Origin of the sequence: Streptomyces sp. NBC_00510 (genome assembly GCA_036013505.1) — a bacterium.
GTDB lineage: Bacteria > Actinomycetota > Actinomycetes > Streptomycetales > Streptomycetaceae > Actinacidiphila.
The window spans coordinates 8,316,868-8,374,538 of record CP107851.1 but is presented as its reverse complement, the minus strand read 5'-3'; the positions used below and the strand labels follow the sequence as shown (position 1 = coordinate 8,374,538).

General features: G+C 69.5%; 49 protein-coding genes and 4 pseudogenes (2 of these 53 only partly in view). 32 read left to right on the top strand and 21 right to left on the bottom strand.

Going from position 1 to position 57,671, the window contains the following annotated elements:
- The 4 genes from OG937_37975 to OG937_37960 all read left to right on the top strand — a co-directional run.
- Positions 1-1,138, top strand: the 3' portion of a protein-coding gene (locus OG937_37975; GenBank protein ID WUD77085.1) for an aldehyde dehydrogenase. 296 nt of this gene lie to the left of the window's left edge; the window shows 1,138 of its 1,434 coding nt (coding positions 297-1,434); the start codon falls outside the window, past its left edge; its stop codon occupies positions 1,136-1,138.
- Positions 1,139-1,581: 443 nt separating this feature from the next.
- On the top strand, positions 1,582-1,848 hold the full coding sequence (locus OG937_37970; GenBank protein ID WUD77084.1) for a DinB family protein: 267 nt from the start codon (positions 1,582-1,584) through the stop codon (positions 1,846-1,848).
- The gene (locus OG937_37965) at positions 1,845-1,991 is read left to right on the top strand and encodes an SDR family oxidoreductase (protein WUD77083.1); all 147 of its coding nucleotides are present in this window, start codon (positions 1,845-1,847) and stop codon (positions 1,989-1,991) included. Before OG937_37970 ends, OG937_37965 begins: the two co-directional genes overlap by 4 nt.
- Before the next feature lie 90 nt (positions 1,992-2,081).
- Positions 2,082-2,498, top strand: a complete 417-nt coding sequence (locus OG937_37960; GenBank protein ID WUD77082.1) for a MerR family transcriptional regulator — start codon at positions 2,082-2,084, stop codon at positions 2,496-2,498.
- 196 nt (positions 2,499-2,694) lie between these two features.
- Here the strand turns inward: OG937_37960 and OG937_37955 are convergent, their stop codons facing one another.
- On the bottom strand, positions 2,695-3,450 hold the full coding sequence (locus tag OG937_37955) for an SDR family oxidoreductase (protein ID WUD77081.1): 756 nt from the start codon (positions 3,448-3,450) through the stop codon (positions 2,695-2,697).
- Between the two features lie 834 nt (positions 3,451-4,284).
- On the opposite strand from OG937_37955, the gene OG937_37950 reads away from it, so the two are divergent.
- The gene (locus tag OG937_37950) at positions 4,285-4,683 is read left to right on the top strand and encodes a hypothetical protein (GenBank protein ID WUD77080.1); all 399 of its coding nucleotides are present in this window, start codon (positions 4,285-4,287) and stop codon (positions 4,681-4,683) included.
- Between the two features lie 307 nt (positions 4,684-4,990).
- Here the strand turns inward: OG937_37950 and OG937_37945 are convergent, their stop codons facing one another.
- A complete protein-coding gene (locus OG937_37945) occupies positions 4,991-5,740 on the bottom strand; it encodes a CocE/NonD family hydrolase (GenBank protein ID WUD77079.1) in 750 nt (249 codons plus the stop codon).
- Positions 5,741-5,815: 75 nt separating this feature from the next.
- Between OG937_37945 and OG937_37940 the strand changes: the two genes are divergently transcribed.
- Positions 5,816-5,953, top strand: a complete 138-nt coding sequence (locus OG937_37940) for a BBE domain-containing protein (GenBank protein ID WUD77078.1) — start codon at positions 5,816-5,818, stop codon at positions 5,951-5,953.
- 196 nt (positions 5,954-6,149) lie between these two features.
- Here the strand turns inward: OG937_37940 and OG937_37935 are convergent, their stop codons facing one another.
- The 3 genes from OG937_37935 to OG937_37925 form a co-directional block, all read right to left on the bottom strand.
- Positions 6,150-7,223, bottom strand: a complete 1,074-nt coding sequence (locus OG937_37935; GenBank protein WUD77077.1) for an aldo/keto reductase — start codon at positions 7,221-7,223, stop codon at positions 6,150-6,152.
- Between the two features lie 81 nt (positions 7,224-7,304).
- Entirely contained in the window at positions 7,305-8,291 is a 987-nt protein-coding gene (locus tag OG937_37930) for a zinc-dependent alcohol dehydrogenase family protein (protein ID WUD77076.1), read from the bottom strand.
- 75 nt (positions 8,292-8,366) lie between these two features.
- The gene (locus OG937_37925; protein WUD77075.1) at positions 8,367-9,836 is read right to left on the bottom strand and encodes an MFS transporter; all 1,470 of its coding nucleotides are present in this window, start codon (positions 9,834-9,836) and stop codon (positions 8,367-8,369) included.
- A 1,273-nt stretch (positions 9,837-11,109) separates the two neighbouring features.
- Between OG937_37925 and OG937_37920 the strand changes: the two are divergent.
- Positions 11,110-11,534 (top strand): annotated as a pseudogene (locus OG937_37920) (transposase).
- 152 nt (positions 11,535-11,686) lie between these two features.
- Here the strand turns inward: OG937_37920 and OG937_37915 are convergent.
- Complete coding sequence (locus tag OG937_37915) at positions 11,687-12,208, bottom strand: SMI1/KNR4 family protein (protein WUD77074.1); 522 nt, start codon at positions 12,206-12,208, stop codon at positions 11,687-11,689.
- Between the two features lie 1,105 nt (positions 12,209-13,313).
- Between OG937_37915 and OG937_37910 the strand changes: the two genes are divergently transcribed.
- The 3 genes from OG937_37910 to OG937_37900 all read left to right on the top strand — a co-directional run bounded on the left by OG937_37910 (position 13,314) and on the right by OG937_37900 (position 16,671).
- Positions 13,314-14,024: an NPP1 family protein gene (locus OG937_37910; protein ID WUD77073.1), complete on the top strand. Its 711-nt coding sequence runs from the start codon at positions 13,314-13,316 to the stop codon at positions 14,022-14,024.
- 326 nt (positions 14,025-14,350) lie between these two features.
- Positions 14,351-15,448, top strand: a complete 1,098-nt coding sequence (locus tag OG937_37905) for a MerR family transcriptional regulator (protein ID WUD79013.1) — start codon at positions 14,351-14,353, stop codon at positions 15,446-15,448.
- Positions 15,449-15,912: 464 nt separating this feature from the next.
- Complete coding sequence (locus OG937_37900) at positions 15,913-16,671, top strand: SDR family oxidoreductase (GenBank protein WUD77072.1); 759 nt, start codon at positions 15,913-15,915, stop codon at positions 16,669-16,671.
- A gap of 62 nt (positions 16,672-16,733) precedes the next feature.
- Here the strand turns inward: OG937_37900 and OG937_37895 are convergent, their stop codons facing one another.
- Entirely contained in the window at positions 16,734-17,162 is a 429-nt protein-coding gene (locus OG937_37895; protein ID WUD77071.1) for a pyridoxamine 5'-phosphate oxidase family protein, read from the bottom strand.
- 175 nt (positions 17,163-17,337) lie between these two features.
- Between OG937_37895 and OG937_37890 the strand changes: the two genes are divergently transcribed.
- Positions 17,338-20,436, top strand: coding sequence for an AfsR/SARP family transcriptional regulator (locus tag OG937_37890; protein ID WUD77070.1), 3,099 nt, complete (start codon positions 17,338-17,340; stop codon positions 20,434-20,436).
- Here OG937_37890 and OG937_37885 read toward each other — a convergent pair.
- The 3 genes from OG937_37885 to OG937_37875 all read right to left on the bottom strand — a co-directional run bounded on the left by OG937_37885 (position 20,417) and on the right by OG937_37875 (position 22,936).
- Positions 20,417-21,208 (bottom strand): ABC transporter permease, encoded by a 792-nt coding sequence (locus tag OG937_37885; GenBank protein ID WUD77069.1) that lies wholly within the window; start codon positions 21,206-21,208, stop codon positions 20,417-20,419. The two genes, OG937_37890 and OG937_37885, sit on opposite strands and share 20 nt — an antisense overlap.
- Positions 21,205-22,173, bottom strand: coding sequence for an ATP-binding cassette domain-containing protein (locus OG937_37880; protein WUD77068.1), 969 nt, complete (start codon positions 22,171-22,173; stop codon positions 21,205-21,207). The genes OG937_37885 and OG937_37880 overlap by 4 nt, the downstream gene beginning before the upstream one ends.
- Positions 22,174-22,468: 295 nt before the next feature.
- Entirely contained in the window at positions 22,469-22,936 is a 468-nt protein-coding gene (locus OG937_37875; protein ID WUD77067.1) for a hypothetical protein, read from the bottom strand.
- Positions 22,937-23,314: 378 nt separating this feature from the next.
- Between OG937_37875 and OG937_37870 the strand changes: the two genes are divergently transcribed.
- From OG937_37870 to OG937_37860, 3 genes are all read left to right on the top strand, one after another.
- A complete protein-coding gene (locus tag OG937_37870; protein ID WUD77066.1) occupies positions 23,315-24,403 on the top strand; it encodes a DUF4190 domain-containing protein in 1,089 nt (362 codons plus the stop codon).
- A gap of 331 nt (positions 24,404-24,734) precedes the next feature.
- Positions 24,735-26,348 (top strand): peptidoglycan-binding protein, encoded by a 1,614-nt coding sequence (locus OG937_37865; GenBank protein ID WUD77065.1) that lies wholly within the window; start codon positions 24,735-24,737, stop codon positions 26,346-26,348.
- 445 nt (positions 26,349-26,793) lie between these two features.
- Positions 26,794-27,348 (top strand): hypothetical protein, encoded by a 555-nt coding sequence (locus OG937_37860; GenBank protein WUD77064.1) that lies wholly within the window; start codon positions 26,794-26,796, stop codon positions 27,346-27,348.
- A 1,540-nt stretch (positions 27,349-28,888) separates the two neighbouring features.
- Here OG937_37860 and OG937_37855 read toward each other — a convergent pair.
- Positions 28,889-29,890, bottom strand: a complete 1,002-nt coding sequence (locus OG937_37855; protein WUD77063.1) for an LD-carboxypeptidase — start codon at positions 29,888-29,890, stop codon at positions 28,889-28,891.
- A 91-nt stretch (positions 29,891-29,981) separates the two neighbouring features.
- Here OG937_37855 and OG937_37850 point away from each other — a divergent pair.
- From OG937_37850 to OG937_37840, 3 genes and pseudogenes are all read left to right on the top strand, one after another.
- A pseudogene (locus tag OG937_37850) lies at positions 29,982-30,392 on the top strand (transposase).
- A gap of 1,325 nt (positions 30,393-31,717) precedes the next feature.
- A pseudogene (locus tag OG937_37845) lies at positions 31,718-31,801 on the top strand (YfcE family phosphodiesterase).
- A 584-nt stretch (positions 31,802-32,385) separates the two neighbouring features.
- Complete coding sequence (locus OG937_37840; protein ID WUD77062.1) at positions 32,386-33,360, top strand: aldo/keto reductase; 975 nt, start codon at positions 32,386-32,388, stop codon at positions 33,358-33,360.
- Positions 33,361-33,588: 228 nt separating this feature from the next.
- Here OG937_37840 and OG937_37835 read toward each other — a convergent pair.
- Together OG937_37835 and OG937_37830 are read right to left on the bottom strand one after the other, a co-directional pair.
- Positions 33,589-33,753: pseudogene (locus OG937_37835) on the bottom strand (site-specific integrase).
- Between the two features lie 1,520 nt (positions 33,754-35,273).
- Positions 35,274-35,810 carry a hypothetical protein gene (locus tag OG937_37830; GenBank protein WUD77061.1) on the bottom strand — a complete coding sequence of 179 codons (537 nt, stop codon included), beginning with the start codon at positions 35,808-35,810 and terminating at the stop codon, positions 35,274-35,276.
- 1,166 nt (positions 35,811-36,976) lie between these two features.
- On the opposite strand from OG937_37830, the gene OG937_37825 reads away from it, so the two are divergent.
- The 7 genes from OG937_37825 (at position 36,977) to OG937_37795 (ending at position 43,452) form a co-directional block, all read left to right on the top strand.
- A complete protein-coding gene (locus OG937_37825; GenBank protein ID WUD77060.1) occupies positions 36,977-37,495 on the top strand; it encodes a hypothetical protein in 519 nt (172 codons plus the stop codon).
- A 473-nt stretch (positions 37,496-37,968) separates the two neighbouring features.
- On the top strand, positions 37,969-38,184 hold the full coding sequence (locus OG937_37820; GenBank protein WUD77059.1) for a hypothetical protein: 216 nt from the start codon (positions 37,969-37,971) through the stop codon (positions 38,182-38,184).
- Positions 38,185-38,425: 241 nt separating this feature from the next.
- Positions 38,426-39,043 carry a DUF6461 domain-containing protein gene (locus OG937_37815; GenBank protein WUD77058.1) on the top strand — a complete coding sequence of 206 codons (618 nt, stop codon included), beginning with the start codon at positions 38,426-38,428 and terminating at the stop codon, positions 39,041-39,043.
- A 240-nt stretch (positions 39,044-39,283) separates the two neighbouring features.
- On the top strand, positions 39,284-39,916 hold the full coding sequence (locus OG937_37810; GenBank protein WUD77057.1) for an SMI1/KNR4 family protein: 633 nt from the start codon (positions 39,284-39,286) through the stop codon (positions 39,914-39,916).
- A 781-nt stretch (positions 39,917-40,697) separates the two neighbouring features.
- Complete coding sequence (locus OG937_37805; GenBank protein ID WUD77056.1) at positions 40,698-41,675, top strand: sigma-70 family RNA polymerase sigma factor; 978 nt, start codon at positions 40,698-40,700, stop codon at positions 41,673-41,675.
- Between the two features lie 35 nt (positions 41,676-41,710).
- The gene (locus OG937_37800; protein WUD77055.1) at positions 41,711-42,619 is read left to right on the top strand and encodes an alpha/beta hydrolase; all 909 of its coding nucleotides are present in this window, start codon (positions 41,711-41,713) and stop codon (positions 42,617-42,619) included.
- Positions 42,616-43,452 carry a GNAT family N-acetyltransferase gene (locus tag OG937_37795; GenBank protein ID WUD77054.1) on the top strand — a complete coding sequence of 279 codons (837 nt, stop codon included), beginning with the start codon at positions 42,616-42,618 and terminating at the stop codon, positions 43,450-43,452. The genes OG937_37800 and OG937_37795 overlap by 4 nt, the downstream gene beginning before the upstream one ends.
- Positions 43,453-43,542: 90 nt before the next feature.
- On the opposite strand, the gene OG937_37790 is transcribed toward OG937_37795, so the two are convergent.
- Together OG937_37790 and dxs are read right to left on the bottom strand one after the other, a co-directional pair.
- Positions 43,543-44,622, bottom strand: coding sequence for a tellurite resistance/C4-dicarboxylate transporter family protein (locus OG937_37790; GenBank protein ID WUD77053.1), 1,080 nt, complete (start codon positions 44,620-44,622; stop codon positions 43,543-43,545).
- Positions 44,622-46,613, bottom strand: coding sequence for a 1-deoxy-D-xylulose-5-phosphate synthase (gene dxs / locus OG937_37785; protein ID WUD77052.1), 1,992 nt, complete (start codon positions 46,611-46,613; stop codon positions 44,622-44,624). Before dxs ends, OG937_37790 begins: the two co-directional genes overlap by 1 nt.
- 330 nt (positions 46,614-46,943) lie before the next feature.
- On the opposite strand from dxs, the gene OG937_37780 reads away from it, so the two are divergent.
- The 6 genes from OG937_37780 to OG937_37755 all read left to right on the top strand — a co-directional run bounded on the left by OG937_37780 (position 46,944) and on the right by OG937_37755 (position 51,053).
- Positions 46,944-47,312, top strand: a complete 369-nt coding sequence (locus OG937_37780; protein ID WUD77051.1) for a MarR family transcriptional regulator — start codon at positions 46,944-46,946, stop codon at positions 47,310-47,312.
- A gap of 155 nt (positions 47,313-47,467) precedes the next feature.
- Entirely contained in the window at positions 47,468-47,875 is a 408-nt protein-coding gene (locus OG937_37775) for a YciI family protein (protein WUD77050.1), read from the top strand.
- A complete protein-coding gene (locus tag OG937_37770) occupies positions 47,872-49,029 on the top strand; it encodes an RNA polymerase subunit sigma-24 (protein WUD77049.1) in 1,158 nt (385 codons plus the stop codon). The genes OG937_37775 and OG937_37770 overlap by 4 nt, the downstream gene beginning before the upstream one ends.
- 319 nt (positions 49,030-49,348) lie before the next feature.
- Positions 49,349-49,537 carry a hypothetical protein gene (locus OG937_37765; GenBank protein ID WUD77048.1) on the top strand — a complete coding sequence of 63 codons (189 nt, stop codon included), beginning with the start codon at positions 49,349-49,351 and terminating at the stop codon, positions 49,535-49,537.
- Positions 49,538-49,767: 230 nt separating this feature from the next.
- Complete coding sequence (locus OG937_37760; GenBank protein ID WUD77047.1) at positions 49,768-50,322, top strand: hypothetical protein; 555 nt, start codon at positions 49,768-49,770, stop codon at positions 50,320-50,322.
- On the top strand, positions 50,319-51,053 hold the full coding sequence (locus tag OG937_37755; protein WUD77046.1) for a DUF2236 domain-containing protein: 735 nt from the start codon (positions 50,319-50,321) through the stop codon (positions 51,051-51,053). The genes OG937_37760 and OG937_37755 overlap by 4 nt, the downstream gene beginning before the upstream one ends.
- A 319-nt stretch (positions 51,054-51,372) precedes the next feature.
- On the opposite strand, the gene OG937_37750 is transcribed toward OG937_37755, so the two are convergent.
- The 6 genes from OG937_37750 to OG937_37725 form a co-directional block, all read right to left on the bottom strand.
- Positions 51,373-52,401 carry an acetylserotonin O-methyltransferase gene (locus OG937_37750; GenBank protein WUD77045.1) on the bottom strand — a complete coding sequence of 343 codons (1,029 nt, stop codon included), beginning with the start codon at positions 52,399-52,401 and terminating at the stop codon, positions 51,373-51,375.
- Between the two features lie 88 nt (positions 52,402-52,489).
- Positions 52,490-53,284 (bottom strand): oxidoreductase, encoded by a 795-nt coding sequence (locus tag OG937_37745; GenBank protein WUD77044.1) that lies wholly within the window; start codon positions 53,282-53,284, stop codon positions 52,490-52,492.
- Between the two features lie 85 nt (positions 53,285-53,369).
- Positions 53,370-53,945, bottom strand: coding sequence for a TetR/AcrR family transcriptional regulator (locus tag OG937_37740; protein ID WUD77043.1), 576 nt, complete (start codon positions 53,943-53,945; stop codon positions 53,370-53,372).
- 84 nt (positions 53,946-54,029) lie between these two features.
- Positions 54,030-54,548 (bottom strand): adenylate kinase, encoded by a 519-nt coding sequence (locus OG937_37735; GenBank protein WUD77042.1) that lies wholly within the window; start codon positions 54,546-54,548, stop codon positions 54,030-54,032.
- A 58-nt stretch (positions 54,549-54,606) separates the two neighbouring features.
- Positions 54,607-55,908, bottom strand: a complete 1,302-nt coding sequence (locus tag OG937_37730; protein WUD77041.1) for an amidohydrolase family protein — start codon at positions 55,906-55,908, stop codon at positions 54,607-54,609.
- Positions 55,909-55,990: 82 nt separating this feature from the next.
- Positions 55,991-56,440, bottom strand: coding sequence for a helix-turn-helix transcriptional regulator (locus OG937_37725; GenBank protein WUD77040.1), 450 nt, complete (start codon positions 56,438-56,440; stop codon positions 55,991-55,993).
- A gap of 93 nt (positions 56,441-56,533) precedes the next feature.
- Between OG937_37725 and OG937_37720 the strand changes: the two genes are divergently transcribed.
- Both OG937_37720 and OG937_37715 read left to right on the top strand, forming a co-directional pair.
- Positions 56,534-57,259: a DsbA family oxidoreductase gene (locus tag OG937_37720; protein ID WUD77039.1), complete on the top strand. Its 726-nt coding sequence runs from the start codon at positions 56,534-56,536 to the stop codon at positions 57,257-57,259.
- A gap of 103 nt (positions 57,260-57,362) precedes the next feature.
- On the top strand, positions 57,363-57,671 hold the start of the coding sequence (locus OG937_37715; protein ID WUD77038.1) for an NAD(P)H-dependent oxidoreductase. 348 nt of this gene lie beyond the right edge of the window; only the first 309 of its 657 coding nucleotides appear in the window; its start codon is at positions 57,363-57,365; its stop codon lies beyond the right edge, outside the window.

Here is a 57,671-nt window from a genome sequence, read left to right as displayed (position 1 = left end):
GTTCACACACACCCTGCAGGCTTCGCTCGCCGAACAGACAGCCGCCTACCTCCGCGCCGGCGACACCTTCACCTGGGAAGAGGAGATCACCAGCCCCGGCGGGGCCAGGGCCGTCGTGCGGCGCGAGCCGGTCGGCGTGGTGGCCGCGGTCATCCCGTGGAACGCCCCGCACCAATCCGCACTGGTGAAGATGATCCCCGCACTACTGGCCGGCTGCACGGTCATCCTCAAGGTCGCGCCCGAGACGCCGCTCAACGGCCTGCTGCTGGGCGAGTTGTTCACGCAGGCCGGTTTCCCCGAGGGTGTCGTCAGCATCCTGCCCGCCGACCGGAAGACCAGTGAGTACCTGGTCGCCCACCCGGGAATCGACAAGATCGCCTTCACCGGCTCAACGGGCGCCGGACGCCGCATCGCGTCGATCGCCGGTGAACAGCTCAAGCGGGTCAGCCTGGAACTGGGCGGGAAGTCCGCCTCGATCGTCCTGGAAGACGCCGACCTCGACGCCGTCGCGCAGGCCGCGCCTCTCATGGCCTTCACCAACAGCGGGCAGTCGTGCGCCGCCCACACACGCCTGCTGGCACCCCGCAGCCGTTACGAAGAGATCGTCTCCGCGGTCGTGGCCGCCGCCGAGAAGGTGACCGTCGGCGATCCGGCGGATCCGGCGAACTTCGTCGGCCCGCTGGTCACCCCCGTTCAGAAGGAACGGGCACTTTCCTACATCCGCTCCGGCCTGGAGGAGGGCGCCCACCTGGTCTTCGGAGGCCTCGGCGCCCCGCAGGGCCTGGAGCAGGGCAACTACGTCAGGCCCACCATCTTCGCCGACGTCGACAACTCCATGCGCATCGCCCAGGAGGAGATCTTCGGCCCGGTGCTCGTCATCATCCCGTTCGACGACGAAGACGACGCCGTCCGCATCGCCAACGACTCCCCCTACGGGCTCAGCGGCGGCGTGTGGACCTCCGATGCCGAACGCGGCCTCGCCGTGGCCCGCCGCATCCGCACCGGCACCTTCCTCGTCAACGGCGCCCCAGCCGGCTTCGACGCCCCCTTCGGCGGCTACAAGGCCAGCGGCATCGGCCGCGAGTTCGGAGCCGTCGGCCTCACCCACTACGTCGAGCACAAGTCGATCGCCCTCTGACCCACCGCCTCGCACCGCGATCACCCGAAGACCGGAATTCAACGATCTTGATCAACAGGTTGAGGAACTCGCGTCCGCCCAAGGCCCCCTGACCCACTGGCTGTGGGCGCCGGCGTCGTCCCGGACAGCGCTGGCGCCCACGGTGGTCTGTGCAATCAAGGGCGGCGACGGTTTCGTGGCTCAGACGACGTGCTCCAGGTCCGACAGGGCCTTCGGCGCCCCGTTGCCGCTGCTTGAAGGCAGCCGACCGAGACCCGCCTCCAGGACAACCCCTGACCCACCGCGCCCGGCACCACCGCACCCCACGGCGCGCGAGCCCGAGCGGATGCCCGCCCGCACCCGGGCCGTCTACCCCCGGGCCGGGGCTACCCTCGGTTCCGGCCCAGCGGCCCCACCCCACTCCTTGCCCTGTGCCACCTCCTGCGCACCGAAAGGTGACCGCAATGAACCTCCTTACGGAGCTGCTACGCCAGTACGACCGCGCCCGCGCGTACACCGACAGCCTGTGGCAGGACCTGACGGCAGACGAGGTGACCTGGCGACCACACGAGGACTCCAGCGCGATCGGCTGGCACCTCGGTCACCAGGCGCACGTCGCCCACTTCATGGTCCGCAACCTCACCGCCGCCGAGCCCAGCCAGCACCACGATGTCCAGCCCCCCGACCTCACGGCAAGAAGGTCGTCGTCATCAGCGGCACCAGCAGCATGAACCACACCGGCACCCCCGACGGCATCGCCTCAACCGTCACCCTCCAACTGTCGGAGCGCACCGGCTGGGTCACCGGCGCCGTCTGTCATGTCGACGGCGGCGTCACGGCCGGACGTAATCGATCAACGTCAGTGGCCGAGTAGTGTGAAGGTTCAACAGCAGACGGCAAGGTCGCCCACCTGTGCGGCGACGGGGCATACCGTCCACGCGATGCCCGGCAAGAGGAGGGCAATGTGAAGATCGGAGAGCTGGCCGCGAAGACCGGTGTCGCGCCGCGGCTGCTTCGTTACTACGAAGAGGTCGGCATCCTGACGCCGTTCCGGAGCCCCAACGGATACCGCACGTACGGCGAGCCGGCCATCGACCGCGTACTGCAGATCCGCGAACTCCTCGAAGTCGGTTTGACCACGGAGATGATCCGCGAGGTTCTGCCCTGTTTCGAGTCCGCCGAGGGCGATGCGCACGCCCGGGAGTGCCCGGACGCAAAGGACCTGGACGGTCTGCGACGCCAACTCAGCAGCATCAAACGGCGCATCGACGTGCTGCAACGCAACCAGCGCGCGATCGAGGCATACCTGCGCTTCCAGGAGGACGCCACGGCCCCCATGCCGACGACCGCGGATGGAGTCCTGGTCTTGGTTGCGGAGTGACAGCGGCGGGACTCACGCGGCCGAGCGCTCACCTGCCGGAAGGCGCTATCGGTGCGGCGCGAGGCTGACGCTGCCGGCGAGGCGGAGGCGGGCTGGAGGACGCCGCAACGGACGGATTCGCCAGTGGCGGGGCTCTGGTCCCGTCGACTGTCGTCCTGGCACCGGAGCCCCGCGCGTCATGGGTGCTGCTCCCGGATCAGATGCTGTATCCGCCGTCGACGGTCAACCGTGCGCCTGTGATGTAGGCAGCGTTCTCACTGGCGAGGAAGACGACCGCCTTGGCGATGTCCTCGGTGGTGCCCATGCGCCCCAGGGGCGTCATGGCCACCTGCGGGGCAGCGTTCGGCCCGTCCGCAGGGTTCATGTCCGTGTCGGTCGCCCCGGGCTGGACGACATTGACGGTGATGCCGCGCGGGCCGAAGTCGCGCGCCCACCCGCGGCCGAGCTGGTCGATCGCTGCCTTGCTCGCCGCGTACTCGGCGACGCCAGGGACAGGAACGCGGTGGGCGACGATGCTGCCCACCAGGATGACGCGCCCGCCGTCGGGCAGATAACGCGATGCGGAATGCGTGGTGACGACGGTGCCCATCACATTGGTGGCCATCATCTGCTGGACCCCTTCGAGAAGGTCCAGGTCCAACTGGTCGACGGTGCCCATGACGGCTACTCCGGCGGAGTTCACCAGCACGTCGATCTGGCCGCCCAGGAACTCGGCAGCCTGTTCGACAGCGGTCGACGCCTCGTGGGGAACGGACTGATCCGCCTGTACGGCAAGCGCCTTCGCCCCAAGTGCGGCCAGGTCGGCGACGACCTCTTCCGCCTGCTCGCGCGACTTTCGGTAGGTGATGACGACGTTCGCACCCTCGCGGGCCAGTTCCCGGGCGATCCCCGCACCGATACCTCGCGACCCTCCGGTCACGAGCGCTGTCCGTCCTGTCAGAGCCTTGGGCATGGCGATGTCTCCTTGCGCCGTTCAGTTGGCTTTCAGCTACTGAACCGAAGCTAAAGGTTGACATTAGTGTGAACGTCAAGCCGGGATGCCGTGACGCCCGCCACTCGCGCTTGCGCTCATGAGGCGCGCATCCGCACAGTCACAGCGCTGTCGCGTGTGACCCATATGCGGCGAATGTACCGTTCCAGCGACCGTCAGGTTCGGACACCTCTCAGCGACCGCTACGCCCGCAGTTCGCATCGAGAGGGTCAACATGGCGGAGTCCGCGCCACTCTCGCGCCAGAACGGGCGGGGAGTCAGGGGGAATCGCGACCCCGCATCCGATGCCGATGCTGCGTCCGTCGGCGGACACCGGGAAGTTTGGATTCGACACCGCCCCAGATTTCAAGTCATCCAATTTTTTCATCCTCACTGCTCGGGCCGCAATTGTTGCACCGGGATACCCTGCCAAGGGAATCCGAAGTGGCGCATTCTTTGCCAAATTTGGCTCGCTTGAATGAATTAATTTTATCCTCTCCCGCAACGCTTTATCTACGTTGAGAGCCTGCGCCGGATTCACTCCAAGGTGTATCAACGCGGAACCCGGGAAATCTCGCGCAGCAGGACGAGATGGGGCCTGAGCTTGGGAAACGCCGGGGTTGTGACCTCCCGGGCGCCGTCGAGCATTTCTCGGCGATGCCCTGTTTGGCCGACCTTCACCGCGAAGCGTGAATGACTTCCGAGTGGCCATCGGCTAGCTTCAGTTTCGCATCAGGAAATTCCTGACTCCAAGGGAGGAATGCAGTGAAAGGTCTTGCTCGAGCCGCGGCTACGGTCGCATTGGCGGTATCAGCCATGGGGGTTCCCCTGGCCGGTACGGCGCTGGCCACTTCCGCGACCTGTTCGGGGGATGGCTGGGACAACGGCTACGGTGGCCGGGGCTACGACCGCGGGGACCACGGCCGTGGAGGCTACGGCCACGGAGGTCACGACCGCGGAGACTACGGCCGCGGGGGGTACGGCCGTGGAGGCTACGACCGCGGAGGCTACGACCGCGGTGGGTACGGCCGTGGAGGCTACGACCGCGGAGGGTACGGCGGTTGGGGTGAGGACTTCGGCTACTTCCGACTCACCAACAAGTCGCTCAAGTCTGCGCACGTGAAGGCCCGTAACGAATCGCTGTCGGCCAACGTCGCCTCCCCGGCGGCAGTCGCACAGTCCGAGGCGATCCAGGCCATCAACATCCGTCAGTAGCTCCCGAAGCCGACCGTCGTCCTGGGCAACCTGCCGTGTCAGGGCCCGGTCACATTCGAAGGGGTCAATGGGCGAAGGCCTGACCGCGACCGTTCCTGGCGGGTCGGTCGCGGTCAGGCTCGTCTCGTCATGGCCGGCAATGCTCCACGTTGAAGTGCCGGGCCATCGGGTGAGATCGCGCAGGACGCGCGTCTGGTCCGGGTGAGTTTCCCCTTCAGGGACATCACAAAGATCGATTTTGCATACCCCCACGGCGAAGAAGTCCCGTCAGGCGCTCACCACGTCCTGGTGTTCCGATCTGGAAGGCTCACCCCGACACCGGCAGCACCAGCCGTGAGGGGCGGGCTGCGGCGTGGTGGACACGTCGCGTGCCCGGGGTGTCGGGGACCTCCCAGCGGGGATGGGCGGAGGCGGTCACCTGGAGGCGGAGCCGGTGGCCCGGACGGAACACGTGCGCCGCGGACCACAGGTCGACGCGGACTTCCTGGGGGTCCGCATCGGCGGAGGCTTCGGCGCGGGCGACGCCATCGGCGAGATTGATCGACGTGCCGTCCGGGCGGACGTCGCACAGCCGGGCCACCCAGGCGGCCGGGCCGTCGCTCGTGGTGGTGAGGACCGCGGTGATCCGGCCTGCGACCTCCAGGGGGGCGGTCAGCTGGGGGCCGGTCCAGGTCAGGACGTCGGGCCGGGCCTCGATGGCGCGCTGGTCGAACGGGCCCGCGGGATACGCGTCGGTCAGCAGGAGGGCGCCGCCGCACACCGGTACGGGGTCGGCGGGGTGGTGCACGAAACAGGCCGGCGGCTCGTCCGTGCCGGGTGGCTCGGGCGACAGTGTGTCGGGGGCCCGGAGGAACCACGTCGTCTTGGTGGTCGGGGGCGGCCAGCGGTCCGTCCGCCGCCAGACGCCGGCGCCCGTCACGAAGACCAAGACGGTAGACGCCGGTGCGCTGCCGCCGCGCCCCAGCACCCCGTCGAGCCAGTCGAGTTGCAGCGCCCTCAGCGACCGGCCGCCATCGATCGCGTCCAGCGATCCGATGCGCCCGGCGTTCCAACGCACCAGGCTCGCGACTGCCGTGCCGGTGCCCAGGAACGCCGGGGCAGGTGAGGCCGTCGCCTCGGCGTTGCAGGGGTCTTGGCGAACAGGGAAAAACCGACCGGATCCAGGGGCGCCTACGGCGACCACCACGACCAACTGGCCGCGATAAAAAGGAGCTACGACCCCTACAACTTCTTCCACGCCAACCAGGACATCCCGCCCTCCACCTCCTGAGCGGCCTCCCCGCCAGCGCATCCGCGGCTGCGGGGAGCAGGAGGGCACCTTCAGCGCCCTCCTCCGCCTGACGGTGGGGACCTGTTGGCTCTACGTCCCGCGGGCGCGTGAAGGGAATGCCGCGCGAGACTGCGCCTGCAGGCGGCGCGCGATCGGGCCGCCTCCCATGTCCTCGAAGCCGGTCATTCGCCTGAGATCACGCCACCGGGATCGCGGGCTCGTCGATCACGCTTGCGTCGCCGCCGCGGATGGGGCCCACGCTCCACGCGTTCAGCTCATGCGGGGTGCCGAGCCTGATCGCGCTCACCTCGTCGAGCCGGGCGAACTGCGCCGGGGTCAGCGTCACGTCCAGCGCGCCCAGGTAGTCGTCGAGCTGCGCGACGCTGCGCGGGCCGATGATCGGCACGTACGCCGTGGCCGCCCGCGCGCCCTGCTGCCGCATCCAGGCGATGGCGACATGGGAGGCCGGCACGCCGAGTTCGGCCGCGACGTCGAGGACGGCGTCGACGATCGCGGTCTTCTGCGCGGTGTCCTCGAAGAACCCGACGGCCTTGAGGTCGCTGATCCGGCCGGTGGCGCCCTGACGGTACTTGCCGGTCAGCAGGCCGCCGCCGAGCGGGCTCCACAGCGCCGCGCCCAGGCCGAGTGCCCTCGCCATCGGCAGCAGCTCCCGTTCGGCGGTGCGGTCGACCAGGCTGTACTCGACCTGGATTCCGGCCACCGGGGACCAGCCGCGCAGTTCGGCGATGGCGGCGGCGCGCGACACACGCCAGGCCGGGAAGTTGGACAGCCCGAAGTAGCGGATCTTTCCTGTGCTGACCAGGTCGTCCAGTCCGCGCAGGATCTCCTCCATCGGAGTCAGGCCGTCAGGGGCGTGCACCCAGTACATGTCCAGGTGGTCGGTGTTCAGGCGGCGCAGGCTGGCTTCGAGGGCCTGGACCATGTACCGGCGGCTGTTGCCGGTGTTGGAGACGGTCTGCGGTCCGACGCCGTTCATGCTGTACTTGCCCGTCAGCACGAAGTGGTCCCGGTCGGCGCCCAGGAACTCGCCGAGCAGCTGCTCGGATTCGCCGGCCTGGTAGTTCTCGGCGGTGTCGAGGAGCGTGCCGCCGGCTTCGGCGAACCGGTCGAAGATCTTGCGGGCCTCGGCGGGCTCGGCACCGGGGCCCCAGCCGCCACCGGCGCGCCAGCCGGTACCGAAATTGGCGGTGCCGAGGCCGTACTCCGACACGCGCAGGCCGTTGTTGCGGCCGAAGGTGGTGTATCGCATGGGGTGACATCTCCACTAAGACGAGCAACTTGCGTTGCGTAAGGGTGGACGCCGTTCTTGGCGCTTGCGAGGTGTGCCGGGTCAGCGGGGGACGGTCACGACGATCTTGCCGACCTGGGATCCTGACTCGAGACGACGGTGGGCCTCGACGATGTCCTCCAGCGGGAAGACGGTGTCGATGACCGGCCGCAGGGTCTCGCGGGCAAGGCCGTCAAGGACCCAGTCGACGGCGACCTTGCGGCGTTCGACGTCGGTGGTGAGGTCGAAGACCTTGTATCCCCGGACGGTCAGGCTCTTGCCGATCGCCTGCAGCACCGGCAGCGTCGTGGCCTCGCTGCTCAGCGCGCCGTAGAGGATCACGGTCCCACCGGGCGCGGCGGCACCGATCAAGTCCGCCAGAGCAGGTCCTCCCACCGGGTCGAGGATGACGCGCGCTCCGTGACCGTCGGTGAGCTCGTTCAGGCGGGTGACCACGTCTTCCTCGCCCGTGACGACCACTGCCTCCGCGCCTTCGTCCAGGAGCCGCTCGCGCTTGGCGCTGCTGCGGGTCAGTGCCACGGGCCGGGCCCCCACACTGCGGGCTATCTGGATCGCGGCCAGCCCGACGCTGCTGGAGGCGGCCGGGATGACCACCGTGTCACCGGCCCTTAGGCTCGCGGTTTCGATGAGGGCGCCGTAGGCGGTCAGGTACTGCCCCCACAGGGCCGCGGCCTGCTCCCAGGACAGTGTGTCGGGGTGCTTGACCACCGCGGTGGCGGGCGCGATGGCCAGCTCACCGTGGATGGGGTAGTCGGTGGCCCGGAAGCAGGGGATCAGGCTGACGGCGTCGCCGACGGTGAAACTTTCGACGTCCAGGCCGATGGCGTCGACCTCACCGGAGGCCTCCCATCCGATACCGGAGGGGAACTCCGCGCGGTGACCGCTGCGGAGCATGGCGTCCGCTCGGTTCAACCCGAGAGCACGGGTGCGGAGGCGGATCTCGCCGTGCCCGGGTTCGCGGACCTCGACGTCGTCCAGGGTCAGGACCTCGGGGCCGCCGGTGGCGTGAAATCGGACGATCTTGCTCATGTGAGTGGTATTGCCTTTCGAGTCTGGGATGGCTGGGGCAGTTCAGGCCCAGCGGTCGGCCGTCCCCCGGTGACGTCAGGTGACCTTGTCGAGCTCCCGTCGGTCGGTGCTCCTGTCCGTCTGCGCAGGTACCCTGCGACGTCCCAGCGATCCGGACAGGGCGACGAGCAGGCCGATGGCCGCGAGCACGGTGACGGTGATCATTGCGGGGGTGAAACCGGCGAGCAGGGTCTCGGGCCCGCTCTTGCCGCCGTTGCCTGCGGTAAGGACCGCGGTGACGATGGCGAGGCCGATCGCGCCGCCGATCTGCATGGAGGTGTTCAGCAGGCCGCCGGCCAGGCCTTGCTCGTGGTCGGGGATTCCCGAGGTGCCCTCAAGCTGGAAGGGCGCGAACGCCAGCGTGAAGCCGATGCTGAGCAGCAGCATGCTGGGCAGCACACCCACGGCGTAGGGATGGTCCCGGGCGATGGCCAGGAAGAGCGCATAGGCGGCCACGTGCGCGATGACGCCGGCGATGATGCTGCGCGCGGTGCCGTATCGCGCGATCAGGTACGGGATACGGGGCGAGGCGACGGTGACGATGGCGGCGGCGGGAAGGAAGCCGAACGCGGTCTGCAGCGCCGACCACTGCAGCACCTGCTGGAAGTACAGCGTCACCACGAACTGGAAGCCGACATAGGCGCCGAAGAACACCGACAGGCCCACGTTGGCACGCACCAGGGAGCTCGAGCGCAGGATGCCCAGACGGACCAGCGGCTGCGCCCCGCGCAACTCGATCACCACGAAGGCGGCCAGCAGCGCGGCAGCGAGCCCGAACTCCACCAGCGTGCTCGCCGTGGTCCAGCCCTTCTGCGGCGCTTCGACGACGACGTAGACGAGCAGCAGCATTCCGGCGACGAGGGTGAGTGCGCCGGGCAGGTCGTAGTTGCCGACGGTGCGCGGTCCGTCCTTGGGCAGGACACGGATCGCCGCCACCAGGGCGATCAGCGCCACGGGCACCGGCAGGAGGAACGTCCACCGCCAGCCGACCTCGGTCAGCGCACCGGACAGCACCAGCCCCCCCGAGAAGCCGCCGGAACCGAAGAGCGTGTAGATCCCGATCGCCTTGTTGCGGGCAGGCCCCTCGGCGAACGTGGTCGTGATGATGGAAAACGCCGCAGGTGCGGTGAACGCCGCCGACACGCCCTTCAGGACACGGGCGACGATCAGAAGGGTCCCGTCGTCGACCAGGCCGCCGACCAGCGAGGTCACGGCGAAGACGGCGACCGCCGCCAGGAAGACACTGCGCCGGCCGAGGATGTCGGCGGCGCGCCCGCCCAGCAGCAGAAACCCGCCGTAGCCAAGGACGTAACCGCTGACGATCCACTGCAGTGCGCTGGTGGACAGGCCCAGGTCGTCCTGGATCGAGGGCAGGGCGACACCCACCATGTTCACGTCCAGCGCGTCGAGGAACCCGACGATCGAGACGGTGAGCAGGATTCCCCACTGCCGCGCGTTCCATGTGGGCGAGGAAGTGGACAACGGCGATGGAGCGGAAGGACTCATGGGCGATACGCTGACATGCTCGTACTTTAAATGCAAGTGCATCTAATGCATGAGCATCAAATGCGTCGACCGCCTCCACGGCCGATGGTGCGGCCGGTCACGGCCGCCCGGCTGCAGCAGTTGCGGAAGAGCGAACCTCCTTGCGGCGGAGTGTCCCGGCGAGCAGCGGCCGCAAGGCTGCGCGTGCCACGGCCCTCTTCACGACGTGTGGCATTTGCACCGATATCGGTGCTTACGGTGTATATGGGGTGGAGGTGCATCGGCCACGGGCACGGACGGCATTCCGGCGGCGACTCCGGCTCTGCGGAGATCGCGATGGGGTGGCCGCCCACCACCTGCAGAGGAACCAGGAATTACCTGACGTCGACGCTCAGAACGGTACCCCGGGCGGCTCATGGGGTACGGCGGTCGGCTGGACACACCTGCGCCCCGCCCGGGTTCCACGTCGGGCGGGGCGGCGTCCTCAACACCCGTACATCCCCGCGAACGCGGCGGTGACCGGCAAGCGGGCCCACGCCTCCGCGCAGTCCGCGCAGGCCCTCGCCACGGGTGCATACCCGGGCGCCGTCCTCGATCGTGTGGTGCTTCACCGGGCGATCACAGCGGGGGCATGCCTGGAGGTAGGCGGCCCGCAGGATCCGGCTGCGGTCGGCGCGCAGGCACAGGCGGCGGTTCGGGCGGGTGTACGACCTCACGCTTCTCCCCGGGAGCGGTGAGAGCGTCGGACAGGACCCCAGCTGATCACATAGGCATCAGATCGCCCGTCTGAAGGGCTTGTTGTCACACATCGGCGGGCTGTCCGGTCCCCATAGGCGCAGGCTGCATGACAGGGCAGGCTGCGCCGGCACGGGCTGATCACCCGTGCTGGAAGGTGGCCATCGGCCCGGCGTGAAACGGGCCCGGCGCACCCGAAGCGCCCGTCCCAGCAGTGGAGGCGGGCGCTTCGCGCGAAGCGGCGGCCGGCCAGACGCCCTTCGGGGCGCCGGCGCGAACGCCCACTGGGATAGAAAAACCGCAGGCCGGCACCACACTGCGAGCTCGGCAAGACCGTGAAACGAGTCGCACCCCTCACCTAACAGGTCCGCACCAAACAGCAACAGGGTTAAAGATCAAGCTCAATGCGGGCGGTCCGTGGTGATCAGATTGCCTGGAGAACATCCATGATCACCCTCTGCCGCGGGTCTCAGGGCGCCAGGGCGCCAACCGATACGCGAACGAGCCGGAGTGACGGCAAGTCAGGCGCTACGAGCAGGGGTACCATTCAAGATCGAACCCCCAAGCCCCACGCATGGCCGCTCGGCTGAGCGACGACACCGCAACCGCCCCGGACCAGGAGACCGTTGTGGTCCCCGGAACCGGCGCCATCCTCCCGTCGCCGGCCAAGTCCCCAGCGGCCGTCCACGAACAGCGCCGGGCCCCGGAAAACCAGATCGAGGCCCTGCTGGAGGCTCACCCTCTTGGCCAGGCCCTGACGTCGCTGCCCAGCGTCGGCGTCAGGAGCGCCGCAGTCCTCCTGGTCACCATCGGCCGCGGCAGCTCGTTCCAGAGCGCGGCCCACCTCGCCTCCTACGCCGGCCTCGCCCCGACGACCAAGCAACCCGGCACCTCGATCCACGGCGAACACACGCCCCGCGGCGGCAACCGCAGCCCAGACGCGCTTTGCTCCTCTCCGCGTGCGCCGCCCTCCACGACCCCGCCCCCGCCTTCTTCCCGCTTCTCGGACTACCGGTCCGCTCGGACGGGGAGGAGCTGATCGAAGCGGTGGCGAAGGAGTGGCGCGTCGAGCTCCCGCCCACTTCATCTCCGTCGCGGGGGCGTACGGCGATGTGCCGATCTGCGAGTACCGCGGTTCAGCTCAGCGGTTCGAAGAACGGTCGATCAGGTGCGAAGTTGCGAGAACACACCGTCGCGTCCTCACCCCTGAGGTAAGCCAGCAACCACTCACCGAATGTCATCTCATGGAGCACCCAAGCCGGACTGTCAAGCTCCTGGACCAGGACGCTCCAGGGCGACGAGGAACTGTCGGGAACGCGGAGGAAAACCCACTCCCCCGTCGCGGCCGACGCCACCGGCATCAACTCGCCGGGGTTCGCCCCTGCCGGACTCGGCAGGTACTCCATCATGTCCTCCTCGCGGAAGAGCTCGAGATCCCCCCTGATGGACTCTCCCAGGTTGTGCAGAAGGTGGCCGGCGGGGTGCTCCAGATACAGCTGATTGTTGATTTGGACCGAACCGTAGGCATCCAAGATCTCGCGGAAGTCCGCCGGGAATTCGATTCCGAACTCCCGCTCCACTTCAATCCATGGCGCCGGATCCGTCCAGTTGAATCCCGGTTCGCCCAACAAGGCACGGATCTCTGCAAGCGTTGCCATCACTTGACCCCTTCTAGCATGTGATGCAGGTCGACCTGTGCGCTGAGCGCTTCGGCGGCCTTCGTCCCCACAGTGGGCAGGAGGTCTTCGAGGGCTCGGAGTGGGTCTTCGAGGCGGTCGAAGGCACATGGAGTGTCCTGGAACCGTGGAGCGCGTGACAACACGCATGCCTTCATCGCTTACGGCGCTCGCCTTGGGTTGCTCCGAGCGAAGCGCGGTGAGGTGATGCGGGGCGTCGCGGTGGCGGGTGGGGCAGGCGCCCGCTCAGGTGGCGAGGGGTGACTGCAGCTCGCAAACGACTTGTTTGAGCCTCAGGCCAGCGCCGCATCTTTGGGAGCGACGGTGAGTCGGCGCAGGGTGTGGAAGGCCGGCGGTGCGGTGGACGCGGACCACGCCCGCGACGGCGTCGGCGACGGCTTTGCCCTGGAGCGGAAGGTCATCCGCTGGGATGTTCTGGTTGAGTCCGGTCACCCCGGTCCTCATTGAACTGCGTGAACACCGGATGGATCATGGGACGGCCGGCCCGGTTCACCGGCCGGCGGCCGCCCGCGTCGGTTCCCAGAGACGTAAGGCTCCAGGACGCTGGAGGGCCTGCCCTACCCTCAGCGCCACGTGCGGATCGGACTCGAGGCCGACTCCTCCATCCCGGGCAGCAGCCCGTTCGCAGCGGTGTGACGGCCACGGCCGCCGGCCGGACTTTTCAGGCGGCGCGCTCGTGGCACCCCGATTGGTCGGTCAACGCACAGCGATATTTAATTTCCCGGCATCTTCTCCTTACCAGAAGCCGGGACATGTCGGGAATGCCGATCCAGAAATGCGTGCTTGCGCCACCGGATCAGCCTCGGATAACTTGTCGACGCGTCAACAGGCGGAGGCACAGTCGGAGATGGGCCTCCGGCCTTCCGGAACGCCGGGCACTTCGTCGCGCAGAGCGTCAGTCGTCGGGCAGGGATTCTCGATAAAAACCCTCGCCCGCCTTTCATGTCGAGGAGTTCTCGTGCGCAGCCTTAGGTCAGCGAGAAAGAATCCCGCAGGAACGCCCTCCAGTACTCGGCTTCCCAGCCGTCTCCGTCTCGGCGCCGTCGCGACCGCGCTCGGCGCGTCCGTGGTGTTGGCCTTCCCTACGCAGGCGAGCGCCTCAGTCCTGCAGCTGCTGCCCCAGAACGCCGACGGCCTGGAGCAGTCCTTCTCCCCGGCTTACGACTACGACAAGGACGGCTGCTACACCACGGCCGCCATCGGAGCCGACGGCACCCTCAATCCCGGCTTGAAGCTGGGTGGGGACGTCAACGGGCACTGTCACGACTACGTCCAGCTGGCCAACGCCAACACATACTCGCGCGAGAAGTGCAACAACGACTGGTGCGCCGTCGTCTACGCCAGCTACTTCGAAAAGGACCAAGCCACGCTCGGCCCTGCGGCCATCGGCCACACCCACGACTGGGAGCACGTCGTGGTCTGGATCCACAACAACCAGGTCGAGTACGTCTCGGCGTCCCAGCACTCCGGTTACCAGATCGCCGCCCGCTCGGCGATCCGTTTCGACGGCACCCACCCCAAGATCGTGTACCACAAGGATGGCGCCTCGACACACTGCTTCCGCTTCGCCAACACCAACGACGAGCCGCCGGAGAACGCCACCGGAGGCTGGTTCTACCCCCGCCTCGTCGGCTGGGAGGGCTACCCGGCGGGCTACCGGGACAAGCTCATGAACGCGGACTTCGGCTCGGCCACCATCAAGATCAACGACGCCCGCTTCAACTCCACCCTCGCCAACTCCAAGCCCTCTGGCATCCCCTTCGATCCCAACGCCTGAGCCGTGCGCGGACGGCGATCCGCCGGATTGCCGTCCGCGCGGGCGGTGTTCGCGGCGCCGCGGCCGCCGTCGATGTGGGCTGAGCCGTCTCCTGGCTCCGTGCCGGGTTCCTCGCACACGCGCTCCGAATGAGGGCATGCCCAGTGTCAGCCGGCCGTGCCTCCGCGCCGCATCCGGCCGAAGGAGTGACCATCACACGCACGCGTCTCTGAACCGGACCCTTGATCTGGCGTGAAGAGTCGCTCGGACCGCTGCCGTGCTTGAGGCCCTTGACCCTCACGTGGCGTCAGGCTGCATAGTCGGGTGCCGTGGAGGACCACTGGACCGTGGGACGCGTGGCCGAGTTGGCCGGCGTGAGCGTCCGCACGCTGCATCACTATGACGAGATCGGGCTCGTCCGGCCGTCGGGGCGGACCGCAGCCGGGTACCGGGCCTATTCGGCAGACGACGTGGAGCGGCTGCGGGAAGTACTGGCCTACCGGCGGTTGGGCTTCGGGCTGCGGGAGGTCGCGGAACTGGTCGGCGACCCGTCCACCGACGCGGTCGCGCACTTGCGCCGACTGCGCAGCCTGCTGCTGGAGCGGCGTGATCGCGCTGACGCCATGGTGACGGCCATCGACAGGGAACTCGAGGCACGGGCGAAGGGCCTGAAGGTGACGCCGGAGGAGCAACTGGAGATGCTCGGCGCACGGCTGTACGACGTGATCGGCGGCGCCTACACCGCGACACGGCAAACCGATCCGCGGATCGCCGCGCAGATCTGGGACGCGCTCGGGGGCGCGCGGACGGTGCTGAACGTCGGGGCCGGAACCGGCTCCTACGAGCCCGCGGATCGCGACGTGACCGCGGTGGAGCCGTCGGCGGTGATGCGGGGGCAGCGGCCCGCCGGCTCGGCGCCGTGCGTGGCCGCAGCCGCGGAAAGCCTGCCGTTCGGGGACCGGTCCTTCGACGCCGCGATGGCAGTCTCCACCGTTCACCACTGGGGGGACCCGATAGCGGGGCTGCGCGAGATGCGGCGCGTGGCCCACCGCGTGGTGGTGCTCACGTTCGACACCGACGAGCCCGGCTGGCAGGACCGGTTCTGGCTCACCCGCGACTACCTGCCCGAGTTCGCCGCCATCCTCGCGGATTTTCCCTCGCTTGCCGGGATGGCCGAAGCGATCGGCGCCCGCGTTGAGCCGGTACTCATCCCGTGGGACTGTGCGGACGGCCTGTTCGAGGCGTACTGGCGCCGACCGGGTGCGTACCTGGAGGACCACGTGCGCCGTGCGATGTCGGTGTGGACGAGGGTCGGACCGGAGGCCGAGCAGCGGGCGGTGCGAAGCCTGTGCGACGACCTGGGCTCCGGCCGGTGGGCCGAGCGTAACGGCGACCTCGCCGACCTCGACGCCGTAGATCTCGGCCTCCGCCTGCTCATCGGTTGAACTGGTCGCAGCGTCAGCGTCGGCTCCTGGGCTGCCCGCGGGTCATGTGCGGCGCTGAGCGGGCACAGCGCCGTGTGGACCCTGTGGTGATTGGCACGGAGCACGGCGCAAGCCCGGGACATGGTGGACCGGCAGCCGAGGGCGCGGAGGGACAGACGTTCGATGCGCGGGTCCATCGGTACCCGGTCACGGCGGGCGGCACCGCGCTCGGTCCTCGGCGCGGCTCAGCCAACCGCGGGTCGCAACGATGTGATGCTACGTCAGTACGGGGTCCGGCCGACGCGGCGGTCCAACGGTGGCTCGACGAGCTGTTCCGGTACGAACACCCGCGGGGCGTTGGGAAGGCCTGCTCACCTCGCGGTTGCCGGGCGAACCGGCCCGTGCCCGGGCCGCTCCGGCATCGGCGGCGGACACCCCGGGGCGGTCATCCCGACGGCCCGCGACGACGAGGAGGAACCGGGCCCATGGCTGGAGCAACCGGCAGGGTGGCGTTGGTGACGGGCGCCAGCAGCGGGATCGGTGCGGCCACCGCCCGACTCCTGGCCGCGCGGGGGATGCGCGTGGTGGTCAACTACCTCCGCAGCGGCAAAGCGGCCGAAGGCGTCGTGGCGGACATCGCCGCCGCGGGCGGCCAGGCCATGGCCGTGCAGGCCGACGTGCGTGAGGTGGCGGCCGTCGAGGGCATGGTGGAGCAGGTCCGGGCGGCCTGGGGCGGCATCGACGTGCTCGTGCACAACGCGCTCATCCCGTACGTGGTCACGTCGTTCCAGGAGATGACGTGGGAGGACCTGGGTGGCAAGCTCGACGCCGAGATGCACGCCGCGTTCACGGTCACGAAGGCCGTCCTGCCCGCCATGACCGAACAGGGCTGGGGACGCATCGTCTACCTCGGCACCGGCCTCAGCCGCCGGCCCCGGGAGGGCATGATCGCGCTCGGCACGGCCAAGGCCGCACTGGAACAGTTCGCGCGCTACCTCGCCCAGGAACTGGGACCGCAGGGCATCACGGTCAACGTCGTCGCGCCCGGCCCCGTGGAGGACACCCGCGTGTCGGCGCACGTACTCGACGACGCGGTCAAGGAACGGCAGGTGGCCGCCACCCCTCTCGGCCGCCTCGCACGCCCGGCCGACGTCGCCCAGGCGGTCGCCTTCTACGCCGCCGAGGACAACGCCTTCATGACCGGCACCACCGCCGCGGTCAACGGCGGGCTTTCCATGTACTGACGCGCCGCTGGCGGCCGCACGAACTGAGGAAGGGCGCTCGTGCACACGTCGGACGTGGAAGGCTATGCGACCGTGCCCAGATCGGCGGTGAGCCAGCGTTCCGGCCGGATACGGACCACGACGTGATCGGCGAGTTCCACCTCCGCCATGGCCACGAATCTGTCGAGCGCCTCGCCCGAGAGATAGCGGCCGGCCATCTCGCGATGGAGCGCGCTCGTCCCCTCGGTCACTTCGGCAACCGGCCCTTCGACCGATACGTACCGGGGCGTCGGCTCCGTGCGCTGGACCAGCAGGCTGAAGCGGCCCGCAGCCCTGATCAGCGTCATCTTCCGCGAGCCCGCGCCGGTGAGGATCCAGGGCAGACCGCCGGGCTCGTAGGCGTACCAAATCGGAACCATCAACGGTCCGCGGTTGTCGCCGGCTGCGACGCCCAGCGCGGCTACATGCGTCTCAGCCAGAAAGCTTTCACGTTCTTCGCGGGAAAGTTCCATGCCTCGACTGTAGGCCCGGCCACTGACGGCACCTCCGCGCGACCGGACAGACGCAGGGCCCAGGGATACCCACGGACCGGCCCGTCGCCGGCGAGCGAGAACGCATGGCCGCCGCAGCCCCACTCCCCCACCCCGGAACAGCCGCCCAGGCAACCGCTGTCGATAACCTGACCGAGTGACGACCGACCTGACTCTCCTGTCGCGCGTGGCCTACCGCGGCCAGGAGATCACCGCGCCCCGGCTGCGCGGGCTGCTCGCGCTGCTCGCAAGCGAGCTGCGCTCCGGTTGCAGCACCACACGGCTGGTGGACGGGCTGTGGCAGGACGAGCTGCCGGCCAACCCCGCCAACGCGCTGCGGATCCTGGTCTCCCGGGCTCGCTCCCAACTCGGCGCCGATGTCGTCATCAGCACCCCCACCGGCTACCGGCTCGCACTGACCGAGGAGCAGGTCGACACTTCGGTAGTGGTCCGATGTGCCGAGGCGAGCGCCCGGCACACCCGAGCCGGGGATCACGCCTCCGCCCTGGCCAGTGCCGAGGAAGGCCTCGCCTTCTGGGACACCGCCCCGGACACCGACGCCACAGCAGCGGACCCCGTCGCGGAGCTGTGCGCCGAGCGGGCGCCGCTCCACGACTCCCTCATACGCTCCCGCGCGCTCGCCCTCGCACGGCTGGGACGACGGGCCGAGGCCGTGGCGCCGCTGACCGAGGTCTTCGCCCGGACCCCCCGTGACGAGGAAGTACTGGCCGAACTGCTGCGCGCCGAGGCGGCCACGGCCGGGCCGTCGGCGGCGCTCACCCGCTACGACACGTACCGGCGTGAACTCCGCGACGACCTCGGCACCGACCCGGGCCCCGGCCTCAAGGCCGTGCACCAGCAGCTGCTGCAGGTCGAGGCGCCCACGGTCCGCTACGGGGTGCCGCACGATCCGAATCCGCTCCTGGGACGGGACGAGGATCTCGCCGCCGTGGCCGGGCTGCTGCACTCCTCACGGCTGGCGTCGATCGTCGGCCCCGGCGGGCTGGGCAAGACGCGCCTCGCACACGCCGTCAGCCGCCAGGCGGAACAGCGGACGGTGCACTTCATCTCGCTCGCCGGAGTCAGCACGGACCACGACGTGGCCGGCGAGGTGGCGTCGGCGCTCGGCGGCGGGTCGGACGCGCCCGCCAAAATCGTCGCCGCACTCGGCGCCGACCCCACACTGCTCGTGCTGGACAACTGCGAGCAGGTCGTCCAGGGCACCGCCGACCTGGTGCGCGAGCTGGTGGCCTTGTCCAAGGACCTGCGGGTTCTCGTCACCAGCCGGGCCCCGCTCGGGCTGAGCTCAGAAGCGGTCTACCAACTGCCGCAGCTGAGCCTGGCGACCTCCATCGAGCTCTTCGAACAGCGGGCCCGAGCCGCACGCCACCACGTCGAACTCCCGCCCGCCGCCGTGGCGGAGCTGTGCCGGCACCTGGACGGCCTGCCACTCGCCGTGGAGCTGGCCGCGGCACGGGTACGGGTACTGACCGTCCCCGAAATAGCCCGCCGCCTCGGCGACCGGTTCGCGCTGCTGCGCGGCGGGAGCCGGGACGCACCCGAACGCCACCGCACCCTGCACGCCGTCGTCGAGTGGAGCTGGAACCTCCTGGAGGAAGACGCCCGGGCGGCACTGCGGGCACTGTCCGTCTTCCCCGGCGGCTTCACCGAAGACGCCGCGGAACACCTGCTCGGTGACGACGGCGACGCGCCGTACCTGCTGGAGCAACTGGTCGACCAGTCGCTGCTGAAAGCCACCGACACCGCGGCCGGGATCCGCTTCCACATGCTGGAGACGGTGCGGGAGTTCAGCGCCGCCCGACGCGCGACGGCCGGGGAGGAACAGGCGGTCAGCGACCGGTTCCTGGACTGGGCACGGACCTTCGGACTCACCAACCACGACGCACTGTTCAGCCTCGAGCCGCTCCGCCACTGGGCACGGCTGCGCACCGAACAGGACAACCTCGTACTCGCCCTGCGCCTCGCCCTCGCCCGCGAGGACCACGCCACCACCGCGGCGGCCGGCGCCGTGCTGGCCGGCGTCTGGCTCACCGACTCCGCGAGCTTCCACCGGGTCCTCACCCTGGCCACCGACACCGCGGCGCCACTGTCGCACTACCGCCCCGACGCCTGGCACACCGACGTCACCCGCACCCTCAGCGCCATCTGCACCGCCGCCCCCTTCATCGGATACGGCCCGCCCGGGACACGCCACCTCGTCACCCTGCGCCGACTGCCGCCCGCGAAGCCCGACACCCTGCTGCGAGCACTCGCCACCGTACTGAGCGCCGTCCCGGACATGCGCCCGCCCGGCTACGAGGCCCTGCAGGAACTGTGCGCGAGCGACGCACCCCTGCTCGCGGGCATCGCCGAATGCGTGGCCAGCTACCTCTGGGAACACGAGCACGAGCCGGAACGCGCGCTGTCCTCGGCCCGCCGCATGCTCGCCATGGTGGACGCCGTACCCAACCCGACCCTCAAACTGCTCGGCCACTCCCGCAGCAGCGAACTGTGCGCCGACGCCGGCCTCGGCGACGAGGCCTACCAACACCTCCTCGCCGCACTGGACACCTTGACGCACCTCAGCGACCAATCACCCACCACGGGCCTGCGCCGCGGCCTCGTGCTGGCCTGCCTGCAGCGCGGCAAGCCGGACGAAGCCGAGCAGTGGCTACGGCGCGTCGAGCAGAGCCAGCCGGACGAGCAGACCCCGGACTTCACCACCGACCAGGCCGCCTGGGCCGAGATCGCGCTCGCCCGCGGCCTCACCGAACTCGGCCTCAAGCAATGGCGAACGGCCGTCGAGCGGATACGCGCAAGCGATTCACCCCCCGCCGACCCCGCCATGGACGCCTGGGCGCAGGCGATCGAAGCCCACGCGGTGGCCGCCCACGCGTACGCCGGACGGCTGGAACCGGTCGCCGGCCTCGTGGCCGGACTGGAGAACCGGCTGCTCACGCTGCTCGCCGACGATTCCCGCCCGCCCGGGGAGGTCCTGACCTACGGCACCCGCGTCCTGGCCCTCGGCCTGGCCCGGCTCGCCAAGGGCGACCCAACCGCGGTACGCCTGCTGGCCCTGGCGGAACGACTGCACGTCTCACAGGTCTTCCAGCCCACGATGTCCCTCGACCGCGCCCGGCAGGCCGCCGAAGACGCCGACGGGGCGGCGTACGCCGACGCGGTGTCGGAGTACGCCGCCCTGAAGCGGGACGGGCTGCGGGAGGCGGCCCGCACGCTCATTTCGGGTCGCGGTTGAACTGCGCCATCGACCACCGGTAGCCGAGCACCGTCAGACCCACGCACCACGCGACCGCGATCCACCCGTTGCTGCCGATCTCCGTGCCGAGCAGCAGGCCGCGCAGGGTCTCGATCGCCGGGGTGAACGGCTGGTACTCGGCGATCGGCTGGAACCAGCCCGGCATCGTGTCCGCCGGGATGAACGCGCTCGAGATGAGCGGGAGGAGGATCAGCGGCTGCGCACTGTTGGCGGCCGCCTCGGCGTTCGGGCTGGCCATGCCGATACCGACCGCGATCCAGGTGAACGCCAGCGAGAACATCACCAGCAGCCCGAACGCCGCCAGCCACTCCAGGGCCGAGGCGTCCGTGGACCGGAAGCCGATGGCCACGGCGATGACACCGACCAGGACCACGCTGGCGATGCACTGCAGCACGCTGCCCACCACGTGCCCGATGATCACGGAGCCGCGGTGGATCGCCATCGTGCGGAAGCGGGCGATCAGGCCCTCGCTCATGTCCATCGAGATGTACACCGCCGCCCCGATCACGGTGCTGCCGATCGTCATCATCACGATGCCCGGCACGATGTAGGCGATGTACTCGGAGCGATCGGCGCCGCCGCCACCGATGCCCGCGCTCATCACGTCGCCGAAGATGTACACGAACAACAGCAGCAGCATGATCGGCGCGAGCAGCAGGTTCAGGGTGGCGGACGGGTAGCGCCGCGCGTGCAGCAGATTGCGGCGCAGCATCGTGTTCGAGTCGCGGACCGCGAGGGAAAAGGCGCTCATCGGACGTTCTCCTTGGACTGGTCGGGGACGGTGGCGGGGGCGGTGAGGGCGAAGAACACGTCGTCGAGGTCGGGGGTGTGCACGGTCAGCTCGTCCGCCTCGACGCCGGCCGTGTCCAGCCAGTCGAGGATGGAGCGCAGCTCGCGCTGGCTGCCGCCGCTCGGGATCTGCAGCGTCAGCGCTTCGTCGTCGCGGGTGACCTCGCGCAGCTGGTCGGCGGCGGACCGGTACGCGTCCGGGTCGGTGAAGCGGAGCCGCACGTGCCCGCCCGGGATGAGCCGCTTCAGCTCCTCCGCGGTGCCCTCGGCGGCGATCTTCCCGTCGTTCAGCACCGCGATCCGGTCGGCGAGCTCGTCGGCCTCCTCCAGGTACTGGGTGGTGAGGAGGACGGTGACGCCGCTGGAGACCAGCTCGCGGATGATCTGCCACATGGTGTGGCGGCTGCGCGGGTCGAGGCCGGTCGTCGGCTCGTCGAGGAAGATGATCCGCGGATTCCCGACCAGGGTCATGGCGATGTCCAGGCGCCGCTTCATGCCACCGGAGTAGGTGGAGGCAGGCTTCTTCGCGGCCTCGACCAGATCGAACCGCTCCAGCAACTCGGCCGCGACCCGCCGCCCTTCCCGCTTGGACAGGTGGTGCAGGTCCGCCATCAGGAGCATGTTCTCCTCGCCGGTGATCAGACCGTCGACGGCGGAGAACTGCCCCGTGACGCCGATCCCGGCACGTACCGCCTGCGGGTCGGCGGCGATGTCGTGCCCACCGACGCGGACCTCACCGGCGTCGGCGGTGATGAGGGTGGAGAGGATCTTGACGACGGTGGTCTTGCCGGCGCCGTTCGGGCCCAGGAGGGCGAAGACCGTGCCCGCGGGCACGTGCAGATCGATGCCGTCGAGGACCAGCTTGTCCCCGAAGGACTTCCGCAGCCCCGTGGCTGCGATGGCGGATGCGTCGGTCGTTGTCATCATGCGACGGAGTCTGCGGGGCGCCGCGTTCAAGGACCTTTCAGCGCGGTTTCACCAGCCCCCGCCGACCGGCAACACGGTGAAATGCGCTGGTCAGCACAGCGACTGCGTCAGGTGAGGGCCCCGCCGGGGAGCCCCGCCGGCTTGGGACGGCGCACCACCGCCGGCAGACTGGGCACCACCGCAAGCGCGGTGCGGGAACGCCTCGAAGAACAGCGTACGGGCCCCCATCAGCATCGATGGGGGCCCGTACGCAACCGTGCACGTCAGGAGGTGCCGATCAACGCGTCCAACTGCTTCACGCCCCAGCGTCGAACGCGGCCCGCAACCGGACGCCGCCGCCGGTTCGCGGCCGCGGAACGCGCGTCGCGAACACCGACAGTTGCAACACGCGATAGCGGCCGATCCCGACGAGCGCGGTGGCCGAGAGGTACACCGTCTGCTGCAGGACGAGCCCGGCGCCGGGTCGCAGCGCGGCCAGCGCGCCGACTGCGGCCGACGTGACCAGCCAGCCGACTACGACGGTGGCCGCGCTCTTCAGGTGGCCGGCCAGGCCGGGCCGTCCGTGGCCGAACGAGACCCGGGCGTGCAGTTCGGTGGCGACCACCGTGGAGGCGACGGTGGTCAGCACGTTCGCCGCCATCCACGGGATCCACTGCGAGAGCAGGACCAAGGCCGCCGAGGCCGCGAGGGTGACCCCGCAGCCCAGCCCGGCGAAGCGCACGAAGGCCGCCGCGTGACGGCGGATCAGTCGCAGGCCGTTCATGGTGGTCCCCTCCCCGGTCGCTGCCCCTCGCGGGGCCGTCGTCGTCATGCGGCAGAGCGTGACCGCTCCGCCGTTCACCGCCGTTTCACGGCGTTTTCAGGGGTGCCGACGGCGGTGAAACCGGTACGGCGGCATGCGGCCCGTCGGGGCCGCGCTCAGCCGATCAGCCGACGGGAGTGACGGCCGTACCCAGCATCGCGGCCACGGCCTGACCGCCCATCACCCAACGTTCGGCGAACCCGTCGCTGCCGCAGGCGGTGAGTTGGCGTGCCCGGCGATGCGCAACAGGCACCGGAGGGGGCGGGGCCGCGTCGGGTTCCAGGTGCCGGATATATTCGCACGGCCGTTCGCCCGACACTCCATGAGGAGCGCTGTTCCGTGGACTCGCAGCACCCGTCGTGCCCGTCGTCGCTCACCCCGACGCCCGTGCCATCGCAGCCGTCGCGGCGGTCGCTCAACAAACTCGCGGTCGTGGCACTGGTGTTCGGGCTGCTGGTCTTCGTGCCGGTGGTCGGCATGGTGGTGGGGGCCATCGCTCTGACACAGATCAAGGACACGCGCGAGCGGGGCAAGGGCCTGGCCGTCACCGGACTGGTCCTCAACGCCCTGAGCACGGTGGTCATCGCCGTCGTCCTGGCCAGCAGCGCGTTCACCGCGTTCGTGACACGCGTCGACGAGGGCGTCAAGGAACGGGCGCGGAACTACGGCAGCACTTCCCTCCACAAGGGCGACTGCATCGACACCCCCGGCGACGACCTGGAGGACACGATCGCCAACGTGGGCACCGTGCCGTGCTCGCAGGTGCACACCGCCGAGGTCGTCGGCGTCTTCACTTTCGACCTTCAGGGCGGCTACCCGGGCGAGGACTACATCGTCGAGAAGGCCGAGAGCCGGTGCTGGAAACTGACGACCGCCTACGCGATGGACACCTGGGCGGTGCCCGGGGACGTCGACATGTACTACTTCTCGCCCAGCAGCCAGAGCTGGGATGGCGGCGACCGTGAGGTGACCTGCCTGTTCGGCAAGGACGGCGGCCCCCTCAAGGGCTCGCTCCGGCAGGACGCGGCCATGCTCGACGAGCACCAAGTCGCCTATCTGAAGGCCGCCAACACCATCAACGACGCCAAGTCCGACGCTCCGGAGGAGGAGAACGTCGAGGACAACCTGGAGGCATACAAGCAGTGGGCGGGCGACGTCACACTCGCCCTCGACGAAGAGGCCCGCATCCTGGGCGGCCACAAGTGGCCCGCCGCCGCCGAGCCGCACGTCACCGCGCTCAAGGCGGAGATCGACGCGGCCCGCGCGCACTGGGTGAAGGCCGCGAAGGCGAAGGACGCGGACACCTACTACGAACACTACGAAGCGGCCGAGGAGCTGTCGGGCTACGACGAGGCGGTCAAGGCGCGCAAGGCACTCGGCCTCGCCACGACGGACGGGTCGGACGGGTCGGCGAACACCGAGGCGTGATCAGCCCGGGCTCGTAGGCGAGGGCGACGAGTCGGGTGGCGGCGGGCACCCGACATGAGGCGGGAGGTCCTGGCGCGGCGGTGGCGGCAGCGGCTGCGGCGCTCTGCGCAGGAGACACGGTCCTCCCGGCGGGTCCGCCGGGAGGACCGTGACGGGCTCCTTCGACGCCGGAAGGCGGTGCCCCCCTCCCGGGCACGACGGCGGAATCCGGCCAGTTGTTCGAAACGCATTGCCCGCACGGGCACCAGCTGTCACCGTCGTGCGCGGCCGCCCGGCGGCCACTCCACCCGGTCGCTCGCCAGATGATCCGTCGAAGGAGTCCTCCGCAGCCATGAAAAGCCTCTTAAACCTCCCTGCCCCGGGCGCCAGACCCGGCTGGCGCGCCCGGATCGTGAGCATCGCGGCCACCGCGGCGATCCTCACGGCAGCCACCCTGATGGGCGCCGGCCCGGCGATGGCCGCGCCGGTGCCCATCAAGCTCACCTCGGCCTCCTGCCCGACCGATATCGTCCAGGGCCAGGTGAGCGGATGCGTCACCGAACTGCAGAACCTGCTCAACGCCCACGGCGCGGGCCTCACGGTGGACGGCGAGTTCGGGCCGAACACGCTCTACGCGGTACGTGAGTTCCAGGCCGCCACCGCGATCGCCGTGGACGGCCGGGTGGGCCCCCAGACCAAGAGCAAGCTGTACGCGACCGGAGGCACCGCGCCCGCACCGATCAACCTCACGTCCTCCTCCTGCCCGGCGAACATCGTGCAGGGCAGCAGGAGCGGCTGCGTCACCGAACTCCAGCGCCTGCTCCGGCACTTCGGCTACCCGGTGAGCGTGGACGGCGACTTCGGGCCGGAGACGTACAGCGCGGTCCGCAGCTTCCAGTCCTCGCACGGCCTGTCCGTCGACGGCGAGGTCGGCCCGAACACCAAGCGGGAGCTGTACGACACCGACGAGGCGCCGTCGACCGGCCTGGACCTGCGGTCCTCGTCGTGCCCGGCGAACATCGTGGAGGGCCAGACCGGCGGCTGCGTCGCGACCCTGCAGGCGCTGCTCAACGGCCAGGGCCAGCACCTGGACGTCGACGGTGAGTTCGGTCCCGCGACCCTGGCGGCCGTGAAGTCCTTCCAGTCCTCGCGCGGCCTGTCGGTCGACGGCGAGGTCGGCCCGAACACCAAGAACGCCCTCTACTCCAACATCGGCGGTGGCGGCGGCAGCGGCGCGCCCGCACCGATCAACCTGAATTCCGGCTCCTGCCCGACCGACATCGTCAAGGGCCAGCGCAGCGGCTGCGTCACCGAACTGCAGAGCCTCCTCAACCACCACGGCGCCGATCTCGCCGTCGACGGCGACTTCGGGCCGATGACCGACAGCGCGGTACGGGACTTCCAGGCCGAGAAGGGGCTCGCGGTCGACGGCCGGGTGGGCCCGAACACCAAGGCCGCCCTGTACGGCGCGGTCACCCCGCCCACGTCTCCGCCGCCCGGCGGCGGCTACGCCAAACTCCTCGACGTCGCCACCGCCGAGGTCGGCACGGTCGAGGGCAGCGCCCGGGCGAACAGCTACGGCGTGGCCGTGGGGCTCTCCCTGTCCACCAACAACTACGCCTGGTGCGCGACCTTCGTCAGCTGGGTGGCCAAGCAGACGGGTGCCACCTCCTACCGCAACAGCTACGTCTCCGGCTGGGTGAAGCAGGCCCGGGCCGGCAACTACCACCTGTCGGTGACGACCAACCCGCAGCCCGGTGACATCGTGGCGTTCGACTGGAACGGCGGGAGCAACTTCAACGACGGCCAGGAGCACATCGGCATCGTGCGCACGGTGAGCGGCGGTTCCTCCTTCACCACCGTCGAGGGCAACACCGGCAACCCCAACGGCGGCAAGGACGGCGTCTACGTCAAGAACCGCGGCACGAACCTGGGGTACGACGTGGTCTTCATCCGGGTCCGCTGACCCAGGGCATGTACGGAAGCGGTGCCGCACCCGCGATCCCGGGTGCGGCACCGCTCCACGTCGAGGTCGCGCTCGGCCCGCGGTGACAGGTTCGCCTTCGAAGACGTGCCGAGGATCGCGTTGCCGAGCTTGGCTTCACCCCGTACTCGTGACTGACCACCATGACGCCTGAGGAGCTCATCGAGCAGGCCGGAGTCCGCCCAGCCGCGAAGCTCCGCCTTCGGCCGCCACGAGCTGTGCCCGGCCGCCAACCCAACGGCGAGCAGCAGCCCGGTCCACCGGCCCCGCAGACCGGCGTCTGCGGGGCCGGCGGCATCGGGGCGCGACGAGCACCATTGCCTCCGGCAGCAGATCTGAGACACGCTCTCACCCTCGCAGACGCAGCCGTGCCTGACCGCGTGAAAACACGTACACACATCCGGCGACGCGATGCGACACTGCCCCCATGACCAGCCCGGAACTCTCCGAACTCGACTATCTACGGGAGATCGAACGGCTCGCCAAGGCAGTCGTCTCCGCGGCCGCCGGCGAGCAATTGCATGCTGGTGACGCCGAAGACGATGGCCCGTTCCAACGCAGCGTCAACGCCCTGGGCCGGGCGCTGTTGCAGTACCACTTCCCCCTGGACGGGTGCCTGGAGGAGGAGGAAGAGCGCCCACTGGTACCTCTCGCGGCCGTTGCCATCATCCGCCCCGAGGCCATGCCCATCGGCAGCGATGAGACCTACCCACACGCCTGTGCTCGGCTGGGAGTCGAGGCACGACCTGAAGGGTGGGCGCTGTGGGACACCTGGGTCGACGGCAGCGCGAAGGTCACCATGGTGGTCTCCGCCGTGGACACAACCGAGGGCCTCCTCACCAACTGGGCGAAGGGCAGAGACCTGCTCCCAGTCATGCCCCTGCCCTCGCAAATCGCCCAGGTTCACGCCGGCTGGACCGGCTGGGCGTCTGTCTTCTCCCCCTATGGCAAGAGGAAGCTCGGCCTCAACGGACAACCGTGATCCACATCCGGCCCAAATCCGCCCCGCCGGTCGGCTGTCTCGGTTATCAGCACTTGCGACGTACGACCTTGACTGCATGTGGTCAAGGCCGGGATAAGATCACGCCCGGCACATACGAGGTTGGGGGCGGGACCTGGTGAAGCGGCAGCTGATTTGGATGGCCTGCGGTGGAACGGCGGCGTTGGTGCTGTCGGCGGGTTGCAGCAATTTCCACGCCGAGCCGAGCCCTGACCGAGCCGCCTCGCCGGTTGTGTCCGCAAGCCGGATGGAGTCCCCCCAGTCGGCCAAGGCAGCAGTTGCCATTCACGTCAAGACGGCCTTGGAGGACCGCCTCACTCCCGATGAGTCGCGGTTCGGTTCGGGCACAGGGTCACCCTGCTCAACCTCGTCAGCGAGGATGTTCAGTGTCGAGTGCGGCTCCGCAGCAGAAGCTACAGGGGCGGATGCATCGTTTGCTCTGGAGCAGATCGAGCATCACGAGGGCTTTGCGACGCTGCGTTCTGTCGCCAACAAGCTCCGGACCGCTGTCGCCAGGTACCAACAGCTTGGCTGCGCCAGCAATCCGACCAGAGCGTCGGCCCGTCACGGCTGCCTTGAGCCTGCGGCCCTCATCGCTCAAGGCTTCCCAGATCTTCGCGATGGCGCCAACCTCGGCCTGGGGGGTCTCTAGGCCACGGTACGGCCGAGTCGTCTCCGGGTCGTCCGGGGGTGCTCACTGACGATCAATGCTGACAACCACCGGCAGCTCAACCGCGGGCCAGCATACTGACTCAGAACGCCACGCCAGGTCAGGGGACCGGAGAATCAATGCGGATCATGTGATTACCGGGATAAGGGACTGTCAATCCCTGCTCTTCAGAATGGCATAACGGGTGGATGCAGTAACAAGCGGTGTAGGGCCGGCGCTTCCCGAAGCGGGCGGCAAACGGAGGCGTACGGAGAGCCGACGGCTGCATGGATGTCTCGGCATGGTGGTGGGGCCGGCTCTCGCGGTGCTTACCGCCATGCTTCTGGGCAGGTCGTGGAACGCCTGCGCAATCGGAGTGAACAACGCGGCCAACGGCGGCTTCCTCCTCGTACTTTTCATCCCGGGCCTCTCTGCGCTCCTGCTACTGGTCTGGGTTGTGTTGGGCGCCCTCGTAGGGACCCGACCCCTTCTCCATGCCTTGGCCCTCGCGGTGGCGCTCCTCGCCGTCGCGTGGTGCGTCGTTTCGGTCTTTTGGGACAGCACCCCCACGCCTTACTGCCCCAACGGCGTGCCCCCCTGGTGGCCGAGCTTCATTCCGGCCCCGGGATTCTGAGAGCCGCTCGGCGGGGGCGTGTTGCCCCGCAGCCCTATGCGAAAGCCAAACTGGCGGGTGGAAAGGGCCGCGCAGGCGGCGGTCAGACCCCCCGACCAGCCATCAGGTGTTCGTGGCCCCTCCTCCTACAGGCCGAACAAGCGGCTCAGGGCGGCGGTCACCGAAGCGTGAGTTGGCCCAGGGGGCGCTGCCGGGGGCCGTCGTCCCACTGATCCACGCTGCTCGGCTGACCGGTCCCGTCATCGCGTGCGGCCCACCGCCGGTTCGAGCAGCGACAACGTCCGCTGCCGCGCATCGAGGCCGACGCGGATACCGACCGGCATCGGCAGATTCGGCCCGGCATGCCCGAACTCGACGTTGCCCAGGACCGGGATGTCACGGTCGCCGAGGACGTCGAGGACGATCTCGGGCAGGCTAGGGGACGCTCCGGGCTCGAGTCCACTGATCTCGCGCGGCACGCCCACGACCATGCCGGAGATCCGGTCGAGGATGCCGGAGTGCCGCATCACCTGCAGATAGCTCCACACGTACGATGCCGTGCCGCCCATCTCCTCCCAGAACAGCACCGCACCGTCGAACCATTCGAGCGGCAGCGCGAAACGCGTCGCCTGCGCCAGCACGATGCGATTGATCACCCCGCCGATCAGCCGACCTTCGACACGACCGGGACGCCAGCACTCCCACGACGGGCTCGCGGGAAGCGCTCCGATCGCCTCGGTACCGGTCAGCAACCTGGAGTAAAGCTTCTCGAGTTCCGCTTGGCGCGCCACGGGCGCGGACTGCCAGTGTCCGCCGAAGCCAGGGACGGCCATGTCGGCATGGAACCCGACCAGACCCGTGCGCGCGTAGAGCACGAGATGCAGCAGCGAGATGTCGCTGTAGCCGAGGATCGGCTTGGGGTCGGCTCTGATCGCCTCGACGTCGATCAGGTCAAGGTAGCCGAGCGCCGTCTGGCCGCCGTCACTCGCGACGATCGCGCGCACCTCAGGATCACGCAGAAGACCATTGAGTTCCCCGGCGATGACCGCCGGCGTGGCCGCGCTCCACCAATGGCGGCGTCCTACTTCGAGTAGCGGAGCCCGACGCACGCGGAATCCCATCCGCTCGAGCACGACCACCGTCCGCTCGACGTTGGGCTCGTAAGCGGCTGGCAGCGGACCGGACAGCGATGCGATGACAACGAGGTCTCCGGGCCTCAGGGCATGCGGTCGAAGCAGTTGAGGCCGTGCAGAACCAGTCATGGCGTCAGTGTCGCCGGTGCCATGGGCAGGGTCACGCGACTTTCGCCGGTCGCCCGCCCCGGCGCAGGCCCCTCTCCCTGCGGATGCATGCATGCGTGTCCGACCCGCCGGCCAAGCGGTCGAACGCCCGATCCGAGCCGCCGTTTCGGCGGAAGAGGGCTGGTGGGAGGGCGTCCTGCCCGACTGCTGGCTCCTGATCGAATGGCCCGCTGGCGCCGAGGCTCCCACCGACTGCTGGCTGTCCAACCTGCCCGCTGACACGCCGATGCCGGGGCTGGTCCGGCTGGCCAAGGTCCCGCTGGCGCGTTGAGCACGACTACCGCGAACTCAAGCACGGCCTAGGTCTGGACCACTTCGAGGGCGTTACCGGCCGGGCCGGCACCATCACGTCACCCTCGTGACCGCCGCCCACGCCTTCCTCACCGAACAACGCCTGTCCCCAAAAGCGCCAGCGCCGGCCTCACCCTCTACCACCTCCTCGACACCCTCCAGGACGTCTTGAGGTGCTGGACCGGCATCTGCACCGCCTGCCAGCAACCCCTCCCCAAGCGCACGCACACAACACCGAGATCAAGACGGGCCCAACGGAGTCCTGCTAGAAGGGAGGGTCGTTGGGGCCGCGGTCGGCCTGAATGGCCGCGTCCCGCCGGCGGCTGGCCGCGTGATGTTCGGCGAGGGAGGGCATTCCGGCGATGGCTTCGGCGGCGCGGCCATGCCGGATGAGCGGCTCGGCCACTTCCGACGGCAGAAGTTCGGCGTCCGCCCGCAGCAGGGCGAGAGCCTCCTCAAGGCGCCCCATGTCTTCCAGGATCCACGCCTTGCTGACCGTCAGGCCGTACATGTCCGGCGGCAGCGTCTCGGCGTAGGCGAGGGCCTCCTCGCGTCGGCCGGCCTCGCCCAGCAGCCAGATCCGGTTCGGGCCGAACCAGGACGGGTGCTCTTCGGCGAACTCGGCACTGCGCTCGTCGAGGAGCGCCAGGGCGTCGTCCAGCCGTCCGGCTTCATGGAGCAGGTGGATGATGCCTTCGAAGAGGCAGGCATCGTGGTACTCGAACGTCGGGCGACCCACCTCGACGGCTTCCTCGATCCGGCCCTGGCGGCCCAGCAGTTCGATCAGAGGCCAGCGGAACCGGTCCGGATACTCGGCGGCCGCGATGAAACGCCGCAGCACGGCCTCGGCCTCATCTGCCTGCCCGTCGTCTTCGAGCGCCCGCGCGTAGCACGCGAGCGTGTCACTCGCACGCGCCCCGGTGCCCAGCACGCGCAGTTCCTCCAGGCGCCCGTGGCGCCGCAGGAGCTCGGCGTAGGCGATCAGTGTGTTCCGGACGACGAAGTGCCCGGCTGCGATGTCTGCCCCAAGTATCCGTACGGCCTCGTCGACCCGGCCCGCACGCTCCAGGACCTGGGCTTGGAGGTCTTGCGCGTTGCTGGGGCGCAAACCCCATCGCTCCTCGCCGCGGGCGCTGCGGGCCCGCTGAGCTCGCGGCGCGATCAGCTCCAGGACCTGCTCATCACGACCCTGGCCCTCTGTCAGCTCGACGAGGGTGGACAGGATCCACCTGCTGTCCAGGTGCGGCGTGAGTACGGCGATGGCCTCGTCCAGCCTCCCCGCCTTGGCCAGCAGTTCCGCGAAGTCGTGGCACACCCACTGCGAGGCAAGGCCGTCCTCGTCCGGGCGGACGGCGTCCAGCGCCTGCTGTACTTTCCCGGCCTCGAACAGGACCTCGGCCCTCTCCCAGCGCGCCCGATTCCACCCGGCCTCGATGAACGGCTCCAGCACGTCCAGGGCTCGCTCGGCCTCGCCCGCCCGGGACAGCTCGCGAGCCGTTCCCCGACCTGGACGTCCTGGTCTTCGGGCACAGCCACATCCCCTGGGACAGCACGGCGCCGGGCGGGCTGCGGCTGCCTGGGCGCAGAACCATTCCCCCTGCTCCGATGCCTGAACCAGCAGCTCCACCTCCCCCCGCTCCACCAGCATGGTGACCAGGCGAGGAGATATTCCGCCGAGTGTCCGTGACTGCCACTCAAGATCATCAAGGTTCACGAGCCTGAGCGTACGGGCGGACACTGACAATGAGCCTCTAAGCTTGTTCTGTCGGTGTCCACCGACTGCCCGACGCGCCGGAAGCTTACGGGGCCATGATCACTCGCGCCGAAACAGCTCCCGGCCAAGGCCGTTCCACCGACCTTGTTGCTTGCGTGTCACGCCGTCCGGGCTGCGCGACGATGGCACTTCCCGTGTACCACTCGCCTGGCCGGATCCAAGATAGGCCGTTCCCCACTGCGGTCTGGGACGGTCCGATCGCTCCCGAGTTCAGCGCCGACGTGTACTGGGAGTCCAGGCCTATCAGGTGCGAGGAAGCAGGTTCCGATCCAAGGCCTGTCGGCCTTTGATTCCCCCTGCCCGGCCCCCTACGTTCGAAGTAGTCGACCGGTCGCCGAGCCAGCACCGGTCGTAGCATCGCTCCGATCCGACACGAAGGCAGAACACCGGCATGCGTACTACCACCCTGGGCGCCCACGGACCTGAGGCCGGCGTCATCGGCCTGGGCGCCATGGGCATGAGCTTCGCCTATGACATGGCCACCCCGCGTGACGAGGCCACCTCCGTCTCCGTCATCCACCAGGCCCTCGACCTGGGCGTGACCCTGATCGACACCGCCGACGTCTACGGCCCCTACACCAACGAGGAACTCCTCGGCCGCGCCCTGGCAGGCCACCGCGACCGTGCCGTCCTCGCCACCAAGGTCGGACTGGAGTCCATCGACCCCACCGGCGGCCCCGGCGGCTCACCGCTGGTCAAGCCCAACGCCCGGCCCGAACACATCCGCGCCGCCATCGACGCCAGCCTGCGCCGCCTGGGCACCGACCACGTCGAGCTCTACCAGCTCCACCGCGTCGACCCCGACGTCCCGATCGAGGAGACCTGGGGCGCCATGGCCGAGGCCGTCACCGCCGGCAAGGCCCTCCACCTGGGCCTTTCCGAGGTCAACGTCGAGCAGATCCAGCGCGCCCAAGCCATCCACCCGGTCACGACCGTGCAGTCCGAGTTCTCCCTGTGGACCCGCGACGTCCGGGCCGAGGTCCTGCCCTACTGCACCCAGCACGGCATCGGCCTGCTGCCCTACTCGCCCCTGGGCCGCGGCTTCCTCGCCGGCCGCTTCGCCTCCTTCGACGAACTGCCGGAGAACGACCAGCGACGGCGCCTGCCGCGCTTCCAGGACGACAACCTGCGGGCCAACCTCGACATCGCCGCCAAGGTCCGCGAGGTCGCCGACCGAGCCGGCGCCACCCCCGCCCAGGTCGCCCTCGCCTGGCTCGTCGCCCAGGGCCCGCACGTCGTCCCCATCCCCGGCACCAAAACCCCGAAGTACCTGGCCGACAACGCCGGCGCCGCCGACGTCCACCTGTCCCCGGCCGACCTCGCCGACCTCAACGCGATCCCGGCCCCCGTCGGCGCCCGCTACTGAACGGACCGCCCCTGGTGCCAACCGGCAGCGACCAAGAATGACCACGAGGGCGCGGGGCAATACCGCGCCCTCGTGGCGTGCCTTGCGTAACCCCAGGTAAGAAACCCCGGCCATACGGGTTCCCTGGAGAGGCCGGCCATCGAGCACGATGGGAACTCCCCGCCCGATCCACTTGGAGCTACGGATCAGATGGCTTCTGACATCCACGGCTGACATCAACGGCCACGCTCACTCACGGCCGGGACGCCTCCGCAGTAGCCGGTCCATGTGGCTCACGGCCTCGCGCTGGGTGTCCTGCACGACGTGCGTGTAGACGTTCATCGTGACGGCGATCTGGGAGTGCCCGAGGATCTCCATCACCACGCGGGGCGCGATGCCGGCCGCGGTCAGCACCTGCGATGCCACCACGCCAAATCCGGCTCCGCCAGGGGCTCGTGGTGCGTTCGTCCGAGAAGGACCGCGTCGAGGCGTTCGACCTGCACTCGGAGTTCGGTGGCGGCCCGCGGTGAAAGCAGAAGCAGAGCCTCTTGCAGCTTGTCCCGGGCCCAGCCCTCGCCACAGCATGGGCACGTGAACTCGGACTCCCAGCACCTCCATCGGCGCTTGGTGCCGTGAACGCGCACAGACCACACACTCACTGCCACTGACACGATGCCCGGAGACAACCGCTCCCGTTCGAGCACACGGATGGCAGCATTCGCCGCCCCCGACAGACCCGGGACATCGCGATAACGAATCCAGGGTCCTCCCCATCCGCGATCTCGCGGTCGAAGCGAAGCTGGTCTTCTACGCGGCACGGCCCCTTCGGATGCAAGTCATGGACAGCATCTTCCCACACCCCCGAGATGGACCGACCACCTCACAGGCGGAGGTCAGCGCGGTGCAAGAGCACCGGATCTCTGTCGTGCGCGGTTGGGGCTTGACGGTCTGGCGTCAGGTGACGCCTGACGTCCGCCCTAGACGATCATGAAGCGATCGCAGCGTGGTAAGACTTTCTCTACTTCATCAAGACGCCCGCAGGGTTGGCCCGGGGGCATGAGGTCAGAACCGCGGTGGCTGGGGCGGGCGCCGACACGATCTTTAGCCACCTCCCCGGTCCGGCACCCGACGTCGAGCAAGACCAGGGGGCCGATCGGGCTTGTTGCGGGCAGGCAGGAGCCAGCCCGATTCGCGGCCGGCGTATGGCCCCCTGGCCATGCTCGACCCGGCCCGGGCAGGCAACCGGCCAAAGATCGCGCCAACGCCCGCGCGGTAGCGTGCAGCCAGTGCCGGCGGTAAGAGCGGAAGAAGCCCCGTGGGGATGACTGAATGACTGAGCCATATGCGGTTCTGGGGTTCTGGGAGGGGCGTCGGTACGCCGATGCCGTGGTCAACGCCCTTGAGACCGTGGGTCACGCACCATGTGAGCGGTGGGAAGAGGCGGCCGGAACCGCATTTTGGTGGACAGACGGAGCTCCTGGTCTGTCCCGAGCGACATGGGCAAACGGGCTCATCTTGTTCTGGCGGCGCGATGGGGGATGGCTGTGCACGCCGCTCGATTCCGAAGAGAATCCCGATCGCAGCGCCCGTGTACCGCTGCCGTTTCACGCAGTAGCCAACCCCGCCTCCTTGGCAGTCGCGGTGCCACTGCTGCTTCGCCACGGGATAGGGGGGCTATCGCCGATCAGGGAGCCCTGGGCCGAGCTCGACACATTGGCTTCGGGCCGTCGTGGAACCGTGCGAGGCGAACCGACGACACGCAACGATGACAATCCTCGACAGTCGCGATCCAGCTCAGAGGGATGATCGACAATCGCACCGCAGGTGGCAGGAGCAGCACACTACTTCCAGAAGAACTGACTGGTGGATGACCTCCGGGCGGTCCGAAGGATGTCTGCCGGGTGCCGGCCGTAGGGGCTGCGAGCAAATGACGGTCACAGGCGGCGGTCCGGGCCAGCTTCCAGGACCTCTCGGATTGCTCGCTTGCGGGGGAAGCGTGCGCGTGAGCCGTACCGGTGGCCGCTCAGCTTATGGATAACCGCGGTGAGCCACTCGGGGTCGCCGAGATGCGCGACTCGGCCGCTGGTCGCTACCTCGTCGAGTAGCTTGCAAGCTGCGGTGATCTCCCGCCGGGGGTACCGGTAGGCATGGTGGGTGAAGTCCGCGCTCCACTCTTCATAGGGACAGCGCGCAAGCCCCCCGACGGAAGCGGGGAGCCCCACGTGCTCGGTCGGCTGGCCAAGCCAAGACAGGATCACCGCAACCTTCCGCAGCCTCTTCGAGTGGTCGCGCCGGTGAGGCTGGACGTCGAGCGCGATGTCCATCACGCGCGCCCACGGAATCTGCTGAGTCTCGACGCCCCCCACCCAGTGCGAGAGACCGTCCCCCCTCAGCCTTACATGGTCTCCAGCGGGATCACCGATCACCCACTCCCCGTCGGTGAACGCAAGGGGTCCGAGTCGATCGGGCATGTTCTGGTCCTTCGTTCCGCAGCGCCGTCCAGCGCCGCCCGAAGAATGATGCATGACGCGTTTCGCGGTCTATCTGCCGGGGCGCTGCGCGTCAGACGGGTGCCGGTTCGCATCGACGTGCCACAGCCGTGCCAGACACGACGGGGCCGAGCGGGGAACGGCGGGGAACCACGGACAGAATCCGGCGTTCGTCCAGGTCCACGTCGGTGCAGCTCAGGGGCTATCCGGAGCCTCAGTCTTCCAAACTGGTGCCATGACGTCGCGCGGACCACCGACTGTAGGCTGCGCCGGTTGATGCGACCACCCGAGGAACGTCATGGATCTATCACCGTCGACCCTTAACCGCCTGGGAAACAGCATCCTCGGAGTCGTTCCGGCGGTTGTCAGTATCGCGTACACAGCACAAGCCGACCGCGGGATGCTGCGGCTCGTGGGCAGTTTGGCCGTGATCGGGTTCGGTGTACTTGCAGTGCGGGGATATCGACTCGGCGTGACGTATGAACACTCACGGATGATGGTCCGTGGCTACCTGCGCACGCGGGTAATCGACCGAGAGCGCATCTCGGAAATCACGGACTTCCCTGCGGTGAGGTGGACAGCTCGCAACGGACGCAAGCGATGGACCCCTCTGACGGTGTTCATGACGAGCCCCGGTGAATTCTCGGCAACTCGCCTCCCCAAAGAACGTGCCATCAGCAGGCTGCGACAGTGGGCACGGCGATGACGCGGCTAACAAGAGCGTGTCAAGGCCGCTGCTCACGCTGACGTCCACCGCTGACACCAACACGGCGGCACGTACGCTCACCACGGGTGCGGATCAACCCGGACGCCGGTGCCCGTTGATCGACCTGATAAGAAAGCGGCCACAGGTTCAAGATTGCACGAACCGGAGACGGCACAGGCGCGCGGCCGGGGCCGTCGCTGGGCCGTCCGTCCAAGGGCGCACAACGACGACCAACGCTGACAACCGTTGACCACTCGATCACAGGTCACAGCGTTGATCGCCTAGGCAGGCCCAAGTCAGCGGACCCCCTGGTCACTTCTTCGGCTACTGAGACCGCGGCAGGGCCTGACAGGTTCCTCGCCCCTCGGCGCACAGCAGGTGTACGTTCATAGCGGCTGCCCCGTCGGGGGGCGGCTTCGCTCACGTCCTGTCGGAGGACAACATGGCTCTTAGCCGTCTTGCTCAAGAACTCGCGGCCGAGATCGCGCAGCATGACTGGTCGGACGCTCCCTATCGCATCGACCGAGCGGGCCATAGTCGCGCTGGGGACTCAGACTCAAAGCGTACCGAGCAGGTCCTCTCCGAGAAGGAGACCGACCGCGTTCGTACCAACGTTATGTGGGTCGCCGCACAGACACTGGGTTACTCGGACCCCAACTTCGACGTCTACGAGTTCGCCAAGGCCTGCGGGGTCAACACGCTCACCAGTCGGGGAGCGAAGGACGGCGCGATCGCAGCGGGCCTCCGCACGTGGTATGGCCAGTACACGCGTCCCGGATCGTGGACGTTCGATCCTCTGGTTGAGGTCATCACCACGAACACAAGCGACTGCTATCACGCCACCGAAGAGTGTGATCTATTTCGCCGCGGCTATCAGGGTGCGCCCATTCTGCGATTCGCCCCTGACGAAGTGCCAGCGAAGTGGAAGCCGTGCCCCTGCGTCAATGTGCCTAGAGGCTGACGGATCCAGGCGCTGCTGACATCTGCGCCTGACACCAACGAGGGCGTACGCCAACATACTCCGGCACCCACAGGCGACGTACGCGAACGCGCATGCAGCTCTCGTAGACGGTCAGTGATCGAACTCCTAAAGCGGATGTCGCCCAGCAAGACGAGCAGCATCGCGGGGCCGTCTCTGGGCCGTCCGAGGGCGGCCAAGGGCGGCCAACCCTGACAACCATTGGCACACTAACCGCAGGCCACAGGGCTGCTTGCCCAGGTGACCTCAGGTCGACAGAAGCCCGAATCGCTTCCTACGCAACAAGCAGCAGGAGTAGGAGGAGTACCGCTCCGAGGTCACGGCCTTCGAACTCCGCAAGAACCTCCACCTCTTGGTCGTACAGCAGGTCAGTAGGCTCGCGACGTGACAGACCACGGCATTGAGCTCCCAGTCTTCCGACTCCACGTCGTGCCGGCGGTGCTGGCCTCTGTGCCGTGTCCATCCCGCCGACCCGACTCTACGTGGGGCACTACGAGGAGTACGACCCTCCACGCAACCTCGGCTGGGCTCCCGCACCCACCGCAGGACTCTACGTCGTCCCACCGGAGAGGTGGGACGTGAACGTGGAGGATGTGGACATGGAGGATGCGGGGTACATGCTCTACCTGCGCGGAGCTGAGCCCATTCAATGGGAACCGGTCAAGGACTGAGGCGGGACACGCTGGGTTCCAACACCAGTCGGACCAGCATCACCCAGTCCAGGGAGCCAGGCAACGACCCAAGCTACACAGCTCACCTATAAGTCGTGACTATTGCTCCACCATGCCGGACAGGCATCAGAGTCGGCTCGCAGTGGATAGTCGGAGATTGGTCCATGCCACAGCCGTGCCACGTGCCACGGGGGTCGGCCAGGATGGATGCCACCGGATCGGAGGGTGGGACGCTTGCGCCATGACGAATGCCACCGCCGACGATTACCACTGGTTCGAAGCGGACTTTGCCCGCCTTGCCGAGGCGTACTGCATCACGCTGGTGCGCGGGATCACGCCAGCGGAGGTGCTCCAAGTACTCAAGGCCGAGGTGCGAGGGCACGGCATTGGAGTGGCAACGCTGGACGAGCACGCCTACGAAACGGCCCAGGTACACGAGGGCACCCATGGTTACCTCGGAGTGGCGCCCCTCCACGGCTGGACGGTGATGGTGGAACCCAACGGCTACATCGGGACGCTCGACGGAGCACTGTCGCACCTGTCAGCCGGGCGCACGGTCGTGTCCCACTTTCGGAATGTCAACGCGGTCGATCATTTCAACTGGTTCGAGAACGGCAAGCCAAGGCTGCACTTCGAGCCGCTGTTTCCCTACCACCGAGACGGCAGCGACCCCGAGAGCTTGGTGACAGCCATGCGCGAGGTGGGCTTCGCCACGGAGGAAGGAAGCCCAGATGACCTGGACGTGGTCACCGCTGCCACCTTCGCTCTCGCCGAGCGCGTCACCGGGATCCGGCTGACTCCGGAATTTCTGAAGAGCACCCAGTTCATCGAGGGCCTGGCTCCGATACCCAGCGGCTGACCGGATCTAGGCTGGCCCGAACGGGATACGGGTGCTCTGCGGCTCCTGACGGCAGAAGGTGACGGCAACAGCGCCGTACACACGTGGACCCTAGCGGTTGCAGGGGGCCTACCTTGTGCCCTCGTAGTTGCAGCGCGGCAGCGCGCGCGTAGCTGTGAACGAACTCCTAAAGCAGGTATCAGCCCACCTGCTTGAAGTGGCCGCGCAAGGTTTGGCGTCACTGCCCTCTAGCCTTCCGCTGTGAGCGACGTACGAGGCCAAGATGGTGGGCAGTCCTACGCGTGGCGGGAGTTGCTACAGCGCTGGAGTGATGAGTGGCTCGATCCGGTGTTGCACGAACAGGAACGGGCCGAGCCGTTTTCCGAGGAAGTGCGCCGGGCCCGTTGGTTGGGTCGGGCGGGTGCCGGCGTCGAGGAGGTCGGCGCGCTTGAGGACCGCCTGCGCACCGTACTGCCGGCGAGCTACCGGCAGTTCTTGCTGACCAGTGACGGCTGGCTCAACACGACCTCCGACATCGAGCGGATCCTGTCGGCCCAAGAGGTCGGCTGGACCCGGGACCTCGACCCCGAACTGGTGGCGATCTGGAGCGAGGCAGACGGGGCCAACGGCGCACGGGTCGATGACGAGGAGTACTTCGTCTACGGCGAGGCCCAGGACCCGGTCTCGATACGCACCGAGTACGTGCCGCATACCCTGAAGATCAGCCACACGCCCGAGGCCACCGAGGTCTACCTCCTCAACCCATGCGTGGTCACGGCAGACGGCGAGTGGGAAGCCTGGTTCGTCGCCCATTGGCTGCCCGGCGCAGTCCGATACCAGTCCTTCTGGGACCTGATGAACGACGAGTACCGCCGCTTCCGAGGCGACTGGTGACACCCAGGTCGTGCAAGGCAGGTAGGCCCAGGCGCTTGACGGGTCTGACAGGAGGGACGGCGAGCCACAGCCGTGCCACATCGGGCGGTCAGCCACGGTCAACGGCGGTTCGTCGGGGTCGAGATAGCCGGCTGAGCCGGGGTCTCTTCAAGGCCGCTCCGACCTGGACATCCTCGATGACCGTGACCACCAGGCTGACCATGCAGAGTCCCCTAACGCGCGAGGGCCCTCCCGGGCCGCCCAGAACCGTGGAAGGGCATTCGATGATGACCAGCGCTCACGGGTGCCAAACGCGGTCACGGCCACCGATGATCAGTTGTGGCCGTACTGGATCGCGAGCGCGATCAGGTCGCCTGGCCGGCGGGCGATACGCCAGGCCAGGGTTCACCTGAAACCGGATGCAGTAGATCGGCATCGACCATGCCGTCCGGCCTACTGAAGACCGGATCACCTGGCCGCAACCCGATCCGAGCCACCGCTTCCGGCAAGTCCGGTACTTCCAGCGCACCCTCCGCTGGGCGCGTCCCCCCATCCTTTCGGATCGGGTATCCACGCCACATGCCACGCACCCAACGACCGCCTCCCCTGACAGCATCCCGGGCAGCTGATCCTTGCGCAGGGCGGTGGCGGCGCGGATGGGGGCTCGCCTCCTCCCCCGGCGCTGATGCGGACGCCCGGGCAGTCCAAGTGCGAGAAGGCTCCCGCCGTGGTCGAGCGGGACACTGTGAGACGCGGGCGACGAATCCGAGGCGCGAGGTCGTTCTGCTTCAATGGTTACGATATGAGTGATCTGATCTTGAGCGGGGCGCCGCCGGACTTCGAGCTGGTGCGGGCCGCTCAGGCAGGCGATGCGGGTTCCCTGGGGCTGCTGCTCGCCAGGCATCAGGCGACCATGCACGGAGTCGCCCTCGCCATGCTGGGTCACAGCCCGGATGTCGAGGACGCGGTGCAGGAGGCGGCGCTCATCGCGCTGCGGCGCATCGGGGATCTGCGGGATCCGGACGCCGTCGGCCCGTGGCTGCGCATGGTGGTCCGCAACGTCTGCCGTGCCCAGCTGCGCAAGAAGTCGGCGGTGCCGGTGGCCGAGCTCGAGGGGTTCGTCGCCATGGACCGCTCGGGCGGCCCGCCCGATCCGGCGGACGTGCTGGACGAGCACGTGCTGCAGGACTGGATCTGGAGTGCGCTGGAGAAGCTGTCACCCGCGCTGCGGTTGGTGACCATGCTGCGCTACTTCACGGACGTCACCTCCTACGAGGAGATCGCGCTGCTGTGCGGCACCCCCGTCGGCACCGTGCGCAGCAGGCTCAGCCAAGCGCGTACGAAGCTGGCCGGTGCCCTGGTGAGCATGGGCGACCAGGTCCACGACGACGCCACCTCACGCACCGCGCGGCACCGCCGTCTGGCCGAGGAGACCATGCTGGCGGGCCACCGCGGCGAGCTCGCCTCGGCGTGGACGGAGTGGCGGTCACCCCGGCTGGAGGTGACGTGGCCGACCGGCAAGCACACGGACCTCGCCTACCTGGGGTTCTCCTTCGCCCGCGACGTTTCCGACGGCGTCCGCCAGAAGCTGCTGAACGTGGTGGCCGGTCGCGAGGTGGTCATCTGGGAGGCGGCCATCATCAGCCCGCCGGAGGACCCGTTCCACTGCCCGCCCAGCGTGGTCTGGGTGCATCACCTGGACCGGAAGGGTGACGACAGGCTGCGCCTGTACCACCCGCGCCGCCGCCGGGCCGGCCTCGCAAACAATCTTGAAGGCTGATCGAACCTTTCCGGGGTCCACCGCATCGTGTGGGTATGAAAGCTATCCATCACGAGGCGGAGCACGGCGAGCGTGCTGCCGAGGTGCGCACCGTCGTGGTCGACGGCGTGCGCCAGGTCTACCGGGTCGCGGGTGACGGGCCGGTGTGCCTCGTGCACTCCGGAGGCCCCGGTGTGCACCCTGAGTACCTGCGCGTACCCGCACTGGAACCGCATCTGACCATGGTCTACCTGGACCCCGTCGGATCGGGCGACAGCGACCTGCTGCCGGACGGGGACTACTCCACGTCCCGCTACGCGCGCTTCGCCGCGGCCGTACTCGACGACCTCGGGGCGCCGACCGCCTACGTCCTCGGCCACTCGCACGGCGGTTTCGTCGCGCTGCAGTTCGGCCTCGAGCACCCCGACCGCCTCGACGGGCTGATCCTGTACGACACCGCGGCCGTGTACGGGCCGGAACTGATGGAGGCGGCGTCCAAGGAGATGGCCGTGTTCGTCCAGCGCTGGCCGGACCGGCCCGAGGCGGCCGAGGCGGGGCGGGTGTGGGAGGCCCGGCTGTCGGGGACGCTGGGGGTCGTCGACGACGCGTCGAAGGAGCGCTACCTCGGCACCCTCCTGCCCGCCTACTTCGCCGACTACCGCGCGACGGTCGCGCAGGTGGGCACGCCCACCTTGCGGGCGACCCATGACCCGAATCGGCTCCCGGCCGACTGGGACGTACGGGACCGGCTCGGCACGATCCAGGCGCCGGCCCTGGTGATCGTCGGCACCCACGACTTCATCTGCCCGCCCCGCTTCGCCTACGAGATCCACGCCGGCATGCCGGACGCGCGGCTGTGCGAGCTGACCGCGAGCGGCCACTTCGGGCACATCGAGGAGACCGAGCGGTTCGTCGCCGCCGTGCTCGACTTCGTCACCACCACCGACAAGGGGAACCAAGCGTGAGCACCACCGTGCCGACCGGCCTGGCCGAAGAGACCGAGATCAAGGCATATACCGACTTCGTGACAGGCGCGCCGGCCGACGTGCTCAGCGCCCTGGGCGTCGGCGCGCGGCAGTTCGGCTCCGCGCGGGCGCTCGCGGTTCGCGAGGACCCGAGCCGCTTCTTCAACCGGGCCGGGGGGTTCGGGCCTGCCGAGCCGGTCACGGCGGACATCGTGGAGCAGGTGTGCGACTTCTACCGCGCTCAGGGCGTGCCCCAGGGCTCGTTCATGATCGCGCCGTCAGTGCTGCCGTCGGATTGGGCCTCGACCGCGCAGAAGTGGAACCTCACCGAGGGCACCCGTTTCGCCAAGCTCGGCTGTGACGTCGCGACCGTACTGGCCGGGACCGACGGTGTCGCCGCGCTCGACCCGGACCTGCGCGTCGGCCTCGTCGAGCGTGACCAGGCACGCGAGTGGGCCACCGTGATGATGACGACCTTCGGCTTCGCCACGCCGGCCATGATCGACATGGCCGCGGCATGCGTGGGCAGGCCGAACTGGCGGCAGTACGCCGTCTGGGAGGGTGAACGCATCGTCGCGGTCGGCAGCATCTTCGTGAACGGTGACTGTGCCGACATGTTCGGCGGAGCGACGCTGCCGGAATGGCGCGGCCGCGGCGCCCAGTCGGCACTGCTCACCGCCCGCGCCCAGGCGGCCCACGAAGCAGGCTGCCGATGGCTCGTCGCCGAGACCGGGGCGGAGGGCCCCCGCGACCACAACACGTCCCTGCACAACATGAAGCGCGCCGGCTTCGAGCCGCTGTACGAGCGGGTCACCTGGGTGTGGGGCGGGTAGCCCGACCGGAAAGGCCGGACGCGCGCGGTCAGGCCCGGAACCTGAGCGCGGGCGTCTTCGGCCGGCCGGGTCCGGCTGTCGGCTGCACGCCTACGGCAGCGTCGCGGGAACCGGGCGGCGGGGCCGTAGCTTGGCGGCCGCCATGGCGGCGAACACCACGGCCCAGAACGCCGCGGCGATCCAGACCTCCCAGCGGCCCATGCTCGTCATCCACGACGTTCCGGTCGCGCGTCCCAGCTCGTGCGTGGTGACCGCGTACATGCCGACCGGGAAGACGAGGTTCCACCAGCCGAGCTCGTAGCGCAGCGGAATGCGGCGCAGCGCGTGCCGCCATACGCCCAGGGCCAGCAGAAGGGGGATGAGCCAGCTGGAGAACGACCACAGGACGACGGACGACCCGACGAGGAGCGGGCGCGACAGCATGGTGCTGCCCACGGGGAGTGCCATCAACCGCACTGCGGCAAGGACGGCGATCGCCGCCGCCCCCATGAAGATCCAGACGGACGTCATGAGGCCTTCCGGACGGACCGGCCGGGCCAGCAGCCTGGCCAGGACGATGGCGGCGGTCAGCAGGTACTGCACCAGGCCGACGGCCCAGCACACCACCGCCAGCACCGGCAGGACGTTGCCGGGGGTCACCCGGGCCAGCGCGGCCGCCGCGACCGCCACCGACTCCGATCCCACCGCCCACAGGAACCAGGTGCCGTTCACCTGGTCGAACGAGGGGCCCCGTTTCAGGGTGGTGATGAGCGCGAGCGGAATGCCGTAGTCCAGCACCACCCACCCCAGTACCCCGAACGCCAGGAACGCCCATGCGACCGCGGTGTGGCCGTCCGGCGCGAGGCGCGCGGCCAGCACGTTGGCGGAGATGGCGACGGTGAGGAACGCGAAGGCGCGCGGCCCCAGGAAATCCGCGACGAACCGCTCGCGCTGCCGCAGCAGCCGCCAGCCGTAGGCGGGCAGCAGTACCGCGAACCCGGCCAGTGCCACCCACAGCAGTACGGCGGAGGCGGTGCCGGCGCCGTTGACGTACAGGGCGGTGGAGACGATGCCGGTGCCCATGACGAACGCGAGCGCACCGGCGTTGAGGTCGCCCACCGCGGCGGAGAGGGCCGCGCGGCGCCCGGAAGGCGCCGTCTCATCGGTCCTGCGGCAGATGCTCTTGGCCATCACGCATCCTCCGGCCGCTGACGCGGTAGCAGCATTTTACTGGTATGTGCATTTCGTCGTCTTTCGGGCACGGTGACGGCAGCCCGCGCCAGGGCCTCCATGACACTCTCCGCGACGGCCTGTGCGGTCAGTCCCGCTTCCGCGAGGATCTCGGCGCGCGTGGCCTGCCGGGGAAACCCGTCGGCCACCCCCAGGGCACGCACCGGGGTGCGGATGCCGGCCTCCTGCAGGGCCTGGCCCACCGCGGTGCCCACTCCCCCGGTACGCAGGCCGTCCTCGACCGTGACGACCAGGGCGTGCTCGGCGGCGAGGGCGGGCAGCTCTCCGGGCAGCGGCTTGACCCACAGCGGGTCCACCACCGTGACCTCCACACCACGCTCGGCGCAGAGCCCCGCCGCTTCGAGGGCGACCGGGACCATCGTCCCGACGGCGATCAGCAGGACGCCGCCGGAACCGGGGGCCGCCTCACGCAGGACGTCGACCGCACCGACGCGACCGGCCGCCGGGATCTCCGGCCCGACCGCGCCCCGCGGGTAGCGCAGGACCGTCGGCGCGTCCGTGATCGCGACGGCCTGCCGCAACTGCTGCCGCAGCGTGTGCGCGTCACGGGGAGCCGCGATCCGCAGGCCGGGAACGGCCTGGAGCATCGCCAGGTCCCACAGCCCGTTGTGGCTGGGTCCGTCGTCACCGGTGACCCCGGACCGGTCGAGTACGAGGGTCGCACCGAGACGGTGCAGGGCGAGGTCCATCAGCACCTGGTCGAGTGCGCGGTTCAAGAAGGTGCCGTAGAGGGCGATCACCGGGTGCAGTCCCGCCATGGCCATCCCGGCGGCCGAGGCGACCGCGTGCTGCTCGGCGATACCGACGTCGAAGAACCGTGCCGGATAGCGTGCGGCGAAGTCGTTCAGACCGACCGAGCCGGGCATGGCCGCGGTGATCGCCACGAGGTCCGGGTGCGCGTCCGCCAGCTCCACCATTTCCCGGCCGAACACCGCCGACCAGGTCGGAACGGCGGGCCGCAGGGGACGCCCCGTCTGCGGGTCGATGGCACCGATGCCGTGCAGATGGTCCTCCTCGTCCTCCTCGGCGGGCGCGTATCCGAGCCCTTTGCGCGTGATGCAGTGGACAACGACGGGCGCGCCATGGGCCTTGGCCCGCTCCAGGGCCGCTTCCAGGGCGGGGATGTCGTGGCCGTCGACCGGGCCGAGGTAGTGCAGGCCCAGCGCGCCAAAGAGCGAGTGCGGCGTCACGGCGTCGGTGGAGCCGTCTGCGAGGCCCGCCCGCAGCCCCTCCTTGATGCCCTCCTTGGCGGCGTGCAGGGTGCGGTGCAGCGCCCGCCCGGGCGTCCCGGCACCGCCGAGGGCCTGTTTGCCCCAGCCCGCCAGACGCTCGTAGCCGGCGTGGGTGCGCAGGGCCGCCAGGTGCCGCGCGAGTCCGCCCACGGTCGGTGCGTACGAACGGCCGTTGTCGTTGACGACGATCACCACGGGCCGGTCGGGGGCCTCCGCGATGTTGTTCAGGGCCTCCCAGGCCAGCCCGCCGGTGAGCGCTCCGTCGCCGACGACGGCGACGATGTGCCGGTCCGCCCGTCCCGCGAGCTGTCCGGCCTTGGCCATGCCGTCGGCGTACGACAGGGCCGCCGACGCGTGGGAGTGCTCGATGTGGTCGTGCGCGGACTCCTCCCGGCTGGGGTACCCCGACAGGCCGCCGCGCTGCCGCAGGCCGGTGAACTCACCGGCCCGCCCCGTCACGATCTTGTGGACGTACGCCTGGTGCCCGACGTCCCACAGCAGCCGGTCACGCGGGGAGTCGAAGACCCGGTGCAGTGCCAGCGTCAGCTCCACCACGCCGAGGTTGGGCCCCAGATGGCCGCCCGTGGCCGCGACGTGCCGGATCAGGAACTCGCGGATCTCCCCGGCGAGCCTGACCAGTTCCGGATGGCTCAGGCCCCTCAGGTCCGCGGGCCGGTTGATCCCTGCCAGCAGGCTCATGCCGCTGCTCCTCATCGATGCCGCTGTGCCGTCGGCGGATGCACCCGCCGCTCGGACCGACCTGTGCGGCCCCATCGCCTTGACGACGGTAGATCCGGGAGGGCACGGGAACGGACGGTCCTGCGTGCCACGGCGGCCTCACATCAGGACATCGGCCCGGCGGCCGCCCGCGGGCCGCCCGTCGCCGCGTCACGGAGCGCGCACGGACGACGCGGTGTCCTGATCCGAGGGCTTCTTGTCCCCCGTTCCGCCATCAGCTGCGTGGGGAAGCCCCGTTATGTGTGTAGTGCCGCGAACTCGCGGCCGGTGAACCCACCCCGGGGAAGAAGCATGACCGACCGCCATCCGGCCACCGCCACACGGCAACCTCCGCCCATCCTGTGGAGCCTGGGTCTCCTGCACGGCGAACTGCGGGGGACGCACGGCCTGTCGCTCCACGACTACCTCATTCTCGGGGCCCTCGCGGAAGCGGAGGGCCGGCCCGTGCCCCTGACGCGGCTGACGGCGCTCCTGCGCGAGACGCGGACCCGGATCGCCTCCCTCCTCACAGGCCTGGAGGCGGCAGGACTCGTCGAACGCAGTCGTGGGCCCGGAGATCGCAGAACGATCGAAGTGACCCTGACCGAGGCAGGACGTGCCAGGTTCACCGACGCCGAGCGGGCCGCACACGAGCGGCTGCGCCGGCATTTCGTCCTGTGACCGTTGTACCCGCAGCGGTCGTCAGCAGGGCACACCGAAGCCTGTCGACGAGCCCCGGAAAAATCTTGGGCGGTCATGTCGAGAACCCGTGGCCGGCTCCGTCCCCGGGGTGAAGGCGACCACAATGGGTCGCACCGGCACCAGGGAGAACCACGATGGCCAAGTACCTGCTCCTCAAGCACTACCGCGGCGCACCGGCCGCCGTGAACGACGTGTGCATGGACCAGTGGACGCCCCAGGAGATCTCCGACCACGTCCGGTACATGCAGGACTTCGCCGCCCGCCTGGAGAAGACCGGCGAGTTCGTCGACGGCCAGGCCCTCGCCCCCGAAGGCACCTGGGTCCGCTACGACGGCGAAGGCCGCCCGCCCGTCACCGACGGCCCCTTCGCCGAGACCAAGGACCTCATCGCCGGCTGGATGGTCATCGACGTCGACACCTACGACCGTGCCGTCGAACTCGCCGGAGAACTCTCCGCCGCCCCCGGCGCCGGCGGCAGGCCCATCCACGAATGGCTCGAACTCCGCCCCTTCCTCGCCGCCCCGCCCACCATCACCGAATGACCACCCCCATCGACGAGGCACGGCTCCGCAGCCTCACGCCGGGCGTCCTCGCCATCCTCGTCCGCCGCGGAGCCGACTTCGCGGCGGCCGAGGACGCCGTCCAGGACGCGCTGGTCGAGGCCGTCCGCGTCTGGCCGGCCGACCCGCCCAGGGACCCCAAGGGCTGGCTGGTCACCGTGGCCTGGCGCCGGTTCCTGGACGCGACGCGGGCGGACACCGCCCGCCGCCGCCGCGAGGACCTCGTCGACCGGGAACCGGACCCCGGGCCCACGCCCGCGGCCGACGACACGCTCCAGCTGTACTTCCTGTGCGCCCACCCGTCACTGACGCCCTCGTCCGCGGTCGCGCTCACGCTGCGCGCCGTGGGCGGGCTGACGACCCGCCAGATCGCCCGGGCGTATCTGGTGCCCGAGGCGACCATGGCGCAGCGCATCAGCCGGGCCAAACGCACCGTCTCCGGCGTGCGGTTCGACCAGCCCGGCGACGTCGCCACCGTGCTGCGCGTCCTCTACCTGGTCTTCAACGAGGGCTACTCCGGCGACGTCGACCTCGCCGCCGAGGCCATCCGCCTCACCCGGCAGCTCGCGGCCGCGATCGACCACCCCGAGGTGGCGGGGCTGCTCGCCCTCATGCTGCTCCACCACGCCCGGCGGGCCGCCCGGACCGCGCCCGACGGCAGCCTGGTGCCGCTCGCCGAACAGGACCGCGGCCAGTGGGACACCGGGGCCATCGCCGAGGGCGTCGGGATCCTGCAGGCGGCGCTCGCCCGCGACCGGCTCGGCGAGTTCCAGGCGCAGGCCGCCATCGCGGCACTGCACGCCGACGCGCCCACCGCCGAGGAGACCGACTGGGTGCAGATCGTCGAGTGGTACGACGAGCTGACACTCCTGACCGACAGCCCGGTCGTCCGCCTCAACCGCGCGGTCGCCGTCGGCGAGGCCGACGGACCGCGCGCCGGGCTGGCGGCGCTCGCGGCGCTGGACGACTCGCTTCCCCGGTACACCGCGGTGGCGGCCTACCTCCACGAGCGTGACGGCGACCTGACGACGGCGGCACGGCTTTACGCCGAGGCGGCCCGCAAGGCACCCAACCTCGCCGAGCGCGACCATCTGACGCGCCAGGCCGCCCGCCTCAACTCCCGGCGTGGTGGCTGACGATAGGTGGAAGCGGTAGCCGGTGCTCCGGCCCGGAGACCGGTGCCGGGATGAATCTCGGCCGACATGGGCGCACTCTGGAGATAGGCCCCGTTTCCGCACGTGCCGAATGGGCCCTCGGGACGGGGCTGTGGCTGCAGGCCGCTGCCCGCGATGGGCCGTGGCCGATCCATCCACGGGAGCCCGGTGGCCCTCGTAGGCCGGGGGCCGGTGTGCCGGCTCGTTCCGGGCGGTATTGATGGTCTCTTCAGTACCTCAGCGTTGCTCTCGCGCCGGGCGACCGTGGCAACTACCGACATGCACGGAAGGACACGCCATCATGAGGCGCAAGACACTGATCGCCACCGTGGCTGCCGCCGCCGCACTGGCCGGAACGGCCGGCTCGACGTCCGCCGCCGTCGCAGCCGACCACCCTCAGAGCACGGTCTCCGTGGTCGCCGACGACGGCGGCGGTGACGACGACGGCGGGGGCGACGACGGTGACGACGGCGGCGACTACGGTGACTGACGGTGGCTCCCGCAGCTGACGGCGCGGACGCCACCCCACACGCAATGCGTCTTCTCCAGGCCGGCGGTACCACCCGCTGACCTGTCGAGGTCTCATCGCCATCCGCGGGTCCCCGCCGCTCCATCGCGGCGAGGACCCGTTCGTCACTTCCGGCCCCTGGTGGTGCGGCGGCCGTGGTGGAGTAGGGTCTCCCCACGTCGCGCCGGACACACCACATCGGGGATCAGCCTGTGACGCCGTACTCCCTGGCGTTCTACATGGACGTCATCACCACAGGCACCGTGCTCGGCGTGGGCCCCGCGGATTCTCCCGACCGCGTGACCGAGGTCCTCGGCCCGGATTTCGCCGAGAACGCCTTCGGCTCCCTCAGCATCTGCCGTGACTACGGTCTCGTCGAGTTCTACTGGAACCGGGATGCCGCTGGCGAACCCTGGTCGGGGCACCACTTCAGCTTGCACGTGCACCGACTGGCGTTCCGCGATCGCACGCTGGTCAACGCCGAAATGCGCGCCAGATACGGCAGGTTCACTCCCAGGCTTCGCTTCGACAAGCTCCGACGCCTGCTGGACCGGCGTGGTGTCCCCCTGCTGGAGATCCCCGAAATCCCTGCGAACGCCCCGTACTTCCGTACTTTCTGGCAGCCCGGTTCCCACGTGGCCGTCTCGGTCATCGGCACCTACGGCGAGTACGGCACGCCCGACAATCTGCGGGTCGGCGACGTGTACAAGATCCAGGCACCGGTCCCCGCCGAGGAAGTGGAGTGGCGGAGGACCCGGAAGAGGTGAGGGATTCCGGCCCGCACAGCACCCAGGCTGCCGGCGAGGCCGCCTGGAGTGAGTACCAGGCTCTCACCCGCGCGTTCCCGCGGGCCTGGAAGCTCGGTCTGAACCTGGCCTTCTACCGGTGCTTCGCCGTGCCGTCCATCGCGTGCGTGCTGATGTCCACGGGCAGGATCACCGGGCAGCCGATGGTGCGCGCCAAGGCCACCGGGGCCGCCCTCTTCCAGCTGATCGAGGAAGGACCCGACGGCGAGGTGTCCGCCCAGGTCCTGGAGCGCCTGCGCCGCGTCCACCGCGAACTGCCCGTCGACAAAGACGCCTTCGTTTACGTGCTCGGTCTGTTCTGCGTCCACCCGCTGCGGTTCATGGCCGCCTACGGACCGCGCCGCCCCACGGCGGCCGAGGAGGAGTCCGCCCACGCCTTCTACACGCTGGTCGGGCACCGGCTGGGCATCCGGCCGATCCCCGCGACGTACCGCGAGCTCGCCGACGCCCAGGACGCCTACGAGCAGCGCTTCTTCCGGGAGACGCCCGACGGCCTGGCGCTGTGGGCCGCCTCCCGTCAGATCTTCGCGGAGCGCCTGCCCGGACCCTTCTCCGGGATCGGACCGCTGCTCGCCGAGGCGTTGATGGGCACGGCCGGCCCCGCCCTGAGCATCCCCGACCGGCCCCGCACGACAGCGCTGGCCGGGCGCCTGCTTCGCCGGTACCTGGGCCGCGACGGCGCGTCCCCCTGAGGGCCGACGCGGTGGCCGGGGGGCTCACACCGAGTACGGATCGGAGCGTCCGGCCACCGCACGGCTGCAACTCGCCCTGCCGCCCTGCACGGACGAGGACGACCCCTCGGCACCGTGGCGACTCCGCACCGTCGGCTGCACCGGCCCGCATGCCTTCCGCCTTCGCACCGCTGCCTTCCATGGCCCGGGCGTACTCGCCCAATCCGTGCCGCCGACCGGACCCCACAGCCTCGACCTGCACCAGGGTGCCGTGCACATCGCCGCTGGGAAGGGATGGAGTGGGTCGGTGAGCTGACGCCGGGACAGACCCGGCGTCAGCTCACTTGGTGGCGTAGATGGCCGTGTAGCCGCCGATGAGGGGACGGGCCTCCGTCCTGGAGAAGCCTGCCGCCGCCAGCCAACCGGTCGCATCGGCGACGGTGTACTCGGAGCCGGCTTCCGTGTCGATGAGCATGTTCAGCGACACCATGAAGCCGTAGGTGTTGTGCCGTCGGTCGTCGTCGATCATGGCGTCGTAGACGATGAGCGTGCCGCCTTCGGGCAGGGCGTCGTAGGCCTTGCGGAGCAGGAACTGCCGCTGTTCGAGGTTCCAGTCGTGGAGGATCTGCCCCATGACGTAGACGTCGGCCTGGGGAAGGGGGTCGGAGAAGAAGTCGCCGCTGTGGAAGGAGAGGCGGTCGGTCAGGCCGTGCGCGGCGGCGAATTCCTCGAAGACCGGGCGCACCGGGGGAAGTTCGAAGACGGTTCCGGTCATCTCGGGGCGGGATCGCAGCACTGCCGCGGGTACGGCTCCCAGAGCGCCGCCGAGGTCGACCACGTGCCGGCGGCCGGTCCAGTCGAAGTCGGCGGCGAGTGCCCCGGCGAGGGGTGTGCTGACACCGTTCATGCCGTTGAGGAAGTTGCGCCACGCGACGGGGTCTTGGCTCAGCGTCGCGAAGAAGGGGGCTCCGGTGTGCGTGACTTCGTTCTGCTGGGTGCCGGTTCGCAGGGCATCGGTGAGGTTGTTCCAGAAGCCGAAGAGACGGGCGTTGGCCATCTCCAGGATGCCGCCGATGTAGGAGGGCTTGGCCTGGTCCAGGAAGACCTCGGACGCGGGGCTGTTGCGGTAGACACCGTCGTCGTCACGGTCCAGCAGGCCCAGCGACACGAGGGCGTCGAGGAAGTCCGCGGAGGACCTGGGGTGGAGGCCCACTTCGGCGGCGAGGGACGCGTGATCGCGACCGCCCCGGGCCAGGACGGTGAATATCTCCAGCTCCACCGCGCTCAGCAGTGTCTTCGAGGCCATGAATCCCAGACCCAGCTGAAGGATCGGCTCGGGGGTGATCGATTCGTCGACGGTCACATGCATCTCCACTCACTCGACAACGGTTTCTCAGGTTGGTCGCTTGTCGCGGTCTCGCACCGACGACCCGGGCGGGACGGGCCGCGCTCCGGGTTCAGAGCGTCTTGATCTGGCCGCCGTCGATCAGCACCTCGGCCCCGTTGATGTTGCCCGCCACCGGCGAGGCCAGGAAGACGGTGAGGTCGGCCACCTCCTGCGGCTCGGTGATCCGGCCCGAGGTGATGCCCATGCTCTGGGGGACCACGACGTCCAGGGCCTCCTGCGCCGTGGTGCCGGCGGCCGCGGCGGTGGCGTCCGCGAAGGCGCCCGGGGCCGTCCAGAACGGGGTGCGGACCGGGCCGGGGGAGATCGCGTTGACGCGGATGCCCTTCGGCGCGAACTCTTCGGACAGCGACTTGCTCAGGTTGGTCAGCGCGGCCTTGGCGGCCGAGTAGTCCACGACCATCGGGAAGGGCGTGCGGGCGTTGATGGAGCTGATGTTGACGATGGCCGCGCCTTCGGCCTCGGCCAGGTGCGGGAGCGCGGCGCGGCTGGCGCGGACGGCGCTGAAGAAGGTCAGGTCGAAGATCCGCTGCCATTCGGCGTCGGTGACCTCGAGGAACCCGGCGCGCGGTTCGGCGGCGCCGACGTTGTTGACGAGGATGTCGATCCGCTGGTGGCGCTCCGCCGCGCGGCGGACCAGGGTCTGCGCCCCCTCCGGTGTCGCCAGGTCGACGGGCACGATGGTGACGTCGTAGGCGGTCGCCAGAGCGTCGAGTTCGGGCGTCGAGCTGCGGCTGCCGGCGACGACGCGGACACCTTCGCGGGCCATCGCCTCGACGACGGCCAGGCCGATGCCCTTGCTGGCTCCGGTGACGACGGCGACCTTGTTCTTGAGGTGCAGTTCCATGAGGAATCCTTTGTGGAGTGATCAATACAGAATTACGCCAAGCGGAAGCCCGGCCCACACGGTGTGCGCCGGAGCCCGCCCACGGTCAGCCCAGGGCGCGCATCGCCACCGCGAGGGCGTCCTCGACGAAGGACCGCCCAAGACGCGCCCGGCCGACGACCCGCAGGCCCTGGACGAAGGTGGTCAGGAAGCGGGCCAGCTCGACCGGGTTCTTGTCCGGCGCCAGCTCACCCCGCGACCTGGCCCGCGCCAGGGCTCCCGCCAGGGACGACTCGACCTGCCGCATCGCCGCGACGACGCGTTCGGCCGCCGGGGGCCGGCCGCCGCACTCGGTGGCGGCGTTGACGACGAGGCAACCCCGCGACGGATCGGTCAGGTCCGCCTCGATCATGGCGACGAGGACCTGTCGCACCGCCGGCCGGATCTCGGTCGCGTGCTCGAGGATCTTCACGAGGTCGTCCGCCTGGAGGGCGGAGTAACGCTCGAGGGCGCGGAGGTAGAGCTGTTCCTTCGAGCCGAAAGCCGCGTAGAAGCTGCCGCTTCCGATCGACAGCTCGTCGAGGAGGTCCTGCAGGGAGGTCTCGGCGTAGCCGCGACGCCAGAACAGGTCCATCGCGCGGTCGACCGCCCGGTCGACGTCGAACTCCCTGATCCGTCCCATGTCGGGAAGCCTAGCATGATTCTGGATTGATCAATAAAGTAAGCGTCCCGGAGGGCGTCTCGCCCGCTGCGGTCCTCACCGGGCTCAGAGGGATGCCAGCCAGGCCGCGGTCTCGTCGGGGTGGCCGAAGCGGAGGGTGTCCAGCGGAGCGAAGCGGGGATCGCCGACACGGCGCCCGATCTCGAGGCGACGGCCCGCGTGCTGGGACCAGGACCACCAGGCAGGATGCTCCCGGCTCAGCCAGCCGGTGAGGGTTTCCCTGTTGCCCCCGAAGACCGCCTCGCGCGTGACGGTGCGCCGCACGGACCGGCGCAGGACGCGCGGCATAACGACGCGCCTGGGATAGTCCAGCCACACCACGGTGTCGGCCCGCCCCCACAGCAGGTCACGAACGTCCGGGTAGCCGAGGGAGTCGACCACCCAGCGGGGCCCGGCGGCGAACCCCGCCACGTCCTCGGTGAACGCGCCGTTCACCGCCCAGCCGGGGCCGTTGAAGTACAGCGCGTCCATCTCGTGGTACGGCAGGCCCAGTCGACCGCTCACCGCACGGGCGAGCGTGGACTTGCCCGCGCCCGTGGCGCCCACCACCAAGATCCGTTCCACGACCGTGCACCCTACCCGGGCCACCGCGGCGCGGGCAGTGGCAGATGCTCGTGACGGATCAGCCGGCCTTGTTCGGATCGAAGCCGTACCGGCGATCACGGACGGCCGCCACGACCTTGGCGACCCGGGCGTCGAAGGCGTCGAGTTCTTCCGCCTCGGCCGCGTTGGCGACGAACGCGCGTCGGTCACACAGGACGCCTGCCCGCCAGATCCGTTCGATGGCCCGGGTCGCGGTGATGTCGGTCAACGGGTCGCCGGACACGAGCATGAGGTCCGCGCGCCGACCGGGTGCGACCTGCCCGCGGTCGGCGAGGCTGAACACTCGTGCCGGAGCGGCGGTCGCGGCGTTCAGCGCCTGAGCGGGCGTCATGCCGCAGCGGCCGAGCAGCTCCAGTTCCCGGTGCAGACTTGCCCCGAACACGGTTCCCGGGTTCGGGGCGTCGGTGCCGGCCAGGAGCGTGACGCCCGCATCGACCAGGCGGCCGACGTTCTCCTCAGCGCGGGAATAGGGCGGCATCGCTCGCCCATGCCGCCCCGATGCCCCAGAGGTCAGCCGCCGCGCCTGTGCGTCCCCAAGTGCCGCGGCAAGTCGCGGGTCGCCGGCCACAGCTGCTCCGCCCGGTTCGCCCAGGACGTTCTCGATGGTTGCCAGCGTCGGGCCGACCGCGATTCCGGCCTCGGCGATCCGCCCGGCCAGGGCTCCGTCCACTTCTCCGTCCACCGGCACATGCGCGATGACGTCGATGCCCGCGGACACGACCTCGCCCATCCCGGCCACGGAGTGGATGTGCGCGACGACCACGAGTCCGCGACGATGCGCCGCCTCGGTCAACGCGGTGATCGTGGCCAGGTCCAAAGACGGGGTCGTCCGTGGACCCGCCGTGCCCGAAGGGCCGAAGATCTTCACGTAGTCCGAGCCTTCGGCGACGCGGTCCGCGACGAACTGCTCGGCCTGCTCCGGGCCGGTCAAGGTCGGGAACGGGGCGTACATCGCCGAGGGATGCCCGCCCGGTGCAGTGGCACCGATCCCCGCGGAACGCACGTCGGCGACGTCCGGCCGAACGCCGGCCTGTCGCTTGGCCACGGCCATCGCGTCGGCCTGGCTGAACATGTCCAGTGCAGTGGTCACACCGAAGGTGAGCCCCTGCGCCAGAGCGCCGGGCACCAGGTGGATGTGCGAGTCGATCAGCCCCGGCAGGAGGGTGCCGCCCTCCGCGTCGATCACCTCGTCGCCGTTCTGGGCAGTGGGACCGGTGGCACAGTCGGTGATGATGCCGTCGGCGAACCGGACCGACGTCCAGTCCCGCAGCCGGGTGCCGTCGAAGACCCTCGCGTTGACGATCGCCGTTGCTTCGGTCACGAGGCCCCTCCCGAACGGATGCGCTTGGTGGTCAGGGGCGGGACGCTAGAGCGTCCCGCGATGTGAGGTCAACTCGCCCCCGCTACCCGGTCCCCGCGTCGTACGTCTGCTGGTGGCGGCGGATCTCGGCATGCCGCTCGGCCGACCAGGCCGCCAGTTCCAGCACGGTGGACAGCAGGGAGGTGCCGAGCCCGGTCAGGGAGTACTCGACGCGCGGCGGCACCTCGGCGTACGCGGTCCGGTCGACCAGGCCGCTGCGCTGGAGCTGCTTGAGCGTGAGCGTGAGCATCCGCTGGGAGATGCCGGGGATGGCGTGCGCGAGGTCGGAGTAGCGCACGGGTCCGTCGGAGAGGGTGCCGATGATCAGCACGCTCCACTTGTCGCCGACCAGGTCGAGGATCTCGCGGATGAAGTCCGCGTCCCCGTCACCCCAGTGCGCGCACGGGCCGGGCACGCGCCGCACGCTCGCCCGCACGTTGGTGCGTCCCTGCCGCATCCCGCTGCCGGTGCCCACGTCCGCCGCCTCTCCCACGACCCACGCACATCAATGTGCCTTTTGTATCGCTTCTCACACTAATGCAGAGTGAGGCTACGAACAGAAAGTGAGTTTCGAGAGGGGCCCACCATGCAGATCGACTTCTGGTCCGACATCGTCTGCCCGTACTGCGGATTGGCGGACAACCGGCTGCGGCTGGCGCTGGAGCGTTTCGAGCACGCCGGCGAGGTGCGGATCGTGCACCGCTCGTTCCAGCTCCACCCCGACCTGCCCCGCGAGGGCATCACCCAGCGGCGGCTCCTGGAGAAGCACGGGATCTCCGCGTCCAGGCGCGAACAGATCTTCGCGCCGATCGAGCGCGCCGCCCGGGACGAGGGGCTGGACCCGTACCGCGCGCTGGAGCGGACGCTGGGGCCGACCGACTACGCGCACGAACTCCTCGCCCTCGCCACGGACCGGGGGCGCGGCGGCGAGGTGTGGACGGCGATGTTCCGCGCCCACTTCGGGCAGGCGCGCGAGCTGTGGACCCGGGAGCAGGTCCTCGACTTCGCCGCCGAGGCCGGCCTCGACCGCGAGGAGGCCGCCGAGGCGCTGCGCGACCGGCGCTACCGGGCCCGGGTGGACGCCGACCAGCGCGAAGCCGAGCGCCTGGGGGCACGCGGGACGCCGTTCATCATCCTCGACGGCAGGTACGCGATCCCCGGCGCCGTCGGCATCGACGAGCTCCTGGCCGCGATCACCAAGGCCTGGGAGGCGGCGCACCCCGAGCCCCGGCCGCTGCAGATCCTCGGCGGAGCGGGCGCGGCCGCCTGCGGCCCGGACGGCTGTGCGGTCCCCCGGCCTCCCGCGCCCTGACGACACGGCCTCACCGGAGCCCGCCCGCACCCGCGCGCCGGAACCCGGCCGGCGGACCACCACCACACCCGCACACCCGCACCACAGCGAAAGAGTCACCACCATGTCCTACCTGCTGCGCATCGACGCCTCGGCCTCCGGCGACGCCTCCGTCTCCCGCCGGGTCGCCGATTCCTTCACCGCCGCTTGGGCCGGCGGCGTCGTCCGCCGCGACCTCGCGCTCGACCCCGTCGGCCACCTGGACGCGGCCGGCATCCTGGCCCGTACGACCCCCGCCGAAGAGCACACCCCCGAACAGAAGGCCGCCGCCCGGCTCCAGGACGAGCTGGTGGAGGAGTTCTTGGGCGCCGACGCCTACCTCTTCGCCGTACCGCTCTACAACTACGCGATGCCGTCGGTCTTCAAGGCGTGG

Excerpts from the sequence above, each read along its gene's own strand:
- OG937_37970 (WUD77084.1), top strand. The coding sequence starts at position 1,582 with ATGAACCTCCTTACGGAGCTGCTACGCCAGTACGACCGCGCCCGCGCG.
- OG937_37965 (WUD77083.1), top strand. The coding sequence starts at position 1,845 with ATGAACCACACCGGCACCCCCGACGGCATCGCCTCAACCGTCACCCTC.
- OG937_37955 (WUD77081.1), bottom strand. The coding sequence starts at position 3,450 with ATGCCCAAGGCTCTGACAGGACGGACAGCGCTCGTGACCGGAGGGTCG.
- OG937_37950 (WUD77080.1), top strand. The coding sequence starts at position 4,285 with ATGGGGGTTCCCCTGGCCGGTACGGCGCTGGCCACTTCCGCGACCTGT.
- OG937_37935 (WUD77077.1), bottom strand. The coding sequence starts at position 7,223 with ATGCGATACACCACCTTCGGCCGCAACAACGGCCTGCGCGTGTCGGAG.
- OG937_37930 (WUD77076.1), bottom strand. The coding sequence starts at position 8,291 with ATGAGCAAGATCGTCCGATTTCACGCCACCGGCGGCCCCGAGGTCCTG.
- OG937_37925 (WUD77075.1), bottom strand. The coding sequence starts at position 9,836 with ATGAGTCCTTCCGCTCCATCGCCGTTGTCCACTTCCTCGCCCACATGG.
- OG937_37915 (WUD77074.1), bottom strand. The coding sequence starts at position 12,208 with ATGGCAACGCTTGCAGAGATCCGTGCCTTGTTGGGCGAACCGGGATTC.
- OG937_37900 (WUD77072.1), top strand. The coding sequence starts at position 15,913 with ATGGCTGGAGCAACCGGCAGGGTGGCGTTGGTGACGGGCGCCAGCAGC.
- OG937_37895 (WUD77071.1), bottom strand. The coding sequence starts at position 17,162 with ATGGAACTTTCCCGCGAAGAACGTGAAAGCTTTCTGGCTGAGACGCAT.
- OG937_37885 (WUD77069.1), bottom strand. The coding sequence starts at position 21,208 with ATGAGCGCCTTTTCCCTCGCGGTCCGCGACTCGAACACGATGCTGCGC.
- OG937_37880 (WUD77068.1), bottom strand. The coding sequence starts at position 22,173 with ATGATGACAACGACCGACGCATCCGCCATCGCAGCCACGGGGCTGCGG.
- OG937_37875 (WUD77067.1), bottom strand. The coding sequence starts at position 22,936 with ATGAACGGCCTGCGACTGATCCGCCGTCACGCGGCGGCCTTCGTGCGC.
- OG937_37865 (WUD77065.1), top strand. The coding sequence starts at position 24,735 with ATGAAAAGCCTCTTAAACCTCCCTGCCCCGGGCGCCAGACCCGGCTGG.
- OG937_37860 (WUD77064.1), top strand. The coding sequence starts at position 26,794 with ATGACCAGCCCGGAACTCTCCGAACTCGACTATCTACGGGAGATCGAA.
- OG937_37855 (WUD77063.1), bottom strand. The coding sequence starts at position 29,890 with ATGACTGGTTCTGCACGGCCTCAACTGCTTCGACCGCATGCCCTGAGG.
- OG937_37840 (WUD77062.1), top strand. The coding sequence starts at position 32,386 with ATGCGTACTACCACCCTGGGCGCCCACGGACCTGAGGCCGGCGTCATC.
- OG937_37830 (WUD77061.1), bottom strand. The coding sequence starts at position 35,810 with ATGCCCGATCGACTCGGACCCCTTGCGTTCACCGACGGGGAGTGGGTG.
- OG937_37825 (WUD77060.1), top strand. The coding sequence starts at position 36,977 with ATGGCTCTTAGCCGTCTTGCTCAAGAACTCGCGGCCGAGATCGCGCAG.
- OG937_37815 (WUD77058.1), top strand. The coding sequence starts at position 38,426 with ATGACGAATGCCACCGCCGACGATTACCACTGGTTCGAAGCGGACTTT.
- OG937_37805 (WUD77056.1), top strand. The coding sequence starts at position 40,698 with ATGAGTGATCTGATCTTGAGCGGGGCGCCGCCGGACTTCGAGCTGGTG.
- OG937_37800 (WUD77055.1), top strand. The coding sequence starts at position 41,711 with ATGAAAGCTATCCATCACGAGGCGGAGCACGGCGAGCGTGCTGCCGAG.
- OG937_37790 (WUD77053.1), bottom strand. The coding sequence starts at position 44,622 with ATGGCCAAGAGCATCTGCCGCAGGACCGATGAGACGGCGCCTTCCGGG.
- dxs (WUD77052.1), bottom strand. The coding sequence starts at position 46,613 with ATGAGCCTGCTGGCAGGGATCAACCGGCCCGCGGACCTGAGGGGCCTG.
- OG937_37780 (WUD77051.1), top strand. The coding sequence starts at position 46,944 with ATGACCGACCGCCATCCGGCCACCGCCACACGGCAACCTCCGCCCATC.
- OG937_37775 (WUD77050.1), top strand. The coding sequence starts at position 47,468 with ATGGCCAAGTACCTGCTCCTCAAGCACTACCGCGGCGCACCGGCCGCC.
- OG937_37770 (WUD77049.1), top strand. The coding sequence starts at position 47,872 with ATGACCACCCCCATCGACGAGGCACGGCTCCGCAGCCTCACGCCGGGC.
- OG937_37765 (WUD77048.1), top strand. The coding sequence starts at position 49,349 with ATGAGGCGCAAGACACTGATCGCCACCGTGGCTGCCGCCGCCGCACTG.
- OG937_37750 (WUD77045.1), bottom strand. The coding sequence starts at position 52,401 with ATGCATGTGACCGTCGACGAATCGATCACCCCCGAGCCGATCCTTCAG.
- OG937_37745 (WUD77044.1), bottom strand. The coding sequence starts at position 53,284 with ATGGAACTGCACCTCAAGAACAAGGTCGCCGTCGTCACCGGAGCCAGC.
- OG937_37740 (WUD77043.1), bottom strand. The coding sequence starts at position 53,945 with ATGGGACGGATCAGGGAGTTCGACGTCGACCGGGCGGTCGACCGCGCG.
- OG937_37720 (WUD77039.1), top strand. The coding sequence starts at position 56,534 with ATGCAGATCGACTTCTGGTCCGACATCGTCTGCCCGTACTGCGGATTG.